The sequence below is a fragment of the Ruegeria sp. SATB027 genome, assembly GCF_059613825.1.
This window is the reverse complement of record NZ_JBXWTH010000027.1, coordinates 1-57,311: the sequence shown is the minus strand read 5'-3', so window position 1 is coordinate 57,311 and position 57,311 is coordinate 1. Positions and strand designations below refer to the sequence as shown.

50 protein-coding genes and 1 pseudogene (1 of these 51 running past the window's edge) are annotated in these 57,311 nt (G+C 59.0%); 38 read left to right on the top strand and 13 right to left on the bottom strand.

Annotated features, from left to right (window positions below):
- The 5 genes and pseudogenes from AC2FPW_RS04800 to AC2FPW_RS04780 form a co-directional block, all read left to right on the top strand.
- On the top strand, nt 1-803 hold the 3' portion of the coding sequence (locus AC2FPW_RS04800; RefSeq protein WP_267365476.1) for a LysR family transcriptional regulator. The gene continues 79 nt to the left of window position 1, outside the view; only the last 803 of its 882 coding nucleotides appear in the window; its start codon lies off the left edge, out of view; it ends in the stop codon at nt 801-803.
- Between the two features lie 85 nt (nt 804-888).
- A complete protein-coding gene (locus AC2FPW_RS04795) occupies nt 889-2,592 on the top strand; it encodes an NAD(P)H-dependent oxidoreductase subunit E (protein WP_496812728.1) in 1,704 nt (567 codons plus the stop codon).
- 13 nt (nt 2,593-2,605) lie between these two features.
- Nucleotides 2,606-5,389: a formate dehydrogenase subunit alpha gene (gene fdhF, locus AC2FPW_RS04790; RefSeq protein ID WP_496812727.1), complete on the top strand. Its 2,784-nt coding sequence runs from the start codon at nt 2,606-2,608 to the stop codon at nt 5,387-5,389.
- A gap of 111 nt (nt 5,390-5,500) precedes the next feature.
- A pseudogene (locus AC2FPW_RS04785) lies at nt 5,501-6,289 on the top strand (cyclase family protein).
- A 10-nt stretch (nt 6,290-6,299) separates the two neighbouring features.
- The gene (locus AC2FPW_RS04780) at nt 6,300-6,821 is read left to right on the top strand and encodes a thioesterase family protein (RefSeq protein WP_496812726.1); all 522 of its coding nucleotides are present in this window, start codon (nt 6,300-6,302) and stop codon (nt 6,819-6,821) included.
- A 22-nt stretch (nt 6,822-6,843) separates the two neighbouring features.
- Here the strand turns inward: AC2FPW_RS04780 and AC2FPW_RS04775 are convergent, their stop codons facing one another.
- The gene (locus AC2FPW_RS04775) at nt 6,844-10,890 is read right to left on the bottom strand and encodes a translocation/assembly module TamB domain-containing protein (RefSeq protein ID WP_496812725.1); all 4,047 of its coding nucleotides are present in this window, start codon (nt 10,888-10,890) and stop codon (nt 6,844-6,846) included.
- A 38-nt stretch (nt 10,891-10,928) separates the two neighbouring features.
- Complete coding sequence (locus tag AC2FPW_RS04770; RefSeq protein WP_480911102.1) at nt 10,929-12,734, bottom strand: autotransporter assembly complex protein TamA; 1,806 nt, start codon at nt 12,732-12,734, stop codon at nt 10,929-10,931.
- Nucleotides 12,735-13,065: 331 nt separating this feature from the next.
- Here AC2FPW_RS04770 and AC2FPW_RS04765 point away from each other — a divergent pair, with 331 nt between their 5' ends.
- A complete protein-coding gene (locus AC2FPW_RS04765; RefSeq protein ID WP_496812724.1) occupies nt 13,066-14,001 on the top strand; it encodes a LysR family transcriptional regulator in 936 nt (311 codons plus the stop codon).
- 36 nt (nt 14,002-14,037) lie between these two features.
- On the opposite strand, the gene AC2FPW_RS04760 is transcribed toward AC2FPW_RS04765, so the two are convergent.
- The 3 genes from AC2FPW_RS04760 to AC2FPW_RS04750 all read right to left on the bottom strand — a co-directional run bounded on the left by AC2FPW_RS04760 (nt 14,038) and on the right by AC2FPW_RS04750 (nt 16,342).
- Complete coding sequence (locus tag AC2FPW_RS04760) at nt 14,038-15,024, bottom strand: type I glyceraldehyde-3-phosphate dehydrogenase (protein WP_496812723.1); 987 nt, start codon at nt 15,022-15,024, stop codon at nt 14,038-14,040.
- Between the two features lie 53 nt (nt 15,025-15,077).
- Entirely contained in the window at nt 15,078-15,401 is a 324-nt protein-coding gene (locus tag AC2FPW_RS04755) for a hypothetical protein (protein WP_496812722.1), read from the bottom strand.
- Between the two features lie 107 nt (nt 15,402-15,508).
- The gene (locus AC2FPW_RS04750) at nt 15,509-16,342 is read right to left on the bottom strand and encodes a bifunctional allantoicase/(S)-ureidoglycine aminohydrolase (RefSeq protein WP_496812721.1); all 834 of its coding nucleotides are present in this window, start codon (nt 16,340-16,342) and stop codon (nt 15,509-15,511) included.
- 176 nt (nt 16,343-16,518) lie between these two features.
- Between AC2FPW_RS04750 and AC2FPW_RS04745 the strand changes: the two genes are divergently transcribed.
- Nucleotides 16,519-16,875, top strand: coding sequence for a hypothetical protein (locus AC2FPW_RS04745; RefSeq protein WP_480483995.1), 357 nt, complete (start codon nt 16,519-16,521; stop codon nt 16,873-16,875).
- A 15-nt stretch (nt 16,876-16,890) separates the two neighbouring features.
- Here the strand turns inward: AC2FPW_RS04745 and AC2FPW_RS04740 are convergent, their stop codons facing one another.
- Complete coding sequence (locus tag AC2FPW_RS04740; protein WP_480494814.1) at nt 16,891-17,826, bottom strand: 2-hydroxyacid dehydrogenase; 936 nt, start codon at nt 17,824-17,826, stop codon at nt 16,891-16,893.
- Between the two features lie 231 nt (nt 17,827-18,057).
- Here AC2FPW_RS04740 and AC2FPW_RS04735 point away from each other — a divergent pair, with 231 nt between their 5' ends.
- Genes AC2FPW_RS04735 through AC2FPW_RS04725 form a run of 3 tightly spaced genes read left to right on the top strand, consistent with a single transcriptional unit; the run spans nt 18,058 to nt 20,479 of the window.
- A complete protein-coding gene (locus AC2FPW_RS04735) occupies nt 18,058-18,861 on the top strand; it encodes a thioesterase family protein (protein WP_496812720.1) in 804 nt (267 codons plus the stop codon).
- A 44-nt stretch (nt 18,862-18,905) separates the two neighbouring features.
- Nucleotides 18,906-19,580 carry a DUF1007 family protein gene (locus AC2FPW_RS04730; protein WP_496812719.1) on the top strand — a complete coding sequence of 225 codons (675 nt, stop codon included), beginning with the start codon at nt 18,906-18,908 and terminating at the stop codon, nt 19,578-19,580.
- The gene (locus AC2FPW_RS04725; protein ID WP_496812718.1) at nt 19,565-20,479 is read left to right on the top strand and encodes a nickel/cobalt transporter; all 915 of its coding nucleotides are present in this window, start codon (nt 19,565-19,567) and stop codon (nt 20,477-20,479) included. Before AC2FPW_RS04730 ends, AC2FPW_RS04725 begins: the two co-directional genes overlap by 16 nt.
- Before the next feature lies 1 nt (nt 20,480).
- Here AC2FPW_RS04725 and truA read toward each other — a convergent pair whose 3' ends face one another.
- On the bottom strand, nt 20,481-21,248 hold the full coding sequence (gene truA / locus AC2FPW_RS04720) for a tRNA pseudouridine(38-40) synthase TruA (protein WP_496812717.1): 768 nt from the start codon (nt 21,246-21,248) through the stop codon (nt 20,481-20,483).
- A 107-nt stretch (nt 21,249-21,355) separates the two neighbouring features.
- On the opposite strand from truA, the gene AC2FPW_RS04715 reads away from it, so the two are divergent.
- The 8 genes from AC2FPW_RS04715 (at nt 21,356) to ileS (ending at nt 32,716) form a co-directional block, all read left to right on the top strand.
- Nucleotides 21,356-22,771: a YcjX family GTP-binding protein gene (locus tag AC2FPW_RS04715; protein ID WP_496812716.1), complete on the top strand. Its 1,416-nt coding sequence runs from the start codon at nt 21,356-21,358 to the stop codon at nt 22,769-22,771.
- Nucleotides 22,768-23,223, top strand: a complete 456-nt coding sequence (locus AC2FPW_RS04710) for a GNAT family N-acetyltransferase (protein ID WP_496812715.1) — start codon at nt 22,768-22,770, stop codon at nt 23,221-23,223. The genes AC2FPW_RS04715 and AC2FPW_RS04710 overlap by 4 nt, the downstream gene beginning before the upstream one ends.
- Nucleotides 23,216-24,199 (top strand): YcjF family protein, encoded by a 984-nt coding sequence (locus AC2FPW_RS04705; RefSeq protein ID WP_496812714.1) that lies wholly within the window; start codon nt 23,216-23,218, stop codon nt 24,197-24,199. The genes AC2FPW_RS04710 and AC2FPW_RS04705 overlap by 8 nt, the downstream gene beginning before the upstream one ends.
- Nucleotides 24,200-24,267: 68 nt before the next feature.
- Nucleotides 24,268-24,978 (top strand): VIT1/CCC1 transporter family protein, encoded by a 711-nt coding sequence (locus tag AC2FPW_RS04700; RefSeq protein ID WP_267367744.1) that lies wholly within the window; start codon nt 24,268-24,270, stop codon nt 24,976-24,978.
- 76 nt (nt 24,979-25,054) lie between these two features.
- The gene (locus AC2FPW_RS04695) at nt 25,055-26,371 is read left to right on the top strand and encodes an SDR family oxidoreductase (RefSeq protein ID WP_496812713.1); all 1,317 of its coding nucleotides are present in this window, start codon (nt 25,055-25,057) and stop codon (nt 26,369-26,371) included.
- Nucleotides 26,371-26,850 (top strand): DUF2269 family protein, encoded by a 480-nt coding sequence (locus tag AC2FPW_RS04690; RefSeq protein WP_496812777.1) that lies wholly within the window; start codon nt 26,371-26,373, stop codon nt 26,848-26,850. Before AC2FPW_RS04695 ends, AC2FPW_RS04690 begins: the two co-directional genes overlap by 1 nt.
- 80 nt (nt 26,851-26,930) lie before the next feature.
- The gene (locus tag AC2FPW_RS04685; protein WP_496812712.1) at nt 26,931-29,639 is read left to right on the top strand and encodes a DUF2339 domain-containing protein; all 2,709 of its coding nucleotides are present in this window, start codon (nt 26,931-26,933) and stop codon (nt 29,637-29,639) included.
- Between the two features lie 164 nt (nt 29,640-29,803).
- A complete protein-coding gene (gene ileS / locus AC2FPW_RS04680; protein WP_496812711.1) occupies nt 29,804-32,716 on the top strand; it encodes an isoleucine--tRNA ligase in 2,913 nt (970 codons plus the stop codon).
- Between the two features lie 42 nt (nt 32,717-32,758).
- Here ileS and AC2FPW_RS04675 read toward each other — a convergent pair whose 3' ends face one another.
- Nucleotides 32,759-34,729, bottom strand: a complete 1,971-nt coding sequence (locus AC2FPW_RS04675; RefSeq protein WP_496812710.1) for a hypothetical protein — start codon at nt 34,727-34,729, stop codon at nt 32,759-32,761.
- A 132-nt stretch (nt 34,730-34,861) separates the two neighbouring features.
- Between AC2FPW_RS04675 and AC2FPW_RS04670 the strand changes: the two genes are divergently transcribed.
- Together AC2FPW_RS04670 and AC2FPW_RS04665 are read left to right on the top strand one after the other, a co-directional pair.
- The gene (locus AC2FPW_RS04670; protein WP_496812709.1) at nt 34,862-35,317 is read left to right on the top strand and encodes a methylated-DNA--[protein]-cysteine S-methyltransferase; all 456 of its coding nucleotides are present in this window, start codon (nt 34,862-34,864) and stop codon (nt 35,315-35,317) included.
- 76 nt (nt 35,318-35,393) lie between these two features.
- On the top strand, nt 35,394-35,861 hold the full coding sequence (locus AC2FPW_RS04665; protein ID WP_480507053.1) for a hypothetical protein: 468 nt from the start codon (nt 35,394-35,396) through the stop codon (nt 35,859-35,861).
- A 22-nt stretch (nt 35,862-35,883) separates the two neighbouring features.
- Here AC2FPW_RS04665 and AC2FPW_RS04660 read toward each other — a convergent pair whose 3' ends face one another.
- The 4 genes from AC2FPW_RS04660 to fsa form a co-directional block, all read right to left on the bottom strand.
- Nucleotides 35,884-36,579, bottom strand: coding sequence for a CDP-alcohol phosphatidyltransferase family protein (locus AC2FPW_RS04660; protein ID WP_480483981.1), 696 nt, complete (start codon nt 36,577-36,579; stop codon nt 35,884-35,886).
- Between the two features lie 69 nt (nt 36,580-36,648).
- A complete protein-coding gene (locus tag AC2FPW_RS04655) occupies nt 36,649-37,569 on the bottom strand; it encodes a tyrosine recombinase XerC (protein ID WP_496812708.1) in 921 nt (306 codons plus the stop codon).
- A complete protein-coding gene (locus AC2FPW_RS04650; protein WP_209505485.1) occupies nt 37,566-38,273 on the bottom strand; it encodes a DUF484 family protein in 708 nt (235 codons plus the stop codon). The genes AC2FPW_RS04655 and AC2FPW_RS04650 overlap by 4 nt, the downstream gene beginning before the upstream one ends.
- A 197-nt stretch (nt 38,274-38,470) precedes the next feature.
- Nucleotides 38,471-39,124, bottom strand: a complete 654-nt coding sequence (gene fsa, locus AC2FPW_RS04645; RefSeq protein ID WP_209505487.1) for a fructose-6-phosphate aldolase — start codon at nt 39,122-39,124, stop codon at nt 38,471-38,473.
- Nucleotides 39,125-39,212: 88 nt separating this feature from the next.
- Between fsa and AC2FPW_RS04640 the strand changes: the two genes are divergently transcribed.
- The 4 genes from AC2FPW_RS04640 to AC2FPW_RS04625 all read left to right on the top strand — a co-directional run bounded on the left by AC2FPW_RS04640 (nt 39,213) and on the right by AC2FPW_RS04625 (nt 44,111).
- On the top strand, nt 39,213-41,408 hold the full coding sequence (locus AC2FPW_RS04640; protein ID WP_496812707.1) for a primosomal protein N': 2,196 nt from the start codon (nt 39,213-39,215) through the stop codon (nt 41,406-41,408).
- 79 nt (nt 41,409-41,487) lie between these two features.
- A complete protein-coding gene (locus tag AC2FPW_RS04635; RefSeq protein WP_496812706.1) occupies nt 41,488-42,720 on the top strand; it encodes an MFS transporter in 1,233 nt (410 codons plus the stop codon).
- Nucleotides 42,721-42,786: 66 nt separating this feature from the next.
- Nucleotides 42,787-43,665, top strand: a complete 879-nt coding sequence (locus AC2FPW_RS04630) for a 50S ribosomal protein L11 methyltransferase (protein WP_496812705.1) — start codon at nt 42,787-42,789, stop codon at nt 43,663-43,665.
- 101 nt (nt 43,666-43,766) lie between these two features.
- The gene (locus AC2FPW_RS04625; protein ID WP_496812704.1) at nt 43,767-44,111 is read left to right on the top strand and encodes a hypothetical protein; all 345 of its coding nucleotides are present in this window, start codon (nt 43,767-43,769) and stop codon (nt 44,109-44,111) included.
- 106 nt (nt 44,112-44,217) lie between these two features.
- Here AC2FPW_RS04625 and AC2FPW_RS04620 read toward each other — a convergent pair whose 3' ends face one another.
- Nucleotides 44,218-44,433: a DUF1127 domain-containing protein gene (locus AC2FPW_RS04620; RefSeq protein WP_267364114.1), complete on the bottom strand. Its 216-nt coding sequence runs from the start codon at nt 44,431-44,433 to the stop codon at nt 44,218-44,220.
- 333 nt (nt 44,434-44,766) lie between these two features.
- Between AC2FPW_RS04620 and ruvC the strand changes: the two genes are divergently transcribed.
- The 14 genes from ruvC (at nt 44,767) to AC2FPW_RS04550 (ending at nt 57,093) form a co-directional block, all read left to right on the top strand.
- Nucleotides 44,767-45,264 (top strand): crossover junction endodeoxyribonuclease RuvC, encoded by a 498-nt coding sequence (gene ruvC / locus AC2FPW_RS04615; RefSeq protein ID WP_209598197.1) that lies wholly within the window; start codon nt 44,767-44,769, stop codon nt 45,262-45,264.
- On the top strand, nt 45,261-45,938 hold the full coding sequence (gene ruvA / locus AC2FPW_RS04610; RefSeq protein ID WP_496812703.1) for a Holliday junction branch migration protein RuvA: 678 nt from the start codon (nt 45,261-45,263) through the stop codon (nt 45,936-45,938). The genes ruvC and ruvA overlap by 4 nt, the downstream gene beginning before the upstream one ends.
- A gap of 4 nt (nt 45,939-45,942) precedes the next feature.
- Complete coding sequence (gene ruvB / locus AC2FPW_RS04605; RefSeq protein ID WP_496812702.1) at nt 45,943-46,962, top strand: Holliday junction branch migration DNA helicase RuvB; 1,020 nt, start codon at nt 45,943-45,945, stop codon at nt 46,960-46,962.
- A 64-nt stretch (nt 46,963-47,026) separates the two neighbouring features.
- Nucleotides 47,027-47,650 carry a hypothetical protein gene (locus AC2FPW_RS04600; protein ID WP_496812701.1) on the top strand — a complete coding sequence of 208 codons (624 nt, stop codon included), beginning with the start codon at nt 47,027-47,029 and terminating at the stop codon, nt 47,648-47,650.
- Entirely contained in the window at nt 47,647-48,030 is a 384-nt protein-coding gene (gene ybgC / locus AC2FPW_RS04595; protein ID WP_480538577.1) for a tol-pal system-associated acyl-CoA thioesterase, read from the top strand. Before AC2FPW_RS04600 ends, ybgC begins: the two co-directional genes overlap by 4 nt.
- Before the next feature lie 109 nt (nt 48,031-48,139).
- Nucleotides 48,140-48,835, top strand: a complete 696-nt coding sequence (tolQ, locus tag AC2FPW_RS04590; RefSeq protein ID WP_209505518.1) for a protein TolQ — start codon at nt 48,140-48,142, stop codon at nt 48,833-48,835.
- Between the two features lie 2 nt (nt 48,836-48,837).
- Nucleotides 48,838-49,314, top strand: a complete 477-nt coding sequence (gene tolR, locus AC2FPW_RS04585; RefSeq protein ID WP_480483970.1) for a protein TolR — start codon at nt 48,838-48,840, stop codon at nt 49,312-49,314.
- 9 nt (nt 49,315-49,323) lie between these two features.
- On the top strand, nt 49,324-50,427 hold the full coding sequence (gene tolA, locus AC2FPW_RS04580) for a cell envelope integrity protein TolA (protein ID WP_496812700.1): 1,104 nt from the start codon (nt 49,324-49,326) through the stop codon (nt 50,425-50,427).
- The gene (gene tolB / locus AC2FPW_RS04575) at nt 50,424-51,743 is read left to right on the top strand and encodes a Tol-Pal system beta propeller repeat protein TolB (RefSeq protein WP_267364105.1); all 1,320 of its coding nucleotides are present in this window, start codon (nt 50,424-50,426) and stop codon (nt 51,741-51,743) included. The genes tolA and tolB overlap by 4 nt, the downstream gene beginning before the upstream one ends.
- A gap of 72 nt (nt 51,744-51,815) precedes the next feature.
- Nucleotides 51,816-52,325: a peptidoglycan-associated lipoprotein Pal gene (pal, locus tag AC2FPW_RS04570; RefSeq protein ID WP_267364104.1), complete on the top strand. Its 510-nt coding sequence runs from the start codon at nt 51,816-51,818 to the stop codon at nt 52,323-52,325.
- 4 nt (nt 52,326-52,329) lie between these two features.
- A complete protein-coding gene (gene ybgF / locus AC2FPW_RS04565; protein ID WP_480920361.1) occupies nt 52,330-53,154 on the top strand; it encodes a tol-pal system protein YbgF in 825 nt (274 codons plus the stop codon).
- On the top strand, nt 53,145-54,404 hold the full coding sequence (tilS, locus tag AC2FPW_RS04560) for a tRNA lysidine(34) synthetase TilS (RefSeq protein WP_496812699.1): 1,260 nt from the start codon (nt 53,145-53,147) through the stop codon (nt 54,402-54,404). The genes ybgF and tilS overlap by 10 nt, the downstream gene beginning before the upstream one ends.
- 75 nt (nt 54,405-54,479) lie before the next feature.
- Nucleotides 54,480-56,396: an ATP-dependent zinc metalloprotease FtsH gene (ftsH, locus tag AC2FPW_RS04555; RefSeq protein ID WP_267367030.1), complete on the top strand. Its 1,917-nt coding sequence runs from the start codon at nt 54,480-54,482 to the stop codon at nt 56,394-56,396.
- 100 nt (nt 56,397-56,496) lie between these two features.
- Nucleotides 56,497-57,093 carry an MOSC domain-containing protein gene (locus AC2FPW_RS04550; RefSeq protein ID WP_496812776.1) on the top strand — a complete coding sequence of 199 codons (597 nt, stop codon included), beginning with the start codon at nt 56,497-56,499 and terminating at the stop codon, nt 57,091-57,093.
- Nucleotides 57,094-57,311: the final 218 nt, after the last annotated feature.

The following is a 57,311-nucleotide window of genomic DNA, read 5'->3' as shown; positions in this document are numbered from 1 at the left end:
GGATTTCACAGCCCGCGTTTTCGATGCGCATCCGCAATCTTGAGGACCGGTTAGGTGTCTCAATCGTCCGTCGCGCCAACCGCTTTCAAGGGCTGACCGAAGAGGGCGAGATGATTGTCCAGCGGGCGCGGCGTATTCTGGACGACACCAAGGCGCTGGAACAGCAGGTACTGGCCGCCAAGGGTGAGATTACGGGCACACTGATCCTCGGCGTGATCCCGACCGCAATCGCCTTCACGGGGCGGTTGGTCAAAAGGCTGCGTGACGCGCATCCTCGTATCGTCACACGCATTGAAACCATGTCAGCCACCGCAATTCAGCACCGGCTGGACGAAGGCAGCCTTGATGCCGGGGTGACTTATGGTGACAGCATCGGCACGGACTTCCGGCAGGTTCAACCTCTTTACGAGGAAACCTATGTGTTGTTGGTGCCCACGCATCTGACGGACCAAAGCGGCCCGATTCCGTGGGCGCAGGTCGCAGAATTTCCGCTCAGCCTTTTGGAGCCGCAGATGCAGAACCGGCGTATTCTGGACCGGGTGTTTGCCGAACAGGGGCTGCACCCCGATATCGTTGCCGAAACCAGCGGTTTCACGGCGTCAATGGTCATGGTGCGGGAGGGGCTGGCGGCGACGGTTGTTCCTCGGGTTTTGGTACGTGCGCTGGGCGATTTGAAGGGAACGAAAGTGTTGCCGCTGATCGAACCTGTTGTCAGCAAACCGATTTGTCTGGCGACCCTCAGCCGCGACCCCGAGTTGCCGACGGTCAAGGCTTTGCGGGATGTGGTGACCTCTTTGCGGTGATAAGGTGTCGTTATCGTGCGATTGCCAAAAGCGATTTGACGATATGTTTGCCTGATGAGAGATGGAACCTCAATCGGAGGGCATCATGGCACCATTAGATACCAAGCCATCAGGCACACCCAAGGGCGTCTGGAAGTCAGGTAAAGGCAAGGGGCGGCACACACCCAAAGGCCGTCAGTTCACGGATGAGGCGCAGGCTGAAATCACACGCCTGCTGGGCGATCGTCCGCGCCGCCGCGATCTGTTGATCGAGTTCCTGCATTTGATTCAGGACGAACACGGTCATATCAGCGCCGACCATATCGCGGCATTGGCCGTCGAGATGCGGATCGGTCAGGCCGAGATCTACGAAACCGCGACTTTCTATGCCCATTTCGATGTGGTGAAAGAAGGCGAGACGCCACCTCCGGCGTTGACCATCCGGGTTTGTGATTCCCTCTCTTGCGAAATGGCTGGTGCCCAGCAGTTGCAGAAGGCGTTGGAAGACGGTTTGGACCCCGCTGAGGTTCGTGTTGTCCGCGCGCCCTGCATGGGGCGTTGCGATACCGCTCCGGTATTGGAGATTGGCCACAACCATATTGACCATGCGACCCCCGAAAAGGTGCAGTCGGCGATTGCAGCAGGGGACACCCATGCGCACCTGCCCGACTGTGAGACCTTCACGGCCTATGAGGCCGAAGGCGGTTACGCCAAGCTTAAAGAGCTGCGCGACGGCGGTGATTGGGAACAGGTGCAAGAAGACGTCCTGTCCTCGGGTCTGCGTGGTCTGGGCGGCGCTGGCTTCCCGTCGGGTAAGAAATGGGGCTTTGTTCGTATGAACGAAGGTCCGCGCTATCTGGCGGTAAACGGCGACGAGGGTGAGCCCGGAACATTCAAAGACCGCTATTATCTGGAGCGCACGCCGCATGTCTTCCTCGAAGGTATGCTGATCGCCGCGTGGGCAGTCGAGGCCGAGACCTGCTTCATCTACATGCGCGACGAATACCCGGCAGTGCTGGAAATTCTGCGCCGTGAGATTGCTGCTCTGGAACAGGCGGGTATTGTCGAAGAAGGCTATATCGACCTGCGCCGGGGTGCTGGCGCTTATATCTGCGGTGAAGAATCCGCGATGATCGAATCGATTGAGGGCAAGAAGGGCCTGCCGCGCCACCGTCCTCCGTTTGTGGCGCAGGTTGGGGTCTTTAACCGTCCGACCTTGGTGCACAATGTCGAGACGCTGTATTGGGTCTCAAAAATCTGCCGCGAAGGGCCGCAGATTCTGAACTCTGTTGAAAAGAACGGCCGCAAGGGCCTGCGCAGCTATTCGGTCTCGGGGCGTGTGGCGAAGCCGGGCGTTTACCTGCTGCCCGCAGGTTCGACCATTCTTGATGTGATTGATGCCGCCGGCGGCATGGCTGATGGCCATGTGTTCAAGGCGTATCAACCGGGCGGGCCGTCGTCTGGTCTTCTCCCCTCAAGCATTGACGACGTCCCGCTCGACTTCGACACGCTTCAGCCGCTTGGCACTTTCATCGGGTCGGCCGCCGTTGTGGTTCTGTCCGATCAGGACACCGCCCGCGATGCAGCGCTGAACATGCTGCGGTTCTTCGAGGATGAAAGCTGCGGTCAATGCACCCCCTGCCGGGCAGGCTGCGAAAAGGCGGTCAAGCTGATGCAGGCCGACAAGTGGGATACCGATCTGTTGGAAGATCTGTGCCAGGTCATGGGCGATGCCTCGATCTGCGGTCTGGGGCAGGCGGCCCCGAATCCGATCCGCTTGGTCATTAAACATTTCGCTGACGAAATCTGAGGGAGACAGAGCCATGCTTGACGCAAGCCCAACCAAGACCGTCACCTTCAACCTGAACGGCGATGACGTCACCGTGCCCGCGGGCACCACGATCTGGGAAGCGGCTAATGGCCGGGGCCTGGTGATCCCGCATCTATGCCACAAGCCTGCACCGGGATACCGCCCCGATGGCAACTGCCGCGCCTGCATGGTCGAGGTGGAGGGCGAGCGCACGCTGGTCGCCTCGTGCATCCGCCCGGCGGTCGATGGGATGGTGGTCAAGACCGACACCGACCGCGCCGAAAAATCGCGCGCCATGGTGATGGAACTGTTGGTGGCCGACCAGCCCGAGGAAGCGCACGACAAATCGAGCCACTTCTGGGACATGGCCAAGCTGAACGATGTCAGCGACAGCCGTTTTCCTGCGAAAGAGGCCGAGAAAATCCCGCTTCTGGATGACAGCCATGTGGCGATGCGTGTCAATCTGGATGCGTGTATCAACTGCAACCTTTGTGTTCGGGCCTGCCGCGAAGTGCAGGTGAATGACGTGATTGGCATGGCTGGTCGCGGTCATACCGCGCAGGTGGTGTTCGACCAGAATGATCCGATGGGTACCTCCTCCTGTGTTGCTTGCGGTGAATGTGTTCAGGCCTGCCCCACCGGTGCGCTGATGCCTGCCACCGTGCTGGACGATCAGCAGCAGGGGGACAGCAAGGATTATGATAGCGAAACCGAAAGCGTCTGCCCGTTCTGCGGTGTGGGCTGCAAAGTGTCGCTGAAGGTCAAGGACGGCAAGGTGAAGTATGTCGAGGGCATCAACGGCCCCGCAAACGAAGGTCGTTTGTGCGTCAAAGGTCGCTTTGGCTTTGACTACATCCACCACCCGCACCGCCTGACCAAACCGCTGATCCGGCGCGAGGATGCGCCCGCCAAGGGGCTGAACGTTGATCCGGGCGATCTGTCGACCCATTTCCGCGAGGCAACCTGGGAAGAGGCGATGGATCTGGCCGCGACCAAGCTGATGACCCTGCGCGCCGAAGACCCACGTTCGGTTGCGGGCTTCGGTTCGGCCAAGTGTACCAACGAAGAGGCGTATCTGTTCCAGAAGTTCATCCGTCAGGGCTTCAAGCACAACAACGTCGATCACTGCACCCGTCTGTGCCACGCTTCATCCGTTGCGGCGCTGATCGAGAATGTGGGTTCGGGCGCGGTGACGGCAACCTTTAACGAGATCGAAAACGCCGATGTGGCGATCATCATCGGTTCGAACCCGATCGAGAACCACCCTGTCGCGGCGACCTATTTCAAGCAGTTCGCCAAGCGTGGCGGCAAACTGATCGTTATGGACCCCCGTGGCGTTGGTATGCGCAAGTTCGCGGATGAAATGCTGCAGTTCCGTCCGGGGGCGGATGTCTCGATGCTCAACGCGATCATGAACGTGATCGTGGAGGAAGAGTTGTATGACAGCCAGTACATCCACCGCTGGACCGAGAACTGGGAGGCCGAGAAAGAGCATCTGCGCGCCTTCACGCCCGAAGCGATGGCACCGATCTGTGGTATTGAACCGGATCAGCTGCGCCGTGTCGCGCGTACCTTTGCGCAGGCCAAAGCTGGCCTGATCTTCTGGGGCATGGGCGTCAGCCAGCACATCCACGGCACCGACAACTCGCGCTGCCTGATTTCGCTGGCTCTGATGACGGGCAATGTCGGTAAACCCGGCGCTGGGCTGCACCCGCTGCGGGGGCAAAACAACGTGCAGGGCGCATCGGATGCGGGCCTGATCCCGATGTTCCTGCCGGACTATCAGTCGGTGACTGACGACGGCGTTCGCGCCAGATTCAATGATGTCTGGCATTCGGATGACTTCTCGAACGAGAAGGGTCTGACGGTGACCGAAATCATCGATCAGGCCTATGCGGGCAACATCAAGGGCATGTATATTCAGGGTGAAAACCCGGCCATGTCCGACCCGGATGTGAACCACGCCCGCGCGGCGCTGGCCAAACTGGATCTGATGATCGTGCAGGACATCTTCCTGACCGAGACGGCGAACTATGCCGATATCATCCTGCCTGCCTCGGCGCTCTATGAAAAGAACGGCACGGTGTCGAACACCAACCGTCAGGTACAGCGTGTACGGCCTGCCGTTACCCCCCCGGGAGAAGCGCGCGAAGATTGGAAGATCACGGTCGAGCTGGCACAGCGCATCGGGCTGAACTGGGATTACACCGATGTCTCTCAGGTCTTTGCCGAGATGAAACTGACCATGGCATCGCTTGACAACATCACGTGGGAGCGTCTGGAGACCGAGACGATTACCTACCCGTCGCTCAGCGAAACCGACCCGGGTCAGGCCATCGTGTTCGGGGATGGTTTCCCCCGCTCGGGCGGTAAGGCGAAGTTCACCCCCGCCAGCGTCATTCCGCCGGATGAGGCCCCGGACGAGGAATACCCGATGATCGCCACCACTGGCCGTCAGCTGGAACATTGGCACACCGGCTCAATGACCCGCCGGTCCAATGTTCTGGACGCGGTTGAGCCCGAGGCGAACTGTTCGATGAATCCACGTACGCTCAAGCTGATGGGCATCGAGCCGGGCGACATGATCCGCCTGACCACACGCCGTGGTTCGATTGAGATCATGGTCCGCGCGGACCGGGCGATTGCCGAGGATATGGTGTTCATCCCGTTTGCCTATGTTGAGGCGGCGGCAAACATCCTGACAAACTCAGCCATCGACCCTTATGGCAAAATCCCCGAGTTCAAATTCTCGGCCATTCGCGTCGAGAAGATCGAAGGCGCAGTTGCGGCTGAGTGAACCCAATACATATCAAGCAAAGAAGGCGGCCAGACGGGTCGCCTTTTTCTTTTCTTGACAGGCGCTTGCGCTCAACCAACCCTGTCCGGTAATATGGTGGAGGAGTTGCTAATGGCCCGTCGTTTCGTCGATCTGTCCGTTCCGTTGGAAACCGGGATCGTGTCTGACCCGTCAATCATGTTGCCGCAAATCGAATATCTGACCCATGATCAGACGGCAGAACAGGTCATATCTTTCTTTCCGGGTCTGGAACGGCAAGACCTGCCGAACGGTGAAGGGTGGGCCATCGAACGGTTGCAGATCGCGACCCACAACGGCACGCATCTGGATGCGCCGTATCACCATCATTCCACGATGAACAAAGGTGAACGGGCGATAACCATCGACGAAGTGCCGTTGGAATGGTGCATGAACCCTGGCGTCAAGCTGGACTTTCGACACTTCGAGGATGGGTATGTTGTTACCGCGGCAGATGTCGAAGCAGAATTGAAGCGCATCGGCCACGAGCTTTGCCCGCTGGATATCGTCGTGGTCAACACTGCGGCAGGGACACGTTACGGCGCGCCGGACTATCTGGTCAAAGGATGTGGAATGGGGCGCGAGGCGACGCTTTATCTGACGGAACGTGGCGTGCGTGTCACCGGCACCTACGCCTAGAGCTGGGATGCACCGTTTCCGCTCACCGCTCAGGAATACGCTGAGACCCGAGATCCATCAATTATCTGGGAAGGCCACCGCGCGTCGATGGATATCGGGTATTGCCACTTGGAAAAGCTGACCAATCTGGAAGACCTGCCGCCCACCGGGTTCGAGATTTCCTGTTTCCCCTTCAAGATAAAAGGGGCCTCTGCGGGATTTGTCCGGGCCGTGGCTATATTTGACGATGAAGGCGCACAGTAAAGGGGGCCAAATGCAGCTGACTTCGACACCTCCTGGCGGGCATGATGGCCCGTATGCCGCGCCTGTGGAAATTCGCGGCTTTGAAGTACGGCCCGAATGGATCGACTATAACGGCCATGTGAATGTCGGGTTTTACAGTGTCGCCTTTGACATGGCGTTGGAAAAGCTGATGGTTGACCATCTCGGGTTGGGCGAGGTGCAGGTCAAGGCGTTGGGGCAGGGGCCTTACATCCTGCAGTCTCATCTGCATTTCGTGCAAGAGGTCAAAGATGGTTCGTCATTTTATTTCAGGTTCCGTATGCTGGATGCTGACAGCAAGAGAGGACATTACTTCGCCCAGATGCTTTTGGCAGAAACTGACGAGATTTGTGCGACGCAAGAGGCGCTTTTTATGAATGTCAGCCACAGCACCGGGCGATCCGCACCCTACCCGGATTGGGCAGCGGCGCGTCTTGCGCAAATGGTGGAAGATCACAAGTCTCTGGAACCGGCTTCGCAGATCGGCCAACCGATAGGAATTCGCCGGAAATAGTTTGCTGGGGTCGGACGCGATCCTAATAGTCCTTTGAAAAGAACACTCCGATGCCCGTTTCGCCACGACCGTCAACCGTGCCCTTGACCGAGAAATTGTCGGTTACATCAAGGTTCAGGTTCACCTCGGTATTGCCTTCGGTATTGACGGTAAAGTCGGTATAGAGGTTTTCACCCAGATAGGCCCCGGCACCCAGTCGGCCCGCGCCACCCTCTGACGCACCAACATCAATCGTATCAACACCGGTAGAGTCGCGTAATCCCTTGGTCGCGTCCCCGCCAGCACCGCTGAGTTGCGCCAGCGATGCGGCCATCTGCGCAATCAGGAATGGTGAGATTTCCGAGAACCTGTTCCCGAAGAGCAGCATCGCCAGCGCCTCTTCAGCCGGACGCTCGGGATCGGAAAACACGTTAACCTCGGGTGAATCCAGTGGCCCTGCGATTTCGATGGTCGCGGTGCCGTCCGAGGTGCTGGCAGAGGATTCAAACTCGATATAAGGCGTCAAGTCACCCTGTAGGGTCACGATGCCTTTGGTCAGGGCCAGCCTGCGGCCCAGAATGTCGAAATTACCGCGGATCAATTCAATCTGACCTGACGGGACCACCGAGGTCGTCGTACCACCAATGGAGATCCGGCCGCCCAATTCGGCATTTACACCGCGCCCCCTTACGAACACGGCTTTGGGTGCCAGCAAGTTGATGTCTAGCGCTATTCTGGACGTGCGTTGCCCCTTGTCTTCGGTGGCTACCAGACCTGCACGCTCACGCGTGATGAAACTGGCTCCGCTTTCGTTGACATGCTGTATCTCAGGGATCGGTGCGGCACCTACAGCCCCCGAAGCCGCAGCGAGGTTGATATTGGTCTCACCAAAGGTGATCTGCCCGGCCAGCGAACTGTTCCCGGCTAGGGCGCCGGTCATCGCAATCTGACCGTTCAAAGTCGTCTCGTATAAGAGCCGATCGGTCAGGACGAGGCTGTTGATTGTTGTCGCGATCTGCGCGTTGAACGGGGGCGTCAGATCGACAGGTCCATTGACGGTAAAGCCACCACCGGCCCGCACACCACCGTTCAGCGAGATGGTTGCACGGCTTTGCGCCAGATCCACCTGTCCGTTAATCCCGGTGATGGTCTGACCCGCGCCGGGAAGTGCAAGGGATGTTCCCGAAGTGGTAATCGACCCGCTTAGGGACGCCAGATCAGCCGGGCCCTTGAGGGCCAGATCAAAACGTGCGGACCCTTCAATCTTGTTAGGCGTGATGAAGACGTTTGCTATCCCCAGGTTTACGCCACCCTTCGCTGAAATATCTGCATTGCTGCTGGTTTCATCAAAGGTGCCTGCAACCGTGCTGACGATGTCTGCGGGACCTTGCGCCTTGGCGTCGATGGTCCAAACGCCACTGTCCCGCTTTGCATTGCCCGCAGCGGTAAGGGTGCCGGGAAACTCTGGCACAAACCTTTCGATGCGGTTGAACTTGGCATCAAAGTCCAGATCGGCGGATCCATTTGTGTCCACCGTACCGGCCACTTTGGCATAGGAACTCTCTGGCCCCAGCAGATGAGCTGACCCTTCCAGCCCGGATTGTGTCGGAGCGACGTTGCCGTCCAGCTTCAGAGGCCCGGAGAGTGTTTTCGACAGCCGCCCCAAATCATCCAGCGCAGCGGTAAAGGTCAGCCCGCCAGCATCGCGGTCCAGTTTGCCGGATGCATCCGCAGAAAGGGCGGTGCCGATCAGCTGGAATGTGCGAATATTCAGACCGGCCTCGTCATTCACCGCATCCACCGTCAGGTTCGTTCGCCCCTGGATCAGGTTGTCAACCGCATTGATGCCGGATTTGATGTCATCAGCAGCCAGGTTGCCTTTTACGTCAAAGGCCTTGCTGCCAACCGTACCTTTGCCTGCGACGTCCGTGATAATCGAACCTGCAAGATCTCGCCCGGCAAGAGTTGAAAAGGGTGACAGGTCCGGGATGTTCAGACTGACCTGCCCGTCCACAGCCAAAGCATCCGTCGGATCGTCAATTGTTGCTGCGGCGCTTGCCACAAGGGCTGAACCTTTGATCACCGCGTCGCGGATTTCAATCTGCTTCTGGCTCAGCGCGCCGTCGAACGTGATCTCGGTCCGGCCGACCAGCAGCGGGTCAATCTCGGGTAGGCCCGTTTTGACATCCCGGCTCATCATGCTGGCTGTGCCATCGAATTCGAGCGTCTGAACAGTGCCTTTGCCGTCCAGTTTCGCCTGTACCGCACCGCCAAGCTCACGTTTGGCGAGGCCCGAGAACACGGAAAGGTCCTGCGCGTTGACTGTTGCTTGCCCATCAATCGTCACGTTGCCGTCAGGGGTGGTAACCGTGCCATCCGCCTGCGCGCGCAGAGCGTCGCCGATCAGCGTAAAATCCCGGATCGTTACGCCATCCGCTCCGCGTTTGGCGTCCAGCGTGATTGTTGTGTTGCCCCTTATCACCGGGTCAATGTCGTCGCGCCCTGTGGAAAGATCGCGCCCTTCGACCTCAAGCTTGCCATCGAAACTGCCTTCAAGCGGAGAGCCCTGACCCGAGAGCCGGGCAGAGGCCTGACCGCCCAGTTCCAGCTGCGCCAGGCCCGAAAACCGCGACAGATCGGTCGCTTGCAACGTCGCAGCACCATTGACGGCCAAACCACTGGACAAGCCGCTGATCTCGGCATCAACGCCCAGTTCATAGTCCGAGCCGACCATCTCGACCCCTGACAGGTTCAGGGTCTGATCCCTGCCATATTGGAACGTACCGTCCAGCGTAATGCGGTCGCCAACGGCGGTGTTCAGGGCGTCGTCAGCCAGGTCGATACCGTCCAAAGCAGCCTGCAAATCACCGTCGATCCGCAAAACATCACCCTGTTCCAAGGTCCCTTGCGCCGTAATCTGCGCGCGTTGCAGGTTCAGGGTGTCGGATCTTACGGCGTTTGCGGTCAGGCTCAGATCCCAGAGGTTGCCGTTTTTCTCATCAAACAACGCAGAAACCTGGGCAGCCTCGATCGATGTGTCGCCACCTGATAACGGAAGGACGACGCTTTGCCCCTCTGGCGGCGTAATGCGTCCTTGCAGAGCCGCCAGTTGCAGCCGACCGCCTGGCGCCAGTTGCAGCGCCCCTTTCAGGTTCAGTGCCTGAGAACTGAGTTCCAGATCACTGATATCCAACGCTCCTTCAGGCAGGGTTCGCCCATCCACGATCAACCGCGTTTTGGGGCCGAAAAATGTATCCATATTCTCAGCGACAAAGGGCGTCAGGTCACCGCCCAGATCCGCGGTAAAGGCGATGCCCTCCTCCGCGCTAGCCGCGGCTGTTGGGGCAGAACGCAACCGAACCTGCCCGGTCACCCGTGGCTGCCCATCACTGCTCAGGCCGATATCGGCCGTAAAATCCGTCACCGGCCCGGACCCTTTCGCGGTCAATCCGATCGGAGGGCTGTCCGGCATTTTTAGCGCGGTCGAGATCAGACCCCCCGCGGCTTCGGTGACCTGAAGGTCAAGATCGATCTGGCTGTCAGTGTTCCTAAAACCCGCAGCCAAAGAGATTTCATCACCGGCCCGATCCAGTCGGGTGATGTCCAGTTTGGTGTCCAACGTGCCGTCGGCCAGCGACAGGTTGCCATTGACGGCCAGTTCCGCCGCGACACCGATCAAAGGTTTGCCCAATGCCAGCTCGCCAATACGGATTTCGCCGATTTCGATGGCCACAGGCAGTTCAGGCAGTTGAAAAGCCTGGGTCTCGGCAGAAGGGGACGGCGTGTCTTTAGTCGTGGTGCCCGGCGCACGGGCCACGTCGATTTCCTGTGCGGTCAGCGCGTTGACCGAAAACCGCCCGCGGATCAGCGCCAACCGGTTCCAATCCAGTTCCGCTTCCCGGATGGTCAGCCAGACCCCTTCATCATCGGCCACCGTGATCTCGGCAATGGTGGCGCGTGAACTCAGCGCGCCTTGCAGGCCTTTGACGGTGACATTCTGATCGTCGCCCGACAGCGTGTCCTGTAGGAACCGCTCGATCATGCTGCCGCCTTCGTCCTCCTGCGCAGGGCTGGCCACTGGCACAAGCATCAGCGTGCCAATCAGCAGAGGGTATGAAAGGTGCCGTCTCAAAACGCTTGCCCGATCCCGATATAGAATTGCAGACCGTCGCCGCTGGAGCCGCTTACCGGGAAGGCCAGGTCAAACCGCAGGGGTCCAAAGCCGCCCAGATCATATCTTACGCCGATACCGGCACCTGCATGATCTTCCGCGCCACTTCCTATAAAGGAAGAGGTATCGACGACACCGTAGTCGTAAAACCCGACCAACGACAGCGAATCTGTCACCTTGCCCCGGATCTCGCCGGAAAGTCCAAGAAAGGACTTGCCGCCTGCGACACCGGTCCCGACAGGGATGCCAAGGCTTTCATAGGGTTGTCCGCGCACGGTTCCCGCGCCACCGGAAAAGAACAGAAAATCAGGTGTAACGCCACTCGCAGGCGGGCCAATGACCGATCCAAGCTGCGCCCGCCCGGCCAGCACAACCCTGCCGCTGGTTCCAAGGCTGGTATAGACCCGCCCGTCAACAAACAGGCGAAGGCCCGTATCGGTGCCGGAAAAGCCAACGAAAGGCATGACTTCGGTATCCAGATAAAAGCCGCGCGTGGCGCTGACTTTGCTGTCGCGCTCATCCCATTCCGAGCGGAAGGGCAGGATAAAGTACCTAAACTTTCGGCCATTTCCATAGGCGTCGTCAGCATCTGACCACTGTAATCCAGCCGAGGCTTCAGCATAGAGCGTGTCAGAGAATGTGCGGCGCGCACCATATGCCACAGACGCAACCGAGACATTGTAGTTTTCGGTGTTGCGGCGCTCAAGCAACGCGTTCCAGAAAGTATTGTCGTCCGGACCCAGACGATCGGGCTGATCCAGGCGCAATCCGATCCGCCCATCAAGATCTTCGGAACCACCGATATTTCGTATCGCTGCCTCAAACCGCAGACGCTCCGCGCGTTTGAACATGTTGCGATGCATCCAGGTCGCGGTCACATCGACACCGTCGCGCGAGGCCAGCTCGAGCCCAAAGGTCAGCTGACGCTTTGGCAGGTCTTCGAATGTGGCGTCGAAATCCAGTGTGCCGTCGGGGTTTGCTGTCTCATGTTCCTGCAATGACACGACGTTGAACGTGCCGGTGCGGCGTAAACGTGTTCCAACCTTCTGGATTTTTTCTGGTGAGTAAACTTCTCCGCTTGGGAAACCGGCGATTTTTTCGATGGACCGGTGGCGCACATCCGTGTCGCCCTTGATGAACATTCTGCCAAACGTCAACCTGCGCCCCGGGTCCAGATCAATCTGCGCATCCAGACGGGCCTGCGCGTGGCGGGCGATGATGGTCTGATCCTCAATTTTCGCTTTCGCATGGCCCGCATTCCGCCACCCCTGCACACCGTCCGAGCCTGCTTTTTGAATGGCTCCGGTCGTTGCCAACTTGCCGGGGGCGAAACCTTCGGGCAGAACGGTGCCAGACGCCAGGGGCTGAACAATGGCCGTGCCGAATTTGAATCTTGGTCCGGTTTCAACGGTAATTGCGGCCCTGTTGATTTGTGCTGGCACTGTCAAAGAGCTCAATTCAGCGGCTTCCTGCCCGTCAAGCTTGATGCTGACAACCGGGCTGAAATACCCTTCGTCATACAAGATCTGCACAAGCGTGCGGTAATCCGACAAAGCGGCAGACAGAATCTCAAGTGGCGTATCCAGGCCCCGCTCTTCCGCTGTTGTCACCGATGATGTCTTTTTCAGGCGTTCAACCAGTTCCTTGGATGCGCCCGGCGCCGTCAGAGAAGTTTCCAGCGCCATCAGAGTGGTCGGGGTCAGTGCCAAGACAATGGCACTCAGCCAGCACTTCAAACGGCCTTGCGGCGTGCGCCCTTGCATGAATTGCCCCAACTGTCCCAGTTCCAAATCTCAGCTACCGTGTCATGCACGGCCTTATAGTGTCAGGTTAGAACACCTGAATGCCATTGGGAAAAGGGATAAACGCGGGATCGGGTCATTTTGGCCGAATTGTCCCGGCCTTTGCTGACACAATCGCTTTGCCGCACCTCGATTGGCACACCGGAATTGCCGCGGTCCGGGCCAAAGCCAACCGTATACAACCAATGTCCGGGCCGGTCCGTGGCCTATGCCCTGTGTAATTCACTAGGCAAACGGGTGATTCTTCGGTATTCCCAATATATTGTCAATTGGTATCAAAAAAACCGAAAAAATGTCCTATCTCGACAACATCCGAACCTTTGTCAGGGTTTACGATCTGGGCAGCATGTCCGCAGCCGGGCGGGATCTTAGGATTTCGCCAGCGGTGACATCAGCGCGAATATCGCAGCTTGAAGACCATCTGGGTGTGCGCCTGTTCCAGCGCACCACGCGGAACCTGTCCCCGACACAGCAGGGAAAGGCATTCTATCCCGGTGCGGTGGTGGTTCTGGATGCGGTGGACGAGGCCGAGGCTCAGGTCACACATCTGACCGAGGCACCGCGGGGGTCGTTGTTCGTCGCGTCTCCACTGGGGGTGGGGCGGCGATTGCTTGCTCCGAATGTGCCCGAATTTCTTGCGGAATACCCAGAGATTGATGTCCGTTTGCGCCTGACGGATCGCTCGGTTGACCTGACGACGGAAGGTCTGGATCTGGCGTTTTTCATTGGCCAGCCCGAGGACAGCACGTTGCGTATTCGCAAGATTGCCGACTGCCAGCGTGCGCTATGTGCTGCGCCGGACTATGTGGCGCGGCGCGGTATGCCTAAGACCGGGGCTGACCTGATTGCCGACAAGCATGAATGCCTTAATCTGCGCTTTCCGGGTGCGACCGAGTTTCAGTGGATGCTGGTCACACCCGATGGTCCGAAACGTTTTGCCGTGTCCGGGCGGTTTGAATGTGATGATGGGGATGTCCTGACGGATTGGGCGTTGTCCGGTCAAGGCATTGCAATGAAGCCGGTTTTCGAGGTGGCCGAGCATCTGAAATCCGGCCGCCTCGTACCGGTTGCGACGGAAACTCCGCCTGTTTCAGTTCAGATGGCCTGCCTATACACGCATCGGCGCCATCAGGATCCAAAGGCACGCCTGTTCATGGATTTCATGATTGAACGGATTAGTAAGGTGGTCCGTGTTACAGAATACCCTGTCGCGGGGCCTAAACCATAGACACCGACCCGACGCTGAGTACGAAGCTAAGTCCGGTCACGGCGCGGCCATCAGGCGGGCCACGTCCAGCATGCGGGCCGAAAAGCCCCATTCGTTGTCGTACCAGCCGAAAACGCGCACCTGATTTTCACCGACCATGCGGGTTTCCGGCCCGGCGATGACAAGCGATTCCGGGCGCGCCCGCAGATCGGAAGAGACCAGCGGCATATCAGTCCAGCCCAAAACCGGTGACGCGACAACAGCCTGACGCAAAGCATGATCAAAATCCTCGGCCCTCATGCCGCGTTCCAACGTGACCACGAGGTCGACCGCCGAAACGCTGGCTGTCGGGACGCGAACTGCGGCGCCCGAGATGCGCCCGGCCAGATGTGGAAGGACCACGTCGATCAGGTGTGTGGCGCTGGACGTTGTCGGAACCATGGACAGCGCACCGGCCCGCGACCGGGCAAGGTCGCCGCGCGGGGCGTCAACCATGGGTTGGCTGTTGGTATAGCAATGGATAGTTGTCATATGGCCTGACAAAACACCGCCAATGTGGTCCAGCACTTTGACCATTGGTGCCAGCCCATTGGTTGTGCAGGAGGCGTTCGATACGATCCGGGCGCTGCCCAACTGATCTTCGTTCGCCCCCAAAACGACGGTTAAGTCGGCCGCAGGTGAAGGGCCCGAGATCAGGACCTTGCTGGCGCCCGCAGATAACCCGCGACGCGCCACGTCGGATGTGCGCGCGACCCCAGTACAATCCAGCATTACGTCTACGCCAGACAAGTCAACGCGTGTCAGATCGGCACTGTGGGTCATAGGAACAGAGCGTCCATCCACGATCAGCGTAGCATCGCCCTGTGACACATCGCCGGGATAGGGGCCGAAGGTGCTGTCGTATTTGAACAGGTAAGCACAGGTCTCCAGCGGCGCGATGTCATTGATCAGCACCAGCTCGATATCCGACCCTTTGGGCAGGGCCAGAACCTGCCGCAGGATCGTGCGGCCAATGCGGCCGAATCCGTTTATCGCGAGTTTCATGCGCAAGCTATGGCAGGGCGTCGGGTCGATCTCAATGCCTGATCAGCAACAGCTTACTTGCACCTGACCTGAGAAAAGAACTGACCCGAGATATTCTGGTACATGCTGTTGAAGATCACCTTGCAGCCCGTCGCTTGTTGAATGGCAGCAATAGCTTGCGTTGTCCGAAGGCGTGGGGGCGGGCCGAATGGGTTCAGGTTGTTGTTGTCGCGTGTGGCGCGATAAATGACCGGTTCGTCTGCGACCTGTGTCACAGCCCAGTTGCGGCTCATGACGAAGACGGATTTGGTCTCTTCCTCCGCAATGGCGGGTGCTGTGTGCAGGATTGCAGAGGTAGATAGTGCGGCAACGGCTATCAGGGCAAGGCGCAGTTTCATGGACAAATCTCCAATGCTCAAAACAAGATGTTACCTGGATTTCAGCAAATTCCGACCCTTGTGTGAAGCCCCGGGGCAATAGATCACTGCGATTTCCAGCCCAGCGTTTAGCGGCGCGACAGGGACAGGGGCATATGCCGGTTGACGTCCTTGTAAAGCAGATACCTGAACCGGCCCGGCCCCCCTGCGTAACAGGCTTGCGGGCAAAAGGCGCGCAGCCACATGTAATCTCCGGCCTCAACTTCGACCCAGTCCTGATTGAGGCGATAAACCGCTTTCCCTTCCAGAACATAAAGCCCGTGTTCCATCACATGGGTTTCGGCGAAGGGAATGACCCCGCCTGGTTCGAAATTGACGATGTTCACATGCATGTCATGGCGCAGGTCCTGCGGGTCTGCGAACCGCGTGGTGGACCATCGGCCTTCGGTGCCCGGCATTTCGACAGGCGTCACATCGCGTTCGTTGGTGATGATCGGGTCTGGCGCGGACAACCCGGGAACGGCCTCATAGGCTTTGCGGACCCAGTGGAACCGGGCTGCCGTCTGGCCAGTGTTCCGCAATGTCCAGTCGCTGCCGGCGGGGATATAGGCGTATCCGCCTGTCTCCAACACATGGTTTTCCGAGTTCAGCGTCAAAGTGACTGTTCCTTCGACGACAAAAAGCACTGCCTGAGCTTGCGCGTCTGTCTCTGGCTGATCGCTGCCGCCGCCGGGCTGCACTTCCATGATGTATTGCGAGAACGTTTCGGCAAATCCGCTGAGCGGGCGTGAAAGAACCCACAGGCGTGTTCCTTCCCAGAACGGCAGATAGCTGGTGACAATGTCGCGCATCGTACCTTTGGGAATGACCGCATACGCGTTTGTGAACATGGCGCGGTCGGTCAGCAACTGGTTCTGGCCGGGGTGGCCGCCGGTCGGGGCGAAGTAGGTCGGATGGGTCATTTGTGTGCCTCGGGATCGTTTGAATGGCACTATGGGGACAAAGGCGCGGCGCTATTAGGTCCTGACACGCGATAGGTTTGTTCGGGATATTTTGAAGGTCGGCACCCCGGGGCTTGGCCCTGCTGAAACAGAGGTATATCCTTGGTCGTAAATGATTTCAGTTCTGTGAGGCCACAATGAAAGCCCAGTTTTTACCCGTCATTGCCGCGTTTGGCACCCTATTGATGACCGGTTCCGCCGACGCCAAGTCACTCTCCCGAATCATAGCTGAGATGGGGCTGTCCCCGGCAGACTTTGAAGTGGTCAGTGAAACCTCGAATGCCCTTTTGAACAATGGCACGCCTTCTGTAGGGCAGGAACGGTCCTGGCAAAACGACGATACCGGCTCAAAAGGAACGATCCGGGTGCAAAACGTTCAGGGCAACTGCGTCGGCCTTCAGCATGTCATCCAGCCGGAAGGCAGCGACCAAAGCCGCGAGATCAGAACCCGCCGGTGCAATGACGGTAACGGAAACTGGATCTTGACGCCCTGATCTCTGACTTGGTTATCAGTACCCCAGGTCGCGACTGACTTCGTGCAACAGGGGATCGCCGGACCTGAGCCTATGGTAGTTCTCAGCCACATCCGACAGTGCGTCCCCCAGATACCAGCCCGAGACATGCGGTGTGATCGTCACAGAAGGGTGCCGCCACAAGGGGCTGTCTTTTGGCAGCGGTTCCTGTGACGTGACGTCCAACACGGCATGGCCCGGTGAGCCGTTATCCAGCGCCGCGATCAGCGCCGCCTCGTCAATCAGGTTTCCGCGTCCGGCGTTCAGCAACTGACTGCCCGGCTTCATCGCGGCTAGCGTCTGTGCGTCAAACAACCCCGCGGTTTGCGGCGTCGAAGGAAGGATGGCACAGACGTGATCACATTGCCCTAATAGCCGAGGCAGCGCGTCTTGCCCATGCAGGCAGGTGACACCATCGATGGACTTTGGTGAGCGGCTCCAGCCCATGACCTGAAACCCGACGGCATGTAACATGCGGGCAGTGCGGGCCCCTATATGGCCCAGACCCAGAACGCCCACAACCGTATCAGGTGTGAAGATAGGTGCGCGCGGCAACCATTCGGCGCGGCTCTGGGATGCCTCGTGAAAAACCATATGGCGCTGAGCGCGCAGAATATAGGCCAGAAACCATTCGGCAATGCCCTGCGCAGGCGCGTCTGGCTTCAAACGTGCCACTCGGATATGCGGAGGCAGGTCCGGATGGCCAACTATGGTCTCAACCCCGGCCCCCAGCTTCTGAACCAGTTTCAGGTTGGGCAACTTCGCCGGGTGATTGCTTTGCATGCTGACCACCGCAAGCATCGTAATGTCGTTGGGGTCGCCCAGCGTTCCGGGTGTGCGGATGTCTGCACCGGGCGCCAAGGCCTGTAATGTGGCGGCGATTTCCTCATCCCCAATCCAGTCCGACAACCCGGTTTCAATCAACAACGCCATATGCGACCCCACTTGGATGTGATGTGGTGACGTCCCGTCACAGCGGTGGACAGGATCAGGTCTGTTAAGCCATCCTCGTGCCTAAAAGTACAGCCCGGTTTCAAAACCCGAAAAGGACAGTTTCGTGAAGATACCACTCACCTCGCGCAAGGGAAACCACGTTACTTCGCAACCGGTTACCGGTATGAGTGAGCCGAGGCACACCACGCAACGAATGACCAGAGGGGACTGATGGCAGGGCTCGACTTCACGGATCAGACTTATTTCTGTCAGCGCGAGGATGGGGCGTTTGTCGGAAATGATCCTGCACGCGGTCCATGGTCTGCCGATCATTGCCACGCAGGGCCGGTAAGCGGGTTGATAGTGCGGGCGGCGGAAACCGAGGTTGGCCCCGAAAAGATGCTGACCCGCCTGACAGTTGACCTGTTGCGCCCTCTGCCCTTGGCCGGGTTGCGGGTTGCCGCAGAAACCACGCGCCATACCAAGACGCTGGCGACCACACGGGTTACGGTGCACGATCTGGATGACACACTCTGCGCCACTGCCACCACCATGCATCTGGCGCGACGCGATCTGGGCGCGGTGGCAAACGTCGAAACCAGCGCGCCACAGTTGGAAGACGCGGTAGAAGGTCCTTTTCCAATCGGCGAGATCCGTCACGATTTGAAGGGGTTTGCCCACTACAGTGACATCCTTTATCCCATAGACAGCAAACAGGGTGCCGGACCCAAAACGGTCTGGATGCGCACCCCAAAGCTGTTGAGCGGCGAAGATCAGTCGCCCATTCAGGCATTGTGTCCGTTGGCGGATTGCGGCAATGGTATCTCGTGGAATGCTCCGACGTCGGAGATGGGGTTCATGAACACCGATCTGACCGTGAATATCCACCGCGAACCGGTGTCAGATTGGCTGGCGTCCAGTTCGGTTTCACATTGGCAACCTACGGGCATCGGCATGTCTCAGTCGGTGCTTTTTGATACGCAGGGTCCTGTAGGGACGGCCCTGCAAACACTGGTTCTGTTCCCGCCAGTCTGAAGGTCGGCCAGTTTCCGCAGGCGTGTGTAAAGGCCGTTGTCGCCGTGTCCCGTCAGACCTATCTTGCGCATATGCGCTGGCTCTTCACCGTCATGACCTGTTGCCTGCCGATCCCGGCACTATCCCACCCGCATGTCTTTATCGACACCGGGCTGGAGTTCATCGTGGATGAGGCCGGTCACCTGACCCATATCCGGGTGACGTGGGCATATGACGAATTTTATTCTCTGCTTGTTCTGGAAGACATGAATCTGGATCAGGATGCTGACGGTATTCTGACGGAAAACGAAGAAAAACGTCTGAGCGGGTTCGATATGCAATGGGTCGAGGGATATAACGGCGACCTCGTGCTTACCAAAGACGGAACACCGGTGGCTCTGTCCCGCCCGATACAGCCCAGCGCGACAACGGAAGACGGGCGGATTGTAACCACCCATTTGCGGGCGGTCGAAGGCGGAGCAATACTTGCCACAGGGCTTTCCGCCAAGGCATTTGATGAGTCCTTCTATACGGCCTACGAGATTACGCGCCCTGTAACCGTGACGGGCCCGGAGTCTTGCCAGATGGATCGTAACGACCCTGACATAGACGGGCAGCTTGCACAGATGCAGGCGTTTCTGTTGACACTGGACGCGGATTACGACCTGGAGGAAAACGATATTCCCTTGGTTGGTGAGAGCTTTGCGACTGAGGTCCTCATTTCATGTCCCGTTTCCTGATTGTTCCGGTCGCTCTGGCCTTTGGTTTGCTGCTTTGGTTCTGGGGCAGTGGTGGGTTTGACAGTCTGGCAGGTTGGGCAGCCGGAGAGCAGCGCGACTTTCAGAACCAGATCGCGCGGTCCTTGCGTTCAGCGCGCGCGGAACAGCCTCAGGCGGTGGCCACGCTTCTGACTGTCTGTTTCGCGTATGGGTTCTTTCATGCTGTGGGTCCGGGCCACGGGAAGGTTTTGATCGGCGGCTACGGTTTGGGTCGGCGCGTCGCCTTCTGGAGGTTGTCCGCGATCAGCGTATTGTCCAGCCTTGGTCAGGCGGTGACGGCGGTTGTGCTGGTCTACGCGGGGGTGCTGGTCTTTCAGATGTCCCGCGAAAGCCTTGTTGGGACGACGGAACGGGTGATGGCTCCGATCAGCTACGGAGCCATTGCGTTGATTGGGCTTTGGTTGGTTGTTCGGGCTGTGCGCAATTTCGCACGACAACGAAAAAAGCATGTCCTTTGCGATCACGCCCATCAGCACCATCATGATGACGGAGCCTGCGCGGAGTGCGGTCATCGTCATGGTCCAACCGCGGACGAGGTCGCAAATGTGGGCACGTTGCGCGAAGCCCTGATCTTGATCGCAGGCATAGCTGCGCGGCCTTGTACCGGTGCCTTGTTCGTACTGATCCTGACGTGGCAAATGGGCATCGCCATGGTGGGGATCGCGGGTGCTTTCGCCATGTCGCTTGGCACGGCGACTGTGACTACGCTGGTCGGATGGACGTCTTTTGGTTTGCGCGGCGGGCTGCTGGCTTCGGCTTCGGCCACGCGCTTTGCGTCGGTTTTGGCACCCTCCATCGAACTGGTGGCGGGACTTGTCATTTCGGTGATTGCAGGCGGGTTGCTTCTGCGCGCGGTTTAGATCAGTCGAACACCGGTTCCGGGTATCCGACCCGCGCCAGATACAGTCCGTGCGGCGGACATACCGGCCCGCAGGCAGCGCGGTCGGCGGCCTCCAAAGCCTCACGCACATCTTCCGGGGTCCATGCTCCGGCCCCGACGCGTTCCAGAGTGCCAACGAAGCTGCGCACCTGATTGTGCAGGAACGACCGGGCGCGCACGTGGAAATGAACCTCGGGGCCGGAAAAGCCTGCGACCCGTTCAACGCGCAGTTCATCCAGTGTTTTGACCGGGCTGGCCGCCTGACAGATCGACGACCTGAACGTGGTGAAATCATGCCGGCCCAGCAGCATGTTTGCCCCTTCCTGCATGGCGTCGGCATCCAGCTGGTGGCTAATCTGCCAGACCTGTCCCCGGTCGTGGGTTGCGGGCGCCCGGCGCATCAGGATGCGGAACAGATATTGCCGTTCAACCGCCGAAAACCGCGCGTGCCAATCCTTGGTCACGGGGGCGGCCTTTACGATGGCCACCGGGAGAGGCTTGAGGTGATAGTTCAGCGCCTCAGACAGGCGGAACGGGTCCCATTCCTTTGCCATGTCGCAGTGGGCAACCTGCCCCAGGGCGTGAACACCGGCGTCCGTGCGCCCCGCTGCGGCAATTGTGTGGTCGCCCGGCTGAATACGGGACAGGGCCTGTTCGATGGCGCCTTGTACAGATGGTTGATCCTTTTGCCGCTGCCATCCGGCAAACGGTTCCCCCTGGTATTCAACTTTCAACGCATATCTGGGCATGTGCCGCTGGTACAGCGCAGCGTAGGATCGGGCAAGGGGGCGAAAGCGCTGGTATGTGCCGCGACCGCTACCTATCTTGGGCAAAAGGAAAATTGCGGGGCGGCGGATTGGTCATCTCTTCACTGGCAGACAGTCTTGCACGTGGCGTCGAAAGTATCGGCGACAGCGTGTCCGAGACATTTTTCGAGCCGGTCATCCGTTTGGGTGTCACCGGGCTGGCGCGATCCGGTAAAACAGTATTCATCACTTCGTTGGTTGCCAATCTGCTGGATCGGGGCCGTATGACCGGGCTGGTTGCGCAGCAGGAGGGGCGAATCAATGCCGCCTTTCTGCAACCCCAACCGGATGACACTGTGCCCCGGTTCGATTATGAATCGCACCTGTCCGCCCTGACGGGACCGACACCGCACTGGCCAGACAGCACGCGCGCGGTATCTGAATTGCGCTTGTCCTTCAAAGCCCGTCCCGCCGGGCTGCTTGCCGGGCTGCAGGGGCCGCGCACGGTCCATCTGGATATTGTCGACTACCCCGGTGAATGGCTGCTGGATCTGGCCTTACTGGACAAGTCTTACGCAGACTGGTCTCAGGAAACACTGGCACGGATTAAGACCCGCGCCGAGGCTGCCGCGTATCTGGCGCTGGTCCAAGATACAGACCCGTCGGTAGGGCACGACGAACCTGCCGCACAAGCTCTGGCCGCGTCGTTCACCGCCTACCTCAACGCAGCGCGCGATGCCGGGTTTTACGACTGTACCCCCGGACGTTTCCTGTTGCCGGGTGATCTGGCGGGATCTCCGGTTCTGACATTTGCACCGTTGGCAATCACTGGCCCGTCGCGGCGCAGGACCCTTCAGCGCGAGATGGAACGGCGGTTCGAAGCTTATAAATCTCAGGTCGTGAAACCGTTTTTTCGGGATCACTTCTCGCGGATTGACCGGCAGGTGGTTCTGGTTGACGCGCTGGGCGCAATTCACAAAGGTCCTCAGGCCGTTGAAGATATGCGCCGCGCGATGGCTGATATCCTGTCGGCTTTTCGTCCGGGCCGGAACGCATGGCTGAGCCAGCTTTTGCTGGGTAAAAAAGTCGAACGCATCCTGTTTGCTGCGACAAAAGCGGACCACCTGCACCACACGCAGCATCCCCGCCTGACCGCGATTATCGAAGCTTTGACGCGCGAGGCACGCGATCGTGCGAATTTCGCCGGGGCCCGGACTGCGGCCCTGTCTCTGGCCTCGCTGCGTGCAACGACCGAAGAGATACGCAGCCATGGCGGAACCGATCTGCCATGCGTGCGTGGCACTTTGTTGGACAGCGGCAAACAGGCTGCTTTTTATCCTGGACAATTGCCCGAGGATCCAACGCATCTGTTGGGTCCGGCGCGAAATGGGGCGGAGAGCTGGTTGAACGAAGATTATGGGTTTATGGCCTTTGCGCCGGCAAAACTAACCCTGAAACCTGGTGACGGCCCCCCGCATATTCGACTGGATCGTGCAGCGCAGTTTCTGATCGGAGACAGATTGTGATCACGACACTGCGCCCCGCACGCACCACAGATGCCGGTACAATCGGTACGATCCTGCACGATTTCGCTTTGGAAAACGACTGGATGCCCAAATTGCACAGCTGTGCTGAAACCATCGCCTTTTGCGGCCGGATGATTGATCGGGACTGGGTCACTGTGGCCGAGGCTGAGACAGGCGTGGTCGGGTTTCTGGCGCTGAATGGGGGTGAAATCCATTCACTTTATCTGGATGCGCAAGCTCGGGGGCAGGGGATTGGTCAGCAATTGCTGGATCACGCGAAAGCAAGCCAGCGGCGGCTGGGCTTATACGCGTTTCAGGATAATTCCCGTGCCTGTCGGTTCTATGAGCGAAACGGCTTTGCCGAGGTGGCGCGCAGCGATGGGGCAGAAAACGATGAAAACCTGCCGGACATAAGGTTTGTCTGGCACAGCAGGGATACGACAAATGGCTAAAGGTCCGGTTTTGATCGATCTTGACGATGATGAACCCGCTGCTGATGTCGCGCAGGCAAAACCGGTGCCGGATATTGTGCCGCCTCAGGGGCAGGCGATGCAAAGCGCGGCCCGACTGGCGGCCCGCAAACCCTCGGCCCTTGCGCGCTGGTTCTGGGGGCTTGCGCTTTCCGTAGTCGGGGCGGCCATATCGGTGGCCGCCTGGGATTTTGCAACCTCTCTGGTGGCGCGGACGCCCGTTCTGGGTTGGATCGTTGCCGGATTGTTGGCTGCATTGGTTCTGGTGGTGGTGATCATCGCGCTGCGCGAGCTCGCGGCTTTGGGGCGGTTGTCCCGTGTTGATGGGATGCGCCGTGCAGCGGATATTGCATTGGCTGATGAAGACCTGGCTCAGGCGCGTGCCGTCACACATCGCATCATTGCATTCTACAAAGGGCGCGAGGATACCCGATGGGGTCGCGAACGGTTGTCCGAACGGATGGGGGAACAGTTCGATGCCGAGGCGCTTTTAAACCTTGCCGAGGATGAATTGTTGGCCCCGCTCGACGCCGCTGCCAGCCGTGAGGTTGAGGCCGCAGCACGGCAGGTTGCCACCGTGACCGCTCTGGTCCCGCTGGCACTGGCGGATGTTGTAACGGCTCTGGCCGCGTCCCTGCGGATGATCCGCCGCGTCGCGGAAATCTACGGGGGGCGGGCTGGCACGCTGGGAAGCTGGCGTCTGACCCGTGCCGTCTTTGTGCATCTGGTCGCAACTGGGGCGGTGGCCGTTGGTGACGATCTTCTGGAACCTGTTCTGGGCGGATCCGTTCTCAGCAAATTGTCCCGACGGTTCGGAGAAGGTCTGGTCAACGGTGCGCTCAGCGCCCGAGTGGGCGTGGCCGCGATGGAGGTCTGCCGCCCCTTACCATTCTCAAAACGCCACAAACCTTCCACGCGAGGCATCATTAAACGCGCCTTGCAGGGTCTGTTCTCCTAGGGTTGATCCAGAGCAAAGCGTCAGACCACACCCTTCTGCACTCTGCCAGTGAACAATAGGAGCAAACCATGACGGATCACGGTCACAGTCCGCAGGAAATTGCCGACCGGATCAACGCTCCGCCCGGGCGCGGTGTGTTACGCGACGTTGTGTATGGCGGCATTGATGGTTCCGTCACCACGTTTGCCATTGTCGCCGGTGTCGCGGGGGCGGGTCTTTCCCCGTTTGTTATCGTGGCACTTGGTTTGGCAAACGTTCTGGCGGACGGGTTTTCAATGGCTGCCGGGAATTACTCGGGCACCAAGGCCGAACTGGACAACATACGGCGCATTCGGGCGATCGAGGAACGCCACATCGCACTCTACCCCGACGGCGAGCGCGAGGAGGTCCGTGAAATTCTGTCGCAAAAAGGGTTGTCAGGGGAAATTCTGAACGAAGCCACCGCCGCGATCACGTCGAGCCACGAACATTGGGTCAACCTGATGATCGAGGGTGAATATGGGCTGGGCAGTGTCGACCCACATCCGATGAAAGCCGCGTTGGCCACGTTTTTCGCGTTCCTTGTGGCCGGGATGATCCCGCTGTTGCCGTTTTTGGCGTCGGTGGAGAACGCTTTTGAGATGTCGGTCTGGATGACGATGGGGGTCTTCTTTGCGATTGGTGCGTTCAAAAGCCGGTGGTCGTTGGCGCCCTGGTGGCGGTCAGGTATCGAAACGCTGTTGATCGGTGGTCTGGCGGCACTGATCGCGTATCTCGTCGGGTCTCTGTTCCATCCATAAATGTCGCAGCACAGTGGTCGCGAATGGTCAAAACTTCCCGGATAGGTAGAGTGGCGTAAAACAGGTGCAAAGGCCGATGGCAGATCACGAGCTTTCTGGAAAGAACGTATTGGTTCTGGGTGCTTATGGGTTCATTGGCACCGCCGTCACGCGGGCATTGTCGGCCGCAGGTGCCACGGTTCAGGGCATGGGGCGCAATCATGCCCAAGGGGCAAAGGTCCTGCCGGGGGTTTTGCTGAAACAGGGCGATATGCGCGATCTGTTGCACAAGGACGATTGGCAGGACCTGCTGGCCGACGTCGATGTCGTGGTGAATTGCGCAGGGGCTTTGCAGGATAACGCGCAGGACAACCTTGAAGCGGTGCACCATATGGCGGTCGCAGCCCTTGCAGGGGCCTGCGCGGAAGGTGGCATAAGCGTTGTTCAGATTTCGGCCATCGGGGCAGAGCCGGACGCCAGCACGCATTTCCTGCGCAGCAAGGCACGCGGAGATGCCGCTTTGCGCGCATCGGGCGTAACACTTTGGATCCTAAAGCCGGGGCTTGTTATCGGGCAAACGGATTATGGGGGAACGGCGTTGCTTCGAATGCTGGCGTCTGTTCCTTTTGTTCAACCGCTGGCTTACCCCGATACACCCGTTCAATGCATCGGGATGCCCGATCTGTGTGACGTGGTGATTGCTGCCGTTGCCGGTCGCCTACCGCAGGGTAATTACGATCTGGTCGAGGATACCCCGTATAGTTTGTCGGACGTGGTGCGCTGCACGCGACAGTGGCTTGGGTTTCCTGCCGTGCGCTTTCATGTAATCTTGCCGCCTGTCCTGACAAAAGCCGTTGCGACCATTGCCGACTGTTTGGCCTTGTTGGGTTGGCGGTCTCCGCTGCGCAGCACGGCGATGACGGTTATGGCGGATGGCGTGATCGGCGATCCCGGCCCTTATCGCGCAGTAGCCGGGCACGGAATTGCATCCATGCCTGAGGTCTACGCCATGCTGCCTTGCGCGCGCGAGCATCGGTTGACCGCGCGGATGGCGCTTTTGATGCCGCTGATCGTTGCAACACTCAGCCTGTTCTGGTTGCTGTCGGGCCTGTTTGGGCTGGCGGGTTTGTCCACGGCTTCTGGTATGCTGGTCGAAACAGGGTGGTCATCCGCCTTGGCGGTGACCAACGTTGTGTTCTGGTCTCTGATCGACATAGCGCTGGGTCTGGCCATCCTGTGGCGCCGATGGGCGGCGCGGGCCTGTGTGGCGCAGTTGACAGTAGCCATATTCTACCTGATTGCCGCTTCGGTCACGATGCCGGATTTGTGGTTGGACCCGCTGGGGCCGTTGGTGAAAATCCTGCCCGCGATGATCCTGTCGCTTGTGGCGTTGCCCTTGTTTGAGAGCCGATGATGGACCCTGAACTGATCTTGCGATGGCTGCATGTCATCGGTGCATGTGTGCTGCTGGGAACAGAGGCAGGGATCGCCTTTTTCATGCTGATGGCGCACCGGACAAACGACCCGCGCGTCATTGCCCATACGGCGGGTATCGTGGTGCTTGCCGATCTTCTGTTCACCACGACCGCCGTCATCCTGCAACCAGTGACCGGAGCTCTGCTTGCCTGGCAGATCGGGTGGCATTTGGGTGAAGGATGGATCGTGTTGTCTCTGGTGCTTTATGTTTTGACGGGCTTGTTCTGGTTGCCGGTGGTTTGGGTTCAAATCCGGTTGCGCGACCACGCGCGAACGGCGGCAGAGCGGGGAATGCAACTGCCACCGGAGTATTACCGCTTGTTTCGGTTCTGGTTTGCTTGCGGGGTTCCGGCATTTCTGGCGGTTTTGACCATCCTTTGGCTGATGATCGCCCGTCCGGCGATTTCGGTACTTTAGACTTTGTCACGGCTTTCCTGACTGTTGCTGACCGGCAGCACAAGATAGCTTGGCCGAAATTACGGATCGGAGAGACTCGGTTGGAAACGCTGCTTGTTCTTATTGGCCTGGTTGTTCTGGCCATCCCGGTGACCTTGATTGCCCTTCTGGTCGGACATTCCCGATTGCGTCGCCGGGTCGAACAACTGGAAGGGCAGATCAATGCGTTGGTGTCGGGTGATGCACCGGCGTCGCTGCAACCGGAACAGGATGCACCTGCACCGCGACCTGTGGCAGAGGAACAGGTTCACAGCCCGGGGCCGTGGGCCGCGCCAAAGCGACAGGAAGACGAAAGCGCCGAAGATGTAAACACCGACGCCGCTACGCCTGCAATTGTATTTCGCCATGACAGGTTTGCTGCGCTGGGCGCGTGGCTGCGTGAGAACTGGTTTTACGCGGTCTCGGCCCTGTCGCTGGCATTGGCCGGTATTTTCCTCGTGCAATATGGCGTTGAGAATGGATTGTTACCTCCAACGGCCCGCGTTTTCGCCGCGCTTGGTTTCGGCTCGGCTTTGATTGTCGGGGGCGAGGTTCTGCGCCGCAGGTTCGGGGATGACGAAGCGGTGGCCACTGCCTATTTGCCATCGGTCTTTTCCGGGGCCGGCCTCGTCACCTTGTTCGGGGCAATCCTGTCTGCGCGGCAGCTCTATGGCTTGATCGGGGCCGAAACGGCATTGGCAGGGATGGTCGTTGTCGCGCTTGTGGGTCTTGTTCTGGGGTGGTTCCACGGCCCGCTACTGGCTGCGGTTGGACTGATCGGAGCTTTTGCTGCACCCTTTCTGGTTGGAGGCGCATCTGACGATCCCTCGTGGCTCTATGCCTATTTTCTTTTGGTTGCCGTTTTGGGGCTGGGTATCGACACGGTGCGGCGTTGGGCGTGGATTTCGGTTCTGACGTTGGTCGGGGTTTATGCGGCAAACCTGCTTTTGATAAGTGGGGCTCCGAATACGGAACCGGGATATCTGGTCGCGACTACAATATTGGCACTTCTGGCGACGGCCATTCCGGTGCGGCGCGTCTGGCCGGATCATGCAGGGCGCATGATGTCTCAGGTGATCCGCACCCCCGGAACCCGCCCATGGCCCGAGTTTCCAACTCGGCTTGCCGCCGGAGCGATTGCGGCCAGCACAGCAATCCTGTCCTGGCATTGGGCAGACTCTGCGGCTGAATTCTGGTTGGGTGTCTGCCTGCTGTCCGCCCTGCTTCTGGCGCTGCTATTGTGGGCCAAGGATGCGCCTGCGTTACAGGATCTGACCGTGCTACCTGCGACGGGCCTTGTGTTTTTTGTGGCCTCTCACGGCCTGGAATACGGCGCAGTTCTGCGCGGCTTCGCTGACACTTATGCCGAGACGCCCGAGGCCGACTTTCCGAGGGCGGCCACCGTGCTGGTTGCTTTGGGCGCGCTCATGTCGATTTTGATGGCATGGCGGTCATTCAGGGCAAACCAGTATCGTGCAATCTGGGCCGGGGGCGCTGTAGTTTTTGCACCCGCGCTGGCTATCGCTTTGGAAATGGGCTGGCATCCTGCCACGGTTATCGGTGCGTACGCCTGGGCCCTGCACGCGATTGTCCTGGCAGTTCTTATGGTGGTTCTGGCCGGGCGTTTTGATCGCGCCGATGGCGATGACCGGATGCGGGCGGCTCTGGCCACGTTGTCGGCGCTGTCCTGTCTGGTCTTTGCTTGCGTGATTGTGCTCAGTTCGGCCGCGCTGACGATTGCGCTGGTGGCCAGTGTCGTCGCAGCAGCAGCCTTGGATCGCAGGTTCACCTTGCCGCAGATGAGTTGGTTTATCTGGGCCGGTGTCTTTACCGTCACCGTGCGCTTGGTACTTGATCCGGGTCTGGACTGGGCTAACGTGGCCCCGCTTCCCGAAATGGCGATGGTCTATGGCGCGGCCACGTTGGGTTTCGTCGCCGGCTGGTGGCTGTTGCGTCCCTTGCAGCGGCCGGTTGCAGCACTGTTGCTGGAAAGCGCGGCATGGGCGACGGGCGGCATTCTGCTGTCCCTGTTGCTACTGCGGTGGCTTGAAGGTTTCGGTGAAGGCGGGGCCGACAACAGCCATTGGGGTCTGGGCCTGCTGGCGGTCATCTGGCTGCTGCTGGCCTTCGCTCAGGTTCAGAGGTTTGGGCTGGGTGGCAAGCTGAATTATGCACGGTACGTGTTGGCGGCGTTCTTTGCCGGTCATGGCGTGTTCCAGCTGACCCTGGCGTTGACCGACCAAAACCCGCTTCTGAACCCCAACGCCGACCCGGTGCTTGGCCCACCGGTTCTGAACACCCTTGTCCTTGCCTATCTGGTGCCCGCACTGACCATTGGATTCTCGGCCTGGCGGATCAAGGACATGCCAAGGCAGATCAGGCTGGCAAGCTACGCCTTTGCGAGCACGTTGATTGCTGTGTGGTTTGGGCTGACCATCCGCCATGTCTGGCAGGGAGCAGCAGGCATGTTTGAAGGTAACGGCGTCACGCAGCCCGAGCTTTACACATATACCCTTGTTCTGCTGCTGGTTGGGGCGGTGCTGTTCTACCAATCTCTGGCACGCGGTTCGGATGTGATGCGCAAGGCGGGGCTGGTGGTGATCGGGCTGGCGGTGGCCAAGGTCTTTCTGATCGACATTGCCGGTCTGGGTGGGCTGATCCGCGTGTTCTCACTGCTGGCGCTGGGGCTTGGGTTGGCCGGTCTGGCATGGTTGAATCGCTGGGCCAAGCTGCGCCATTCGCCGCATGGGCCGGAACCTCTGGACCATTGAAGGCAGGCGTCTTATAAGCGCGGCCATGTATGACCGGACGGCCATCATTATTCGAATTATATCCCCGGCGCTCTGACCCTCTGAGACGCCGGGCAAAGGTGTTTGAGAATTCGCACCGACCGCTTCGATCCTAGTACGACCAGATCATCCAAAGGACGCTCAAAATGTGCGCCGACACGACCCAAACGCCTGACTATAAAGACACGCTGAACCTGCCCAAAACCGATTTTCCCATGCGCGCGGGCCTACCTGCACGCGAACCCGCATGGCTGGAGCGGTGGGAGACCATCGGTGTCTATGACCGCCTGCGCGAGAAAACGGGGCGCAAACCCTTTACTCTGCACGACGGCCCCCCCTACGCGAATGGCCACCTGCATATCGGCCACGCACTGAACAAGACGATCAAGGACATGATCGTGCGTTCCCATCAGATGATGGGCTTTGACGCACGTTACGTGCCCGGTTGGGACTGCCACGGCCTGCCGATCGAATGGAAGATCGAAGAACAGTACCGCAAGAAGGGCAAGAACAAGGACGAGGTGAACATCGTCGACTTCCGTCAGGAATGCCGCAAGTTCGCCGAAGGCTGGATCGACATCCAGCGTGAAGAGTTCAAGCGTCTGGGCATCACCGGCAACTGGCCTGATCCCTACATCACCATGGACTTCCATGCCGAGGCCGTGATCGCCGACGAGTTCATGAAATTCCTGATGAACGGCACGCTCTATCAGGGTTCCAAGCCCGTGATGTGGTCGCCAATCGAAAAAACCGCGCTGGCCGAGGCCGAGGTCGAGTATCACGACAAGGAAAGCTTTACCATCTGGGTGAAGTTCAAGGTCGTGAACGCGGGTGATCTGGATGATGCGTTCGTCGTAATCTGGACCACCACTCCCTGGACTATGCCGTCGAACAAAGCGGTGGTGTATGGCAAGGACATCTCCTACGGCCTCTACGAAGTCACCGGCGCGCCTGAGGAATGCTGGGCTAATGTGGGTGACAGATTCCTGCTGGCTGACAATCTGGCCGCAGATGTGTTGGGTCGTGCGCGTCTGAACGACGATCAATGGACCCGCGTACGTGATGTCGCCACCGACGAGTTTGAAGGTGTTCAACTGACCCACCCGCTGGCCGGTGCCGAAGGTGGCAATGGCGAATGGGACGATATCCGCGACTTCCGCGCGGCTGACTTCGTGACCGATACCGAAGGCACCGGTTTCGTCCACTGTGCACCGTCACATGGTATGGAGGAATTCGAACTCTACCGCGATTTGGGCATGTTGGAGCAGGTCATCACCTACAATGTGATGGACGATGGTTCGTTCCGCGCTGATTTGCCGTTCTTTGGTGGCAAATACATCCTGTCCCGCAAGGGTGGTGAGGGTGACGCGAACAAAGCTGTCATCGACAAGCTGGCCGAGGTCGGCGGGCTTCTGGCGCGCGGCAAGATCAAGCACAGCTATCCGCATTCGTGGCGCTCCAAGGCTCCGATCATCTACCGCAACACGCCGCAGTGGTTTGCATCCGTTGACCGCAAGCTGGATGACGGCATGGGTGAGATGGGCGACAGCATCCGCGAACGTGCGCTGCGCTCGATCGACGAGCTGGTGAAGTGGACGCCGCAGACCGGTCGTAACCGCCTCTATTCGATGATCGAAGCGCGTCCGGACTGGGTTCTGTCGCGCCAACGCGCCTGGGGCGTGCCGCTAACCTGCTTCACCAAGAAAGGTGCCTTGCCCACCGACGCGGATTACCTTCTGCGCAACGCAGACCTGAACGCGCGCATCAAGGCGGCGTTTGAGAAAGACGGCGCGGATATCTGGTACACCGACGGGTTCAAAGAGAAAATTCTCGACGGCATCGCCAACCCCGATGACTACGATCAGGTGTTTGACGTGCTGGATGTGTGGTTCGATTCTGGATCCACTCACGCCTTTGTTTTGCGCGACCGCGAAGATGGGACCGAGGACGGTATCGCCGACGTCTACATGGAAGGCACCGACCAGCACCGTGGTTGGTTCCATTCGTCCATGCTGCAGGCTTGCGGCACCAAGGGCCGTGCGCCATATCGGAACGTCGTCACCCACGGCTTCACGCTGGATGCCAAGGGCAACAAGATGTCCAAGTCGCTGGGTAACACCATCGTACCGGAAGAGGTCGTCAAGCAATACGGCGCCGATATCCTGCGTCTGTGGGTGGCACAGACCGACTATACCGCCGATCAGCGGATCGGGCCGGAGATCCTGAAAGGCACCGCCGACAGCTATCGCCGTCTGCGCAACACCATGCGGTTTATGCTGGGCTCGCTGACGGATTTCACCGAGGCCGATCGCGTTGCGCCCGAAGATATGCCGCGCCTGGAACGCTGGGTGCTCAGCCGGCTGGCCGATCTGGATGAGCAGGTTCGCAAGGGCTATGCGTCTTTCGATTTCCAGGGCGTATTCAGCGCGGTCTTCACCTTTGCCACGGTTGACCTGTCGTCCTTCTACTTCGACGTCCGCAAGGATGCTCTTTATTGTGACGGCGACACGCCGCGCCGTCGTGCTGCGCGGACGGTGTTGGATATCCTGTTCCATCGCCTGACCACGTGGCTGGCGCCGGTTCTGGTTTTCACCATGGAAGAGGTCTGGCTGGAGCGCTTTCCGGGCGACGATAGCTCGGTCCACTTGGTCGACTTCCCGGAAACGCCTGCGGATTGGCGTTTCGCCGAACTGGAAGAGGCCGTTGCCAAAGTGCGCCGTGTACGCCGTGCAGTGACAGCTGCGCTTGAGATCCAGAGGCAGGACAAGGTGATCGGCTCCAGCCTTGAAGCGGCACCGATTGTGCATGTTGAGGACAGTGAAACCCTTGATCTGCTGGCGACCTTTGACGTGGACGATCTGTGCATCACGTCAGGCCTGACCGTGACCGGCGACCCGGCCCCGGCCGAAGCATTCCGCGTACCCGAAATCGAAGGCATTGCCGTCGTGTTCGAGAAGGCCGAAGGCGAGAAATGTCAGCGCTGTTGGAAAATCCTTCCTGACGTGGGCCGCCACGCCCATGTCGGAGTTTGCCGACGCTGCGATGAGGCGCTAAGCTGATTGAAACCGCCCTCTCGATCCTTCGAGGGGGCGTTTTTCGTTTCACGTCTGCGCGGACTGCGGTGTCGGATTAAACAGGTCAAAGCCTATGGCTGAATCCTTCAGGGCCTTCCAAACCTGATAATCCGTGAAATATCCTGTGTGACCACCGGGCTCGACCGGAATGTTGCGGTTTGCGGAAATCAGCCCGCCCTCAATCTCGGTCCCTACGAAGTCATCCTGCCTGAAGATGTTGAACCATGCGGCGTTCAGGTTTTTGGGAACGACTGTGAACATTTCGGGAAAATAGCGCTGATAAATATGGGTCACAGGACAGCCCATCGTGATCAGCGTCAGGGTGCGCCCATTGATAAGCTTTTGCACGCGTGGATCAGCCAGCATTTGCGTGGCAATCACGGTGCCTTGTGAATGTGAGATCACCGTGATGTGGTTCGCGGCAAAGATATCCACCACATAATGCAGCGCACGATAAAATCGTTCATCAATCGCCTTGCGATCCGGATAATTGCGCAGCCTCGTTTTCAGGTCCGCTTTCAGTAAACACTTGTCGCGAATGGCATAGGTGACAATGTCCCGTGCCACACCCAGCCCTGCTGCGACGAAATCGGAAAAGCGGTACATCAATGCTGTTGCACCCAGGACGATCAGGCCAATCTCGCCCTGTTTGCTTGCCAGTTTGTTCAAAACCCGGCCAATCAGGTTGCAATTGTCCGTTCCGATTTGACACAGGGGATCGACGTGCTGGCTCAACGCGATTTCTCGGATAGTGACCATCGCCAGTACGATTGCACCGAACAAAAAAACCCATTGTGCAAAACGATTGAGGATGGCGCGGCTGATCAGCCCGTCGCGGATATGCAGGTTCGCCTTCAGCCTTCTGCGACCGGCAAACAGGCCAACACCGACAAACGCAAGCAGGACAATTGCCGCGAAGGCAACACTGAGTGTTTCGATGGAGTCACTGAGGAAATTGTCAAAAAGACCGGTCAGTTTTCCATCCGACAGCCCCGGAATCGTGTCGAGCATTTCCCGCAGCATTAGCCACAACCCAGAAATGAAGAACATCCAGAACACCAACATGCCTGCACATACGCTGGGGTACAGCCGCCTGTGTTCTTTCAGATTGTCTGCCTGAACCTTTTCATCAAGTCTGGTTGCAGAAAGCACGTACAAAATGATTGTCATGAAGATCAGCGAAGCCCAGAAAAACGCGAGCAGGTAGACCTGAAAGGCCACAAACTGCTCCAGCGCCGAAGGGCAAGCCGGGCTGTCCGGCAAGGGTGTGCAGGCTCGGATTTCCAGACCAAGCGGACCAATGATCAGGCAGATCAGCAGCAAAAACCCCATCCCGAAAATGCCGCGCCAGAATACGCGTCTTAGATAAGTCGGAGCTGCAAAGCTGCGCCTAAGTCCGTATGCGGCCCCTCCGGCGTAAAGCGTGAACAAGAGCCAGAACAGCAGGATCGTGCTTTGAAAGAAGATCCCGGGAACGCGATCAACCATAACGGCTATGGCACCGATCAGAAGATAGGCATTCAGGGTCGCAACTGCGCCGAAGAAAACCCAAGTAAAAAGGTGAACCAGCCGCGCGGCCAAAGTGTTCCTGCCGTTGGCTTGGTCCGAGGCCACATCCGCGCGGCTATGCGTTTGCTCGGCATTGTCCATGGCCAGATAACCCAGCGCCAGAACAACCCAGATCAGGTCCAATGCTGTCTTAATGGCTCCTTTCGGGGCGGGTGAGCGGTCGGCCCAGAAAACCTCGGCAAACATGGCCTCGTCCTGCGGTGCTGACGGTTTCGTCACCTTGCGCAGGTTGACCGGGAACAGTTTCGCGCTTCGGGGGGTGCCGTCGAAGGTTGTTTCGGCCAGCTCGATCATCCCACGCTGAACCTCAATCGGGGGTTCGGGATTGCCATCCAGCCAGGTTGTCGCGGCCCCGACGACCTGATCGACGGTCTCACCGGGTATTTGCTCGCCAATTCCGTGAACCGTCAGGATCAAATGACGACCCATCTCATGCTCCAAATCTCTTTTTGACAATGCGGCTAGGCTAACATGATTGCCGCAATTCGCAAAATCCGCGCGTCGCGCAGCCCCACGGCTTCGCCACTTGAACTTGGAGGATTGATCTGAAACCGTCAGCCCATGGCGATGATTGCAGTTGATACTCAGTTCGGAAGACTTGGGATCGAGGAAACGGATGGTGCCCTCACGCGGCTGATCTGGGACGGCGAGGACGACGGCGAACCAACAGCTCTGCTGCGCGAGGCGGCGGCGCAGTTGATGGCCTATGACGCTGGACGGCTTGACCGCTTCGATCTGCCCTACCGCATCCATGGATCGCAGTTTCAAAGGCGGGTCTGTGATCTTATGTATGCCATTCCTCTTGGGGAAACGCGCACCTACGGGGATATCGCCAAGGCGCTGGGACAACCGGCGCAACCGGTCGGTCAGGCCTGTGGGGCAAACCCGATTCCCGTTATTATTCCCTGCCACCGGGTGCTGGCTGCCAATGGGCTGGGCGGGTTTTCCGGGTGCGGCGGGGTCGAGACAAAGGTTGCACTGCTACGGCATGAACGGGCGGCGGGTCTTTTGATCTGAGCCTCGAAATTCGGTTGCAATCCGGTTCTGGGAAGCACAACTTATATCAGTTGCTGAATTTGAAGGATCGCATTGAATGAGCACCGAAAAAGATCGCGCAGCCCAGAAGAAGGCCATTATCGACCGGTTGATGTCGCTTGAGGCAGAGGAGCTTGCAACGGCGCAGGCCCATTACGATGCATTTCTGAAGGATGCCCAACTGGATGACCGGGAAGGCCACGACAAGGATGACATAGCCGCATCGCGCGAAAATGCCGATCTGGCAGCTGCATTTGACGCGCCTGTTCATGCGCATCATGCCAAAATCGATGTGATCGAGAATACCGATTTTGGTCTGACAGATACAGTCAGGCCGGGATCGGTGATCAAGTTCAACAACCGCAGCTTTGTCGTCTGCGTTTCGACGACCCGGTTCGAGGTGGGTGGAGATACATATATGGGGATCTCGACACAAAGCCCGATCTACCTAGCCATGGCCGGTCTGAAAGCGGGCGACGTCTTTACCCATAACGGTACTGAATTTGAGGTTCAGGACGTTCTTTAAATCCGGTCCGGCAGCGCTCGTGTCAGGTACGGCGCTGCGGAACAACCTGTTGTGCGATACCCGCAAATGTCAGGTACAGGCTGGCGATGACCAGACCCCAGTGGGCCCAGCTTTCGGGATGAAAATCGACCCATGCGGCCCAGCCCGCAAAGAACGTCCAGGCAAGGGCGACCGGCAAGGTCAGACTGCGCCAACGCTCGGTGCGCACGGGGTGAACGAATTTCAAAGGTAGAAACATCGCAAGCGACAGCAGCGTGACCAGCAGCAGGATGATCCAGAAATTGGGCTCCAGTGCGAAGATCACGACAACGAACATGTTCCAGCATCCGGGAAAGCCGGAAAAGGAATTGTCCTTTGTTTTCATCCGGGTGTCCGCGAAATACATCGCGCTGGCAAAGGTGATGACGATGATTGCGAACCAGCCGGTCCATCCATCCATCAATCCGGATTTGAACAGCGCAAAGGCTGGGATGAACACATAGGTCAGATAATCGATGATCAGATCCAGCAAGACGCCGTCAAACTCGGGTGCGTTTTTCTTGACGTGATAGTGCCGCGCCAACGGGCCGTCGATGCCATCGACAATGAAGGATACAACCAGCCAAAGGTACATGAGGCTCCATTTCTCTTCCACGGCGGCCAGCATGGCCAGCATTGCGAAAACAGCACCAGTGGCAGTGAAGAGATGTACGGCAAGAGCTTTGAATCTGAGTGTCATGCTAGGGTCATGACCGATGCACGCCAGAGATGCAAACCAAAAGCCCGAGGTTTCTGTTCGATGTGTCGGTCACGCCTTTGGATGCGCACGGTTGTAGACCTCCATCAGCCGTGCGGTATCCACGGCGGTATAGGTCTGTGTGGTTGACAATGAGGTGTGTCCCAACAGCTCCTGAATGGCTCGCAGATCTCCTCCGGCGGACAGCAGATGGGTGGCAAAGCTGTGTCGCATGGCATGAGGCGTGGCGGTTGAAGGCAGCCCCAGTTGCATTCGCGCCTTGGCCATGACGCCCTGAATCGCGCGCGGGTTCAGCGGACCGCCACGGGCGCCCCGGAACAGGGCGGCGTTCTTCGCTTGCGGGTGGGGGCAAAGTTGCAGATACCGGTCAACCGCGTCTCGGGCGGCTGGAAGAACCGGAACGATCCGTTCCTTGTCGCCCTTCCCGATAATGCGCAACGTCTCGGGCAGGGGCGCGTCTGCACCGGTCAGGGACAAGGCCTCGGATATCCGCAGACCACATCCATAAAGCAGCGTGACAACCGCAACATCGCGGGCCGCAACCCAGTCGGACACAGATTGCAGCTCGACAGTGTCAATCATGGCGCGCGCGGCGTCTTCGGCCAGAGGGCGGGGCAGTTTCTTGGTGAATTTGGGCGCGCGGGTCGACAAAACGGCGGTGGGTTCAAATCCCTCTCGCTCGGCCAGCCAACGATAGAAGCTTTTGACGGCGGACAGTTTGCGCGCAAGGGATCGCGCGCTGATATCCCCGCTGCGCTGATCCGCCATCCAGGCGCGCATATCCGACACGGTGATCCGTTCCAGCGCCTTCAGCCCCTGCCGTTCCCCGTGATGAAGGGTCATGAAAGACAGAAACTCGGTGACATCGCCGCGATAGGCGGTTTGCGTGTTTTGCGACCGCCCCGCCAGCGCGCCCAGAGTGTCCAGCCAGTGCTGGAGCGCGTCGCGGCAAGCGGGTGAGATCAGGTTCACGACAGCCAGTGGCGCATCGAGCGTTCGAATACGCCGGAAAAGAAGGTGAGAAGATCGGTGCCGAGTTGCGGTGTAAAATGCCGCGGATCACGGGCCCCCATGACGATCATGCCCGGCAGGCGACCCGGACCGAGATCCAGCTTCAGGCAGGCTTCCGAGCGCAACTGATCCGCCAGCGCGCCGAAAACACGTCGGTTTGGCTGATGAGTTTCGCGCAAGGTCACGTCGCGGACAGGGCCGCCGCGACCGTTCGTCAGGTATTGGTTGATAAAGCCGGGCTCTGCGATCGTCAGAACGCCTCCAAGCCTGTCGACAGCAGGATCGTTCTGAACCACGGTGGTTTCCAGAACCAGCGTGATATGGTCAACCCGCAGGATATTCGCGACATCAGTGCCAAGGGCACGCAGGAAATCCTCGAATTCGACCGGTTCCAGCAGGCGCAAAATCGCGCGGTGAACCTGATTGGTGCCTGCAAGGTTTTCATAGGCCGCCGCGATGACCGAGCGGTGGGTATCTTCCAGCCGGTCCAATCGCGCCTCAAGCCGCTGCATGGCAATGCCGCGCAGATCGATCACATTATCACCCCGGGCGCGTTCGTTCGCGGCCACAAGGGCTTGCATCAGGTCCTTGTCGTCCAGAACGACGTCGGGCTCGGCCAGAATTGCCGCGCGGAGATTATCCTCGAGTTTGGGATTGCTGCTCATGTCCTGTCCGGTCTTTTTTTGTTGGGCGGCTTATAACATGCCGAACCGGATTTGCCTTGGGAAAAATGCACGCAAGAGTGGATTTCCCCGGATGCTGTGGCGGATAGGCTCCCGCCTGCCACGCCTGATCGCAGATCAGGCTTTGGGCCGTTGGGCCGGGCGCGGCGCCTGATGGCGCCGCGCGGTTGCAAACCAGATCAGAGGATTTTCTGACCGGTTTTGGCCCAGTCTGCCAGAAAGGTTTCCAGACCTTTGTCGGTCAGCGGGTGATCGGCCAGTTTCTTGATCACGGCTGGCGGCGCGGTGATGACATCGGCACCAATGCGGGCACTTTCGGTGACGTGGTTCACGGTACGGATCGAAGCGGCCAGAATTTCGGTTTCGAACCCGTAATTGTCATAGACCTGACGGATGTCGGCGATCAGATCCATGCCATCCAGGTTGATATCGTCCAGACGGCCGATGAAGGGCGAAATGAAGGTCGCACCCGCTTTTGCAGCCAGAATCGCCTGATTGGTCGAAAAGCACAGGGTGACGTTGACCATCTGTCCTTCGTCGCTGAGCGTCTTGCAGGTTTTCAGACCGGCCCATGTCAGCGGAACCTTCACGGCGATATTCGGGGCAATCTTGGCCAGCTTGCGGCCCTCGGCGATCATGTCGTCAGCTTCGGTGGCGACAACTTCGGCGGAAACGGGACCGTCGACCAGATCGCAGATCTCTTTTGTCACTTCCAGAATGTCGCGGCCCGATTTCAGGATCAGCGAGGGGTTGGTGGTCACGCCGTCCACCATGCCCAGATCGTTCAGTTCAGCAATGGCGTCGATCTCGGCAGTGTCTACGAAGAATTTCATGAGGGCAGTCCTTTGATGGGTTGGCCTTGGTCGCGGATGGCTTTACCTCAAAGAGAGCCATGCTGGAACCCCCTGCAAAGGATATGCTGTGAGCGCTAACGGATTTTTCGACGAGGGAGAGCTGATTGCGGTGCTGACAACGCAACCGCTGGACCGGACGTTGGATTACAAAGCGCCGGAAGGAGGATGCTTTCTGGGTGCGTTTGTCGAGGTGCCACTTGGTCCGCGCAAGGTGTTGGGGGTTGTCTGGGGGCCGGGGCAGGGCGGATTCGATCTGAGCAAGGCGCGGTCGGTGATCCGTGTGCTGGACGTTGCGCCCATGCGCGAGGAAATGCGGGCATTCCTCGGCAAGGTTGCCGACTATACCCTGACGCCGATGCCCGCGATGTTGCGACTGGCGACCCGCGCGCCGGGGCTGGGTGACCCACCGTCCATGCGCAAGATCTATCGTTTGGGAACCACCTTGCCAGACCGGATGACCGACGCCAGAACTCGTGTGCTTGACGTGTTGCGCGACTATGGCGGGTTGGCATTTACGTTAAAGGAACTGGCAGAACAGGCCGGGGTAACTTCGTCCGTTGTCAAAGGCTTGGTCAAGCAAGGCGCGGTTCGTGAAGAAGACAGCCCGCGCGACCTGCCGTATCCGCATCTTGATCCCGATTTGCCGGGAAAGGACCTGACCGAAGATCAGGCAAGTGCGGTTGCGCAGCTTCGGGCCGGGCAACGGACGGGGAGTTACGGCACGACGCTGCTGAAAGGCGTGACGGGTTCCGGCAAGACCGAAGTCTATCTGGAGGCTGTGGCCGAAGCGCTGCGCATGGGGCGGCAGGCGCTTGTCCTTTTGCCGGAAATTGCGCTGACCGCAGAGTTCCTGACGCGGGTTGAGGCGCGGTTTGGCGCGCGCCCGGCCGAGTGGCATTCGGGCGCGACCATGACTGAACGCAGGCGGGTCTGGCGGATGGTCGGGCAGGGGGAAGCTCAACTGGTTGTTGGCGCGCGGTCAGCCCTGTTTCTGCCATTTCGCGATCTGGGGCTGGTCGTGGTGGATGAGGAACACGACACCTCGTACAAACAAGAAGACGGGGTGCATTACAGCGCGCGAGACATGGCGGTCCTGCGGTCGGCCATCTGCGGCGCGCGGGTGATTCTGGCCAGCGCAACCCCCTCGCTGGAAAGCTGGGCGAATGCTGAGGCAGGTAAATATGATCGAATCGACCTGACATCGCGTTTCGGCGCGGCGGTGTTGCCCGAGATGAAGCCCATCGACATGCGGGCCGAACAGATGCAGGCCGGAACGTGGATATCTCCGACATTGCGGCAAGCGGTGCAGCAGCGGATCGAGAAAGGCGAACAGTCGCTGCTGTTCATCAACCGCCGTGGCTATGCACCGGTTACCCTGTGCCGCGCCTGCGGGGAACAGATCGCCTGTGATCATTGCGACGCGCGCATGGTGGAACACAGGTTCCTGAAGCGCCTGATGTGCCACCAATGTGGTGAGACCAAGCCGATGCCCGAGATCTGCCCTTCCTGCGGGGTCGAGGGCAAGCTGGCCCCGGTGGGGCCGGGCATTGAGCGTTTGGCCGAAGAGGCCGAAGCAACCTTCCCCGAGGCCAGGATTGCCATGTTGAGTTCCGATCTGTTCGGCTCAGCCCGCGCACTGAAGGCCAAGATCGAAGAAATTGCGGCAGGGGACGCAGATATCGTCATCGGAACGCAGTTGGTGGCCAAGGGGCATAACTTTCCCAAGCTGACATTGGTGGGGGTAATCGATGCGGATCTCAGTCTGCATGGCGCAGACCTGAGGGCCGCTGAACGAACATTTCAGCTGATGCGACAGGTTGCGGGGCGTGCTGGTCGGGCTGAAAAACCGGGGCAGGCGCTGTTACAGACTTTCCAGCCGGAACACCCGGTGATCCGGGCGATTCTGTCGGGTGACGAAGAGGGCTTTTGGAAGGCCGAGGCCGCCGGTCGGCAAGCGGCCGGTGTGCCGCCTTATGGACGTATGGCGGGGATCGTGTTGTCGGGCCCCGAGGTCGGACCGGTCTTTGACATTGGCAACGCCATGGCGCGCAACGACAGCCCATTGCGCCAGATTGGCGCGCAGGTGTTTGGCCCCGCCCCAGCGCCAATTGCCCGTATTCGCGGACGTCACCGTGTCCGCCTGCTGGTCAAGGCCCCCAAGGGCGCACCAATCCAGGACGCCATCGCTCGTTGGATCGCCCCGCTGCGCCTGAAAGGCGATATCCGCCTGACCGTCGATATCGATCCACAAAGCTTTTACTGACTATTGCATTAACGCAGGGCCATTGTGCGCCGGTCGCTTCCCCCTCGCCAAAGTCGGGAAATGGGCGTAGAGGATTCTCATGCTGAAACCCATGCCCCTTGCCGAGGCGCAGAGCCTTCCGTTCTGGCGTCGTCCTGTCACGCTTCTGTTCGTGATGGCCTTGACCATGCCCATCGCGTTCAACGCGTGGAGCGCGCTGTTGAACAACTTCGTCATTGAGGCAGCGAATTTCGACGGGGCCGATATCGGCCTGCTGCACACGGTGCGCGAGATTCCGGGCTTTCTGGCGGTCGGCGTGATTGCCGTCATCATTTTCATTCGCGAGCAAGTGCTGGCCATGATCTCGCTGATGATGCTTGGGGTCGCAACGGCTTTGACGGCCTGGTTCCCAAGCCTTGGCGGATTGTTGTTCGTGACCTTGTTCAGTTCAATCGGGTTTCACTACTATGAGACTGTGAACCAGTCGCTTCAGCTGCAATGGCTTCCCAAGGATAGCGCGCCGCAGATTTTGGGATGGCTGGTCGCAATGGGCTCGGCTGCAACGATGGTGGTGTACGGGCTGATCGTTCTGACCTGGGAGCGGTTCGATCTGTCCTACAACTTTGTTTTCATGGCCGCTGGTGGTGCAACAGCTTTGCTGGCCCTGTTTTGCCTGTTCGCCTTCCCACAATTCGATGCCCCCACGCCGCAAACCAAGAAACTGATCCTGCGCCGTCGATACTGGCTGTATTACGCTCTGCAATTCATGGCGGGTGCGCGGCGACAGATCTTTGTCGTCTTTGCCGGGTTCATGATGGTTGAGAAGTTCGGCTTTGAAGTGCATGAGCTGACCAGCCTGTATCTGATAAACCTGATGATCAACATGATGGTTGCTCCGTTGCTGGGTAAAGCAGTGGCCAGGTTTGGCGAACGGCGTACGTTAATCTTTGAATATACCGGTCTGGCAATCGTGTTCGCAGCCTATGGTGGCATCTACTGGTTTGGCTGGGGCGTGCTGTTGGCGGCGACGCTCTATGTCATCGACCATGTTCTGTTCGCGCTGGCGCTTGCACTGAAAACCTATTTTCAGAAAATCGCCGATCCGGCGGATATTGCGCCAACTGCCGCAGTCGCGTTCACGATCAACCATATCGCCGCGGTTTTCTTGCCCGCGTTGCTGGGTTTGCTCTGGGTCGTGTCGCCAGGTGCCGTGTTTGGCCTTGCGGCGGCGATGGCGGTCGTTTCTCTGCTGTTGTCCCTGCTGGTTCCGCGCTACCCGGAACCGGGCAATGAGACCGTCCTGAGCAAATACGCGCCAGCCCCGGCGGAATAGGCCGCAAAGCTTGACGTTGGCGGCGCACCGTCCTACGCGCAGTGCCAACTGACACAGGAGTTCCGGATGCCCACATTCACTGCGCTGACCACGCTGACAGGTAAGAAAGCCGCCGAAGGTCTGGGCGAAGCGATGGAGCGTCTGGAGCCCGAACCAACCGGCGTCGGTGTGTTCGAGGTCGAAGACGGTTCGGGCCTGTGGGAAGTGGGCGGGTACTTTACCGAAGCCCCTGACGAGACCGCATTGGCCGTTCTGGCAGTTGCTTTTGAAGCCAAACCTTTTGTTGTGTCGGAAGTGCCTGAAACCGATTGGGTGGCCCATGTGCGGCGAGAGCTTGCCCCGGTTGAGGCGGGCCGCTTTTTTGTCTATGGCAGCCACGATGCCGACAAGCTGCCCGACGGTCGCATTCCACTGCTGATCGAGGCGGCAATGGCCTTTGGTACCGGACATCACGGTACCACGCTGGGATGTTTGAAAGCTCTGGACCGGTTGTTGGATGAAGGGTTCAGTGCCTCGAAAGTAGCGGATATCGGTTGCGGCACGGCCGTTCTGGCCATGGCGGCAGCCCGGGTATGGGATGGCGATTTCATTGCCAGCGATATCGACGAGGTGGCCGTTGAAGTGGCCGAAGCCAACCTGAAGGCAAACGGTATGTCCGGCGCGGTTCAGTGTGTTGAAGCCGCAGGTTTCGATCATCCCGACCTAAAGGCGCACGCGCCGTACGATCTGATTTTTGCCAATATCCTCAAAGGACCTTTGGTAGCTTTATCACCCGAAATGGCAGCGAATCTCCGCCCAGGTGGGCACGCGATCCTGTCGGGAATCCTTAACGAACAGGCCGATGACGTGGTTTCCGTTTATTCACAAAACGGGTTCAATCAGACCTGTAGGGCCGAGATTGGTGAGTGGACGACCCTAATTTTAACCAAACAGGGCGCGAATTAGGCCATTTGCAGGAGTTTTATAGGTTTTTGCCACGTTTTTGTCGCAATCTCTTTTTACCGTTTTCTGAATGAAGTCGAGGGGGGCGGTTTTTGGAGGCTGCCATGACGGGTAAACAACTGGAGTTCAATCAGCGCGTAAGTCGCCTGAACAAGAAACACCAAAAGATGAGCCGTGGCTATCGCGCGACGATGCGCAAGGATGGCCTGGTGGTGATGAGGCCGCAGCGGGTGAGTTCGGCGGTGCCAGCAAAGGTGCTGCTGCTTACGCTTGTGGGTTTCTTCGCATTCAAAGCGTTTTTGTTATCCCACCTTGGCCCGAGCGGCTATCAATATCGGATCGACAGCCTGAACGAAGGTACGCCAGTCGAAAAAGCCGGTGCCTGGGTGATGCAAATCGACCCTGTGTCGCAAGCCCTCGCCGCTCAGCTGAACAAAGTTTTCTACTAATCCGCTCCCTCGGATTAAAAAAACACCGCGTACCCTTATGGTGCGCGGTGTTTTTGTGTGCCCCTCAAGGGAGGAGGAAGGGGCAAATAAGTATAGTGGCCAGTTCTTAGCGGCGACCTTCGGCGATGGAGTCGATGTCACCACGGCACAGGCCGATATCGTCCAGTTCGCGGTCGGTCAGACCGGTCAGCGCGTTGCGGGTTACGCGGGCGTCATTCCATTCAACTGCGGCGTTAACGGCCGATACGAAAAATGCGCCGATACGGCCAACAAGGCCGAACGAGCCAGTGGTAGCGACGCGGGTTGTGTCCAGTGCAGCCATATCCTGTTTCCTTCTGGTTAGTGTTCACATTGCATTTCTGCGATCTGCGGGGCATCTAGTGCTGTCATTTCGTTCGCACAAGTTCAGTTTTTGCATGTGTCCTATGCGTTTTCTGCAAGGCTTCACGAAGCTGTAATCCCCTTTAACAATTGGTGAAAAAGCCTTTGGGAAAGTGTCGAATTCAGACTTTACTGGGTCGCAAAATGCGCCCGAAGTCGCGCCTGAGACACGCGTGTCGTTTTCAGCCCTGGGGTCAATTCGCTTGGAAAATGTTCACGCTTCGTGCTAGGCGTTGAAAAAAGATCACACAACCCGAGCAGGCCGAGGCAAAATATGCGAATTCTGGGCATCGATCCGGGGCTTAGAACCCTGGGATGGGGCGTCATCGAATCAAATGGCAGCCGCCTGAGCCATGTGGCCAATGGATTGTGCAAATCGGATGGGGACGATCTGGGCGAGCGGCTGCTGTCGCTGCACAATCAGATTGTCGAAGTGATTGCGGATCACAGACCCGACCAGGCTGCTATCGAACAGACATTCGTGAACAAGGATGGGGCCGGAACCCTCAAATTGGGGCAGGCGCGTGGCGTGGCTTTGCTGACGCTGGCACAGGCCGGTCTGCCGGTGGGCGAATATGCCCCCAACCGGGTGAAAAAGACCGTGGTGGGTGTGGGTCATGCCGAGAAAGAGCAGGTTTTGCATATGGTCAAACTGCAATTGCCGGGCTGTTTGCCGAAAGGGGCCGACGCGGCGGATGCACTGGCGATTGCGATCTGCCATGCCTATTACGGGAAAACGCAACAGGCGCGTGTGAAAGAGGTGCGGGCATGATCGGCAAACTGACAGGGCGGCTGGATTACCGCGCGGTGGATCATGTGCTGATCGATGTTCGGGGCGTCGGCTATCTTGTCTATTGTTCCGACCGGACCTTGGCGGCATTGCCGGGGGCGGGTGAGGCGGTCTCGATCTACACAGACATGGTCGTCCGCGAAGACCTTATGCAGCTTTACGGGTTTCTGTCGCTTGTCGAGAAAGAGTGGCATCGCCTGCTGTGCTCCGTTCAGGGGGTCGGCGCGAAGGTGTCGCTGGCGATCCTGAGTGCATTGGGGCCCGACGGTGTCAGCCGCGCAATTGCCCTGGGGGACTGGGGTGCTGTCAAGGCGGCCAAGGGCGTCGGGCCAAAAACCGCCCAGCGGATCGTGTTGGACCTCAAGGACAAGGCACCCGGAGTGATGGCCACGGGCGGCACGATTGCTCAGGCGATGGACGGGCCGGAACTTGAGGTTGTTGAGCCGAATGACTCTACACCCGCGCCGAGACGTATTCCGAAACCGCCATCGGGTGCCGCGGCCGCGTCTGCCGGGGCGTTGTCGGCGCTGGCTAACCTAGGATATGGGCCATCCGAGGCGGCAGGTGCCGTGGCTGAAGCGGCTGCAAGCCAGCCGGATGCGGACGAGGCTGATCTGATCCGCGCGGCCCTCAGGCTGCTGGCTCCGAAAGGGTAAGTGAATGGTTGACGCTGATCCCACCCTGCGCCCGGAGCCCCTGCCGGAAGACAATGACCGCGCTTTGCGTCCTCAGGGGCTGGATGAATTCATTGGTCAGGCTGAAGCGCGTGCCAATTTGCGCATCTTTATTCAATCCGCCCGGCAACGCGGCGAGGCGATGGACCACACCTTGTTTCACGGACCTCCGGGGTTGGGTAAGACGACCCTCGCACAGATCATGGCGCGTGAACTGGGGGTGAACTTTCGCATGACCTCTGGCCCGGTTCTGGCCAAGGCGGGGGATCTGGCGGCGATCCTGACCAATCTTGAATCGCGGGACGTGTTGTTCATCGACGAGATTCACAGGCTCAACCCAGCGGTGGAAGAAGTGCTGTACCCGGCGATGGAAGATTTCGAGCTGGATCTTGTTATCGGCGAAGGCCCTGCTGCGCGCACTGTAAGGATCGAGTTGCAGCCATTCACACTGGTGGGGGCCACCACGCGGATGGGCCTGCTGACAACGCCCTTGCGTGACCGGTTTGGTATCCCGACCCGGCTTCAGTTCTACACGGTTGATGAATTGCACGAAATCGTCACCCGGAACGCGCGGAAACTGGGCGCGCCCGCGGATAACGATGGTGCGCGCGAAATCGCGCGGCGGTCGCGCGGAACGCCACGTATCGCCGGGCGATTGCTGAGGCGTGTTGTGGATTTCGCGATTGTCGAAGGGGACGGGCGGATCACACGGGACCTTGCCGATGGTGCCTTGACCCGTCTTGGCGTCGATAATTTGGGCCTTGATGGTGCGGACCGGCGGTATCTGAAACTGATTGCCGAAAACTATGCGGGCGGCCCGGTGGGGATTGAAACCCTGTCTGCCGCGCTGTCCGAAAGCCGCGACTCGCTTGAGGAAGTGATTGAGCCCTATTTGCTGCAACAGGGGCTGATCCAACGTACTCCGCGTGGGCGGATGTTGGCGCAGAAGGCGTGGGCGCATCTTGGGATGGCCGCGCCCAAGCGCCAAAGTGATCTGTTCGGTTGAAGCCAGCGCGCTTAGATTTTATGCCTTTCGGCGAGAGTATTTTTAAAAAGATGAAGGGCTGGCGGTGACACCGGAAGAAATTGAGGCGCTGTTCACACGCGAAAGCGGCGAGTTTCTGTTTGCGCGCTGGGGGCGGCCTATTGTTCCGATCGTTTTCGGCGTCGAAGACGAGACGCTGGCCACCGTAAAGGGGGCTTTCGAAGCCGTTGTTACGCTGGCCGGTCACCAAATGGCCGAGACGGACCCTGAGCTTGGCGCGAATTGCATGGTTTTCTTTTTCCGGGACTGGCAGGAGCTGCTGGAGGTACCGGACCTTGATCGCTTGATCCCGGATCTGGAACCTTTGGTTGCGCGGCTGGTCGCGGCAGATGCAAACCAGTACCGCATTTTCCGGTTCGAAGAAGATGGCGCGATCCGCGCGGCGTTTGTGTTTCTGCGCATGGACAAGGAATTGTCCAAGGTTCCGGCGGAAACCCTTGCGCTCAATCAGGTCGTGCAGACCATCTTGCTCTGGTCGGACATTGCATTTCGCAATCAATCTCCACTGGCAATCGCAGGTGAGGCCACGATCCTGCGTCCCGACATCGCGTCCTTGATCCGGGCGGCCTATGATCCGGTTTTGCCACGGGCGGCACAGGATGCCTCGCATGCGTTAAGGCTGTTTGCCCGACTGGAGGCGTTGCAATGAAACACACCTACCCCATCCGCGTGTTTTATGAAGACACCGACATGGGTGGGGTTGTCTATCACGCGAACTACCTGCGCTATATCGAGCGCGCGCGCTCGGACTGGGTGCGTAATCTGGGCAATGACCAAAACGCCATGCGGGAGGAGGGCATTGTTTGGGTCGTGCGGCGGGTCGAAGCCGAGTATCTGGCGCCTGCAAGGTTTGATGATGAATTGATCGTTGAAACCGAGGTCACCGAAATCTCGGGCGTGCGTCTGACTATGGCGCAGCTTGTTCGCCGCGGTGAGACCGAAATATTTCGTGCATCTGTCACGGCCGTTTGCATCAATAAAGCGGGCAAACCGATCCGATTGCCGGCAGAGATTCGCGCATTGATGTAACAATTTGCGGACCATGGGTGGTTCTGTTGGCTTTTCATGACCAACTGAGATAGCGTTTGGCAAAACAAGGCCAAACGAACGGCCATCAGGCAAAACAAAGAGCAGGTTCATGGAAGCTGAAACGCTGGCGCTGGCGCAGGAGATCGACTTCTCCATGTGGGGGCTGTTTGCCCGTGCGACCTTTATCGTCAAACTGGTGATGCTGGTACTTACCGGCGCATCCATCTGGTCCTGGGGGATCATCATTCAGAAGCTGATCAACTATCGCGCGGCCCGACGCGAGGCGCAGGTTTTTGATGAAAGCTTCTGGTCGGGCAACCCGTTGGATGAGTTGTTCGAGCAGATCGGGACGCAGCCGGATGGCAGCTCGGAAAAGATCTTTGCGTCAGGCATGATCGAGTGGCGCAGGTCGCATCGCAATGATGGTGGGCTGATTGCCGGGGCAACCGCGCGGATCGACCGGTCGATGGATGTCGCCATCGCGAAAGAGGCGGAAACCCTGCAAAAAGGGCTTCCCATTCTGGCGACCGTCGGCTCCACAGCTCCGTTTATCGGGCTGTTTGGCACCGTTTGGGGCATCATGAATGCATTCATCGAGATTGCCGAACAGCAAAACACCAACCTTGCCGTTGTGGCCCCCGGTATTGCCGAGGCGTTGATGGCGACAGGGTTGGGCCTTTTGGCGGCGATCCCGGCGGTGATTTTCTATAACAAACTCAGCGCCGATAGTGATCGGATCGTTGGCGGCTATGAAGCCTTTGCGGATGAATTCGCAACCATTCTGTCGCGCCAGTTGGACAGCTGACGATGGGCGCTGCAATCCAGCAATCTTCGAACGGCAATGGGCGCAGGCGTGGTCGGCGTCGCGGTCGCGCGCAGCCGATGGCCGAGATCAATGTGACACCTTTCGTGGATGTCATGCTGGTGTTGCTGATCATCTTCATGGTGGCCGCGCCATTGCTGACGGTTGGTGTTCCGGTCGATCTGCCCAAGACCGCAGCCAGTGCGCTGCCCGGCGACAATGAAGAGCCTTTGACCGTGACCCTGACCGCAGACGGCCGCGTGCAGATCCAGACCACCGACGTGTTGCGCGAAGAATTGATTGGCAAGCTGCGTGCCATTGCGGCAGAGCGGAGCAGTGACCGGGTTTTCCTGCGGGCCGATGGTGCAATCCCTTACGCACAGGTGATGCAGGTCATGGGTGCGCTGAACGCGGGCGGGTTTTCCAACGTTGGCCTTGTGACCGATACCGGCGGGCCGACGCTGGATGAAGGTGGAGAGTGAGGTCGCACGGTGGATACCGGCACCAAGATTTCAGCGATTGCGCATGTCAGCCTGATCGGATGGGCGATGTTCGGCGGCACCTTCCGGTCCGAACCGTTGCCGATGGCTGTGCAGGATGTCTCTGTGATCACGGCTGAACAATTCGCGGCCATGACGGCCCAGCGGGATGCGCCGGAACTCCCCGAAGTGCCGACCGCGTTGCAGCAACCGCCCGAGCCGGAGGCTGTGACCAAGCCCCCGGAACCCGAGAGTGACGAACAGCCCCGCCCTGAACCTGTTGCACCGGCTGAACCGGAACCAGAGCCAGAGCCCATCATCGTGGAAGCGCCGCCAGAACCCGAGGTGCCTGACGAGCCTCCGGTTCTGACGGAACCTCAGGTCGAGCCTGTTGCACAGCCTGCGCCGCCCGGCCCCGAGGTACAGCCGCGCCCATCAGATCGCGTCGCGCCCGAGGCAATAGCTCCGCCACCGCCCGAGGCAAAGCCTGATGATTTTGAAACGCCTCCGGTAGCCCTGGATGAAGGCGCAGAGGTTCAACAGGAACAGCAGGATCAGACCGCGCCGCAAGAGGCAGCCCCGGAGATTGTGACCGAGGCCGAGGAAACCAAGGACCAGTCGCCCCTGACATCTCCGCGACCGCGCGTGCGTCCAAAGCGGCCAAGCCCGCCGCCCGAACCCGCTGTGGCCAAAACGCCTGAGGCGACCGTGGAACCCGAAAAACAAACCGATGAAACGGCAATCAACGACGCCCTGGCTGAAGCCTTGGGCAGCGGGTCCGAACCTTCTGGCCCACCGCTGACCAGCGGAGAGAAAGACGCGATGCGACTGGCTGTCTCTGGATGTTGGAATGTGGGTTCCTTGTCCACGGATGCGCTGAACACTGTGGTTGTTGTTGCGTTTTCACTGAACCGTGATGGTACGGTCGTCGGTGGCAGTGTTCGGATGCTGGACAGCTCTGGTGGCTCGGCGGGAGCCGTTAAACAGGCCTACGAGGCTGCGCGACGCGCTATTTTGCGCTGCGGGGCCAAAGGATATGATTTGCCTGCTGACAAATACGAACATTGGCAGGATGTTGAGATTACATTTAACCCCGAGAGGATGCGGATCAAATGATGAAGCTTCTGACCAGCCTCTTTGTCGGCCTGACACTGATGTCTGCGCCGGTTTATGCACAGAACGGGCCTTTGCGCCTGGAACTGGATGAGGGGATTATCGAACCCTTGCCCTTTGCCGTTCCGAATTTTGTGCCGGACGGCCCGGCCGCAGCTCAGTTTGCGCAGGATATATCGCGCGTGGTGGCGGCTGACCTGACCGGGACCGGGTTGTTCCGCGAAATCTCCTCGGATGCGTTCATCAGCCGGGTCAGCAGCTTCGAAGCTCCGGTTCAGTTTGCGGATTGGAAGGCGATCAATGCTGACGCGCTGGTCACGGGCGCTGTCAATGTGTCCGGTCAGAAACTGACCGTCCGGTTCCGGGTGTGGGATGTGTTTTCGGGCCAGGAACTGGGCAATGGCCTTCAACTGGCAGGTACCACAGACGGGTGGCGGCGCATGGCGCACAAGGTGGCCGATCAGGTCTATAGCCGGATCACAGGTGAAGGCGGTTATTTTGACAGCCGCGTTGCCTTTGTTTCGGAAAGCGGGCCGAAGGACCAGCGCCTGAAGCGTTTGGCGATCATGGATTACGATGGCGCGAATGTGCAGTACATGACCGACAGTGCCGCAATCGTTCTGGCGCCCCGGTTCTCACCCACCGGTGACCGGCTGCTTTATACCAGTTATGAAAGCGGCAGCCCGCGCATTTACGTGACTGAAGTCGGGCGCCCGAAACCGCGGGAACTGAAGACGCAGGACGGGACGATGAGCTTTTCGCCTCGGTTCTCGCCGGATGGCCGGTCGATTGTCTATTCGCTGATTCAGGGCGGCAATACCGATCTGTGGAAGATGGATATCGTTTCGGGTCAAAGCACGCGCCTGACCAACACGCCCGCAATTGAAACTGCCCCCAGCTATTCACCCGATGGCAGCCGGATCGTCTTTGAAAGCGACCGCTCCGGCACGCCGCAATTGTACGTGATGGCAGCAAACGGGGGCGAGGCCACGCGGATTAGCTTTGGCGCAGGCCGCTATGGTACCCCGGTCTGGTCACCGCGCGGCGACCTGATCGCCTTTACCAAGCAGAACCAGGGCCGGTTCCATATCGGCGTGATGCGCATCGACGGGTCAGAAGAACGTTTGCTGACAGCCTCTTTCCTGGATGAAGGCCCCACCTGGTCGCCCAATGGCCGGGTCATCATGTTCACCCGCGAAACGCAGGGGGCCAGTGGTAAGGCATCGCTTTACTCGGTGGATATCTCGGGCAGGAACCTGCGCCCGGTACGTACACCTGACGGCGGCAGTGATCCGTCCTGGGGCCCATTGCAGAATTGATCGCAGCAAAGTTCACAACAAATCGTCGCTGTGGTAGACAGGCGGCAATAAACATAACACGAGGCACCTGAAATGAACGTATTGAGCAAAGTTCTGGCGCTGGGCGCGCTGAGTGTGATCGCCGCCTGCACAAACAATGACCCCTCAGCCTTGGGTGGCGGTGGTGGTAGCGGAGGCATTGGATCCATTGTCCCCGGATCACCGAGTGATCCGCGCTCGCCCGCGTATTTCCAGCAAACAGTCGGGGACCGTGTCCTGTTTGCCGTTGACCAGTCAACCCTGTCGCCTGAGGCGCAAACAGTGCTGCAAGGGCAGGCGGACTGGCTGCTGGCCAATCCGGATTTTGTAGCAACGATCGAAGGCCACGCGGATGAGCAGGGCACGCGGGAATACAACCTTGCGCTGGGCGCACGCCGGGCGAACGCTGCGCGTGAGTACCTGATTTCGCGCGGCGTTGCGGGCAGCCGCCTGAACACCGTGAGCTATGGCAAGGAACGCCCGATCGAGATTTGCAGCACCGAGGAATGTTATTCCAAGAACCGCCGTGCGGTAACGGTTCTGACCGGGTCAACTCTGGGGTAAGATGATGCGCATTGCAGGATGGGTTTTGGCGGCGGTTGTGGCGACGGCTGGTGTTGCACAGGCACAGGATCAACAGACCCTTGCGGACATCCGTCAGGAACTGACGGTGCTGCACGTGGAAATTCAGCGTTTGAAACGCGAGTTTTCCACTACGGGTTCACCCGCACCTAACCTGTCCGGCAGTTCGGTCCTTGAACGGGTGGATGCCATCGAGGCCGAATTGCAGCGCCTGACCCGCCAGACCGAGCAATTGAACCAGCGGGTGCAGAACATTGTCACCGACGGCACCAACCGTATCGGTGACCTTGAGTTCCGGCTGGTTGAACTGGAAGGCGGCGATTTGTCGACGTTGGGTGAGACCTCGACATTGGGTGGTGACACGGCCACTGTGATAACCGGACCAACAAGTATCGAAACGCCAGCGGCGACCGATAATGGTGAACTTGCCATAGGTGAGCGTGCTGATTTTGATGCTGCCTCGCAAGCGTTGGCCGATGGCGATTTCCAGACTGCTGCCACGTTGTTTGCGCAGTTTGAAACAAGCTATCCCGGCAGTCCGCTGGCGCCCGAAGCCAACCTGAAACGCGGTCATGCCCTAGAAGGGATTGGCGACACACGCGAAGCGGCCCGGGCATTTCTGGCCAGCTTCACGGGTGATTCCGAGGGCGCGTTTGCACCCGAGGCGCTGTACGAACTGGGCGCGGCGCTTGGCCGTTTGGGACAGACCGATCAGGCCTGCATCACGCTTAATGAGGTCGGAGTACGCTTTCCTTCTGCGCCAGAGTTTTCGAGCGCCACGCAGGAGATGACCGCGTTGGGATGTACTTGAACCATCGCTCCAGCAAACTACTTGCAGACCTTCGCGCCCGGCTACCTGAAACACTTCCGCGCAAGTTGGGGATTGCCGTTTCGGGAGGCGGGGATTCCGTCGCCTTGATGCATCTTTTGCATCAGGTGGCGCAGGATGAGGCCATCACCCTTTTCGTTGCCACGGTCGACCACGGTTTGCGACCCGAATCCGCGTGCGAGGCCGAAACGGTATTGCGGCAGGCGGCTGCGCTGGGGATGTCTCATGATACGCTGCGTTGGTCGGGATGGGACGGTACCGGCAACTTGCAGGACCGGGCACGTCAGGCGCGATATGATTTGTTATCCGAATGGGCGAAGGGCCGCGGAATCGACGCCATTGCGCTGGGCCACACCGCAGATGATCAGGCGGAAACACTGCTGATGCGGTTGGGCCGATCATCCGGGGTCACGGGCCTGTCCGGCATGTCGGCTATTCGGAAACGGCGGGGTCTGACGTTGCTGCGTCCGATGCTGGGGATCACCCGTGAGCAGCTGCGCACCTATCTGACTGAGGCTGGCGTAGCATGGGTGGACGATCCTTCGAATCAGGATGCCCGTTTCGATCGGATCAAGGCGCGCGAAGCTTTGAGTGGGCTGGAACCTTTGGGAATTGATGCGCTTTCATTGTCCCGCGTTGCGGACAATCTGGCGCAGGCACACACGGCACTTGGCGTCTGTGCGCAAGAATCCGCAGGGTCCGTGGCGCAGGTGGATCAAAGTGACGTGAGGGTGAACCGGGCCGGATTTGCCGCGTTGCCCCTTGAGATTCGGCGTCGTGTCCTGCTGGGAATCCTCTCGTGGATTGCCGGGTCGGGTTATCCCCCGCGTCAGGCGGCAGTGGATCAGGCAATGGATGCAGTCGCGAATGGGCAATCGGGGTCAGTGGGCGGTTGTCTGATTGTTCCACAAGGCGGGAGTGTTTGGATTTGCAGGGAATTTAATGCCGTGAAATCTCAGATCGCGGCGCCCAGTGCTGTGTGGGATGGCAAATGGCGGCTCAGCGGACCGGCAACAATGGGCGCAGAAATCCGCGCTTTGGGCGGTGAGGGGTTGCAACAGGTGCCCGAGTGGCGTGCAACCGGGCGTCCCAGAATAGCGTTGACGGCGACGCCTGCGGTTTGGATTGCGGACAGGGTGCTGGCCGCCCCGCTTGCGGGTCTCGCGAATGGCTGGCATGCCAAGCTTGCGTCAGATTGGCCCGAGTTCCACGCATCTTTTTTATCGCATTGAACATACGACAATCCTCTCTATTTTAAGAGGTAACTTGGCAGCGTCTCACCTGCCGGAACTTTTAGGAGAATTTCCTTGGGCAACGCTCGCAATATCGCGTTTTGGGTCGTTTTGTTCCTGCTCATCCTTGCACTGTTCAATCTGTTCAGTGGACCGGGCGGAACGCTTCAGAGCAACGAGAAAACCTATTCCGACTTTGTCGGTGCCGTCCAAAGCGGTGAAGTCAAGAACGTGACCCTGGATGGTGAACAGATTCGCTATACCCTGCAAAGCGGTGCCAGCTATGTCACGATCAAACCCGGCGACGCCGAAGTGACCAAGCTTCTGATCGAGGAAAACATCCCCGTTCAGGCCGTAAAACAACAGCAATCAGGCTTTCAGTCGTTCCTGATAACGCTGTTGCCTTTCCTGCTGCTGATCGGTGTCTGGGTCTATTTTATGAACCGGATGCAAGGCGGCGGCAAAGGTGGTGCGATGGGCTTTGGCAAGTCCAAGGCCAAGATGCTGACCGAAAAGCATGGCCGCGTGACCTTTGACGATGTTGCCGGTATCGACGAGGCCAAGGAAGAGCTGGAAGAGATTGTCGAATTCCTGCGCAACCCGCAGAAGTTCAGCCGCCTTGGTGGCAAGATCCCCAAGGGCGCGCTGCTGGTTGGCCCTCCGGGTACCGGTAAGACGCTTCTGGCCCGTGCCATTGCGGGTGAGGCGGGCGTGCCGTTCTTCACCATCTCGGGTTCGGATTTTGTCGAAATGTTCGTTGGCGTGGGTGCGTCTCGCGTGCGTGACATGTTCGAGCAGGCGAAAAAGAACGCGCCCTGTATCGTGTTTATCGACGAGATTGACGCTGTGGGTCGTCATCGCGGCGCCGGGTATGGTGGCGGCAATGACGAGCGGGAACAAACGCTCAACCAGTTGCTGGTCGAAATGGACGGGTTTGAGGCCAACGAAGGTGTAATCATTCTGGCAGCGACAAACCGCAAGGACGTTCTGGACCCTGCGCTGCTGCGACCGGGCCGGTTCGACCGTCAGGTCACAGTCGGCAACCCGGACATCAAGGGCCGCGAGAAAATTCTGGGCGTTCACGCACGCAAGACGCCGCTGGGCCCCGATGTCGATCTGCGCATCATCGCGCGCGGTACGCCCGGCTTCTCGGGTGCGGATCTGGCCAACCTCGTGAACGAGGCCGCGTTGATGGCCGCACGCGTGGGTCGTCGCTTTGTCACCATGGAAGATTTTGAAAACGCCAAGGACAAGGTGATGATGGGGGCCGAGCGCCGCTCGATGGTGCTGACGCAGGATCAGAAGGAAAAAACAGCCTATCACGAAGCGGGTCATGCTGTTGTTGGTCTGTCACTGCCGATGTGCGATCCGGTCTACAAGGCGACCATCATACCGCGCGGGGGTGCGCTGGGTATGGTGGTTTCGCTGCCGGAAATGGATCGCCTGAACTATCACCGGGATGAGTGCGAACAAAAGCTGGCGATGACCATGGCGGGTAAAGCTGCCGAAGTCATCAAGTATGGCGAAGATCACGTGTCGAACGGTCCTGCCGGGGACATCATGCAGGCCAGCCAACTGGCACGCGCCATGGTGATGCGCTGGGGAATGTCGGACAAGGTCGGCAATATCGACTATGCCGAGGCGCATGAGGGATACCAGGGCAATACTGCCGGGTTCTCGGTATCGGCTCATACCAAGGAACTGATTGAAGAAGAGGTAAAGCGTCTGATCCAGCAAGGCTATGAACAGGCGCACAAGATTCTGACTGATCAGAACGAGGAATGGGAGCGTCTGGCCCAAGGTTTGCTGGAATACGAAACGCTGACCGGAGACGAAATCAAACGCGTCATGAACGGGGAGTCGCCCGGCGACAGTGATGACCGGAACGACAAGTCAGACGAGGGCAGTGCGCCCAGCGTGACAGCCATCCCCAAGACCAAGGCCAAGAAATCACCGCCTGAGGGTGGGATGGAACCTGAACCGACAGCATAACCAGCAAGAACCCGGGCTCTGCCCCGGGTTTTTTTATCTTTCCATCAGAGCGTTACTGGGCATTATGCGCTGGCAGACACCAATGGGAAGGGAAGCACGTATGCCGTTTTTGCGGGAAACCGAATTTGCAGCCGAAGTTCTTTGGCTGGGCCTTGTTCCTGCCGGCGGATCGCTTCGTGCCAAGCCCGTTGAGTTGCTGGATCTTGGGTTTGAGGGCGTGAAAGGCGAACGGCACGAAGGTCTGAACCGTGCGTCCTGTGTTCGGGTCTCGAATCTCTATCCCAAGGGCACTGAAATCCGCAATGTTCGTCAACTGTCGGTGCTGTCCTTGGAAGAGTTGCAGCAGATCGCGCAGAACATGGGGCTGGACCAGCTTGACCCGTCTTATCTGGGCGCATCCATAGTGCTGAAAGGTATTCCGGATTTCTCGCACATTCCGCCGTCCTCGCGTCTTCAGGCGGTCAACGGGCTGACGATCACTGTGGATATGGAAAACGCACCCTGCGTATTGCCCGGTCGCGAAATCGAAGCGGATCATCAGGGGTATGGTGCAGGGTTTAAACCTGCTGCCGTCGGACGCCGGGGTGTCACGGGCTGGGTCGAACGTCCCGGGCACATTCAACTGGGCGATCACCTCAAGCTCTTTGTTCCGGACCAGCCTGCCTGGAGCCCTGAAAATATGCAGGTTTCCGATTAGTTCCCGATGAAGTGGCCTGACGACGCTTCGCGACGCCAGAATGTCGGAATCCATGGCTAATCAGATTGTACACAAGGGTATGGAATGCGTAGCGCCGACGTTAGACGTCGGTTTTGCACGGTATTCAATCAAGGACCCCGGCCAATGAGCTATAAATCCGACATCGAAATTGCGCGTGAAGCGAATAAGAAGCCGATCCAGGAGATCGGCGCGAAGCT

What these genes read in the sequence shown, in the direction of transcription:
- AC2FPW_RS04635 (WP_496812706.1), top strand. Translation starts at nt 41,488, where the DNA reads ATGCTGAAACCCATGCCCCTTGCCGAGGCGCAGAGCCTTCCGTTCTGG.
- AC2FPW_RS04735 (WP_496812720.1), top strand. Translation starts at nt 18,058, where the DNA reads ATGGCAGGGCTCGACTTCACGGATCAGACTTATTTCTGTCAGCGCGAG.
- AC2FPW_RS04660 (WP_480483981.1), bottom strand. Translation starts at nt 36,579, where the DNA reads ATGACACTCAGATTCAAAGCTCTTGCCGTACATCTCTTCACTGCCACT.
- AC2FPW_RS04705 (WP_496812714.1), top strand. Translation starts at nt 23,216, where the DNA reads ATGGCTAAAGGTCCGGTTTTGATCGATCTTGACGATGATGAACCCGCT.
- AC2FPW_RS04745 (WP_480483995.1), top strand. Translation starts at nt 16,519, where the DNA reads ATGAAAGCCCAGTTTTTACCCGTCATTGCCGCGTTTGGCACCCTATTG.
- AC2FPW_RS04750 (WP_496812721.1), bottom strand. Translation starts at nt 16,342, where the DNA reads ATGACCCATCCGACCTACTTCGCCCCGACCGGCGGCCACCCCGGCCAG.
- ruvA (WP_496812703.1), top strand. Translation starts at nt 45,261, where the DNA reads ATGATCGGCAAACTGACAGGGCGGCTGGATTACCGCGCGGTGGATCAT.
- AC2FPW_RS04755 (WP_496812722.1), bottom strand. Translation starts at nt 15,401, where the DNA reads ATGAAACTGCGCCTTGCCCTGATAGCCGTTGCCGCACTATCTACCTCT.
- tolQ (WP_209505518.1), top strand. Translation starts at nt 48,140, where the DNA reads ATGGAAGCTGAAACGCTGGCGCTGGCGCAGGAGATCGACTTCTCCATG.
- AC2FPW_RS04760 (WP_496812723.1), bottom strand. Translation starts at nt 15,024, where the DNA reads ATGAAACTCGCGATAAACGGATTCGGCCGCATTGGCCGCACGATCCTG.
- AC2FPW_RS04795 (WP_496812728.1), top strand. Translation starts at nt 889, where the DNA reads ATGGCACCATTAGATACCAAGCCATCAGGCACACCCAAGGGCGTCTGG.
- AC2FPW_RS04775 (WP_496812725.1), bottom strand. Translation starts at nt 10,890, where the DNA reads ATGCTTGTGCCAGTGGCCAGCCCTGCGCAGGAGGACGAAGGCGGCAGC.
- fdhF (WP_496812727.1), top strand. Translation starts at nt 2,606, where the DNA reads ATGCTTGACGCAAGCCCAACCAAGACCGTCACCTTCAACCTGAACGGC.
- tilS (WP_496812699.1), top strand. Translation starts at nt 53,145, where the DNA reads ATGTACTTGAACCATCGCTCCAGCAAACTACTTGCAGACCTTCGCGCC.
- pal (WP_267364104.1), top strand. Translation starts at nt 51,816, where the DNA reads ATGAACGTATTGAGCAAAGTTCTGGCGCTGGGCGCGCTGAGTGTGATC.
- AC2FPW_RS04675 (WP_496812710.1), bottom strand. Translation starts at nt 34,729, where the DNA reads ATGGGTCGTCATTTGATCCTGACGGTTCACGGAATTGGCGAGCAAATA.
- AC2FPW_RS04725 (WP_496812718.1), top strand. Translation starts at nt 19,565, where the DNA reads ATGTCCCGTTTCCTGATTGTTCCGGTCGCTCTGGCCTTTGGTTTGCTG.
- AC2FPW_RS04550 (WP_496812776.1), top strand. Translation starts at nt 56,497, where the DNA reads ATGCCGTTTTTGCGGGAAACCGAATTTGCAGCCGAAGTTCTTTGGCTG.
- fsa (WP_209505487.1), bottom strand. Translation starts at nt 39,124, where the DNA reads ATGAAATTCTTCGTAGACACTGCCGAGATCGACGCCATTGCTGAACTG.
- tolR (WP_480483970.1), top strand. Translation starts at nt 48,838, where the DNA reads ATGGGCGCTGCAATCCAGCAATCTTCGAACGGCAATGGGCGCAGGCGT.
- AC2FPW_RS04700 (WP_267367744.1), top strand. Translation starts at nt 24,268, where the DNA reads ATGACGGATCACGGTCACAGTCCGCAGGAAATTGCCGACCGGATCAAC.
- ileS (WP_496812711.1), top strand. Translation starts at nt 29,804, where the DNA reads ATGTGCGCCGACACGACCCAAACGCCTGACTATAAAGACACGCTGAAC.
- AC2FPW_RS04665 (WP_480507053.1), top strand. Translation starts at nt 35,394, where the DNA reads ATGAGCACCGAAAAAGATCGCGCAGCCCAGAAGAAGGCCATTATCGAC.
- AC2FPW_RS04650 (WP_209505485.1), bottom strand. Translation starts at nt 38,273, where the DNA reads ATGAGCAGCAATCCCAAACTCGAGGATAATCTCCGCGCGGCAATTCTG.
- AC2FPW_RS04765 (WP_496812724.1), top strand. Translation starts at nt 13,066, where the DNA reads ATGTCCTATCTCGACAACATCCGAACCTTTGTCAGGGTTTACGATCTG.
- AC2FPW_RS04630 (WP_496812705.1), top strand. Translation starts at nt 42,787, where the DNA reads ATGCCCACATTCACTGCGCTGACCACGCTGACAGGTAAGAAAGCCGCC.
- truA (WP_496812717.1), bottom strand. Translation starts at nt 21,248, where the DNA reads ATGCCCAGATATGCGTTGAAAGTTGAATACCAGGGGGAACCGTTTGCC.
- ruvB (WP_496812702.1), top strand. Translation starts at nt 45,943, where the DNA reads ATGGTTGACGCTGATCCCACCCTGCGCCCGGAGCCCCTGCCGGAAGAC.
- AC2FPW_RS04780 (WP_496812726.1), top strand. Translation starts at nt 6,300, where the DNA reads ATGCAGCTGACTTCGACACCTCCTGGCGGGCATGATGGCCCGTATGCC.
- AC2FPW_RS04740 (WP_480494814.1), bottom strand. Translation starts at nt 17,826, where the DNA reads ATGGCGTTGTTGATTGAAACCGGGTTGTCGGACTGGATTGGGGATGAG.
- ruvC (WP_209598197.1), top strand. Translation starts at nt 44,767, where the DNA reads ATGCGAATTCTGGGCATCGATCCGGGGCTTAGAACCCTGGGATGGGGC.
- AC2FPW_RS04770 (WP_480911102.1), bottom strand. Translation starts at nt 12,734, where the DNA reads ATGCAAGGGCGCACGCCGCAAGGCCGTTTGAAGTGCTGGCTGAGTGCC.
- AC2FPW_RS04620 (WP_267364114.1), bottom strand. Translation starts at nt 44,433, where the DNA reads ATGGCTGCACTGGACACAACCCGCGTCGCTACCACTGGCTCGTTCGGC.
- ybgF (WP_480920361.1), top strand. Translation starts at nt 52,330, where the DNA reads ATGCGCATTGCAGGATGGGTTTTGGCGGCGGTTGTGGCGACGGCTGGT.
- ybgC (WP_480538577.1), top strand. Translation starts at nt 47,647, where the DNA reads ATGAAACACACCTACCCCATCCGCGTGTTTTATGAAGACACCGACATG.
- tolB (WP_267364105.1), top strand. Translation starts at nt 50,424, where the DNA reads ATGATGAAGCTTCTGACCAGCCTCTTTGTCGGCCTGACACTGATGTCT.
- AC2FPW_RS04690 (WP_496812777.1), top strand. Translation starts at nt 26,371, where the DNA reads ATGGACCCTGAACTGATCTTGCGATGGCTGCATGTCATCGGTGCATGT.
- AC2FPW_RS04625 (WP_496812704.1), top strand. Translation starts at nt 43,767, where the DNA reads ATGACGGGTAAACAACTGGAGTTCAATCAGCGCGTAAGTCGCCTGAAC.
- AC2FPW_RS04695 (WP_496812713.1), top strand. Translation starts at nt 25,055, where the DNA reads ATGGCAGATCACGAGCTTTCTGGAAAGAACGTATTGGTTCTGGGTGCT.
- AC2FPW_RS04670 (WP_496812709.1), top strand. Translation starts at nt 34,862, where the DNA reads ATGGCGATGATTGCAGTTGATACTCAGTTCGGAAGACTTGGGATCGAG.